We start from the raw sequence: 57,671 nt of genomic DNA on the forward strand, positions 1-57,671 counted from the left end.
AATTTAAAGAAAAATATCTTGAGACTAAACATCCTTATCCTGCTTTGCTTGATTGTGATGTTTTAAATGAGAATTTAGAACAAAGACAAAAGAGTGTAGGAGATGAGGATAAAACTAATAAAAACTTATTTGTTAATAAAGGTTTATCTTATGCTGATATAGAAGCTGATATTGCTTGGGAGTTGAATTTGGGGTTGCCGAGGAAATGTGGATTTGTTGCTTTTTTACCGCATACTTTTGGGCGAGGGGCACTATGCTCAGCACTAAATGCGGCTGGGGCTAATTTAACCACATTAAGAAATGGTAAAAGAGATTATATAAGAATTTTTAATTTGCTTAAGAAAGAGCGAGTAAATATCGATTTTGATGCTGTGTATTATAGAAATAAAGATATTGATAAAACAATGCATCTTTTACCTAAAAATACTCTTGCACTTCTTGCTTCTAGAGATCCTATCGACTCATTAACAAGTTTTTTAAATGTTCGCTGGCCAAAGCAAAGAGAAAAATATTATAAATCTTTAACACTTGATGATACAAACTTTAAAGAAATTGCTGATCGGACAAGATTTCTTCACGGCGGAGTCACAGAGCGTCTCGTTGAATATGCAACTTTTAAAGGACTTGATCTTTATTATCATGAAAGCTTGCTTTATATGATGATGTTTTATGATTATGTATTAAAAACTTGTAAGAATTTTGATAAATATATTATTGTAGATTTTCAAGAAAATTTACCAGACAACACTTTTTCTACTATCAATGCTTTGAGCAAGAAATTAAATATAAAAGGTGTAAAATTTGAGGATATATCCTATCTAAAGTCTAATAAAGCCGCAGCTTATGCTTTAGGATTACCAATAACTCTTTATGTCAATGAGGAGATTAACATTGTCATTAATAATTTTGTGCCTTCTCAAAATGATATAATAGAGCTTAATGAATCTAATTTTTTGCAGATTGAAAGTCCTTACTTAAAACTTTATTATTTAATTGACAAAAGTCAATATGAAATTCTTAATAAAGACTTGTGTTTATGTGAAAAGGTAAGAGTATGGATTAAAAAATTTCATTTTGAACTTAATGAACATTGGAAAGAAACAAAGAGTAGGGGTATGACTAATGAAAAAATGCTTGATTTTTTAAGAAAAGAAACAAAATACAGAAAGATTTTTAAAGAGCTTTTCGATAAAAATTTTGCTTATATCAAACAAACTCGCCCTGACATTATCGCTTCTTGGAAATACTATAATGAATTTGAAAAAATGTGTGAGGAGTTGGATAAAAAGGCTTAAAAACCAAACAAGACACAAAATTTTGAGTTGTTTTTGCGAATTTATGTTATAATAAAATCTTATCTAAAACTTCAATAGAGGCTTAAGATGGATTTTTTCAAGCTTAAAGAAAACAAAACTAACATTGCAACTGAGTGTATAGCTGGGCTTACCACTTTTTTAACTATGATTTATATTATCCCTGTCAATGCAAGCATAGTCTCTAATAGTGGTATGCCATTTGATGCTTTAATCATCGCCACAGCCTTAGTAACCATCATCGCAACTACCATTAATGCCCTTTATGCCAACACTCCTATAGCTATGAGTGTTGGCATGGGTTTGAATGTGTATTTTACCTTTGGTGTGTGCGTAGCTTTAAATATCCCTTGGCAAAGTGCCTTAGGAGCAGTGTTTATCTCTGGTGTTGTTTTTTTACTCCTTTCTTTTACAAATTTTCGTGTCTGGGTCGTAAAGAGCATACCACAGGACTTAAGACTTGCTATATCAGCTGGCATAGGAGCCTTTATCGCCTTTGTGGCTTTGCAAAATTTAGGCATAGTTAAAGCCGATCAAAGCACCCTTGTTGCTTTGGGGGATTTTAAGGATACAAAGGTGCTTTTTGGGCTTTTTGCTTTGTTTTTGGTGATCTTATTTTGGGCTTTTAAGCTTAAAGCAGCTTTTATCTTAGCCATACTTGTAAGTTCTTTAATTGCTTGGATTTTTGGCATAAATGGGGCAAGTTTTCCAAAAGAAATCTTTTCTTTACCAAATTTAAGCGGAGAAAATGGCTTAAGTGAAATATTTCTTAAACTTGATATCAAAGCAGCCCTTGAGCTTTCAATGATCCCTATTATACTGACTTTTTTTGTAACTCAGCTTTTTGATGGGGTTGGCACGATTACTGGCATTGGGGTGCGGGGTAAAATTTTTGATGATAAAAAAGAAGGAGATAAAAAACTTGGTAAAACCTTAAGTGCAGACGCTGCAGCTTCAGTGATAGGAGCTGGTATTGGCACTTCAACAGTTACAGCTTTTGTAGAAAGCACTTCTGGAGTAGAAAGCGGAGGAAGGACAGGCTTAACTGCCCTTGTGGTTGCGCTTTGCTTTGCTTTGACTTTATTTTTGTTGCCTTTGTTTAAGGCTATACCTTCAAGTGCGATTTATCCAGTGCTTATTATGGTAGGAATTTTAATGTTTATGAATGTCAAAGACATAGACTTTAAAGACCCAGCCGTAGCCGTTGCGAGCTTTTTTATCATCATTTTAATGCCACTGACTTATTCGATTACAACCGGTTTTGCTTTTGGCTTTTTAGCGTATATCTTAGTGCGTATATTTCGTAGGGAATTTTCTCAAATTTCACTTGGCATTTTGGCTTTAAGTGCGATTTCTTTGCTTGTTTTTTGCTTGCAATTTTTTAGATAGGAGGAAAAAATGATCGTTTATCCGTATGAGGAATTTGAAAAAGATGTCAAAGTTTTAGCCAAACAAATAAGAAACAATTTTAACCCAGACGCTATCGTTGCAGTAGCTAGAGGAGGTATGACTTTAGGACATTTTTTAGCTATGCATATCAATACTCGTTTGATTTTTACACTGAATTCTATCCATTATAATGATACTGCAAAGCTAGGGCATATAGAAATTTTTAATATCCCCAAACTAAGTAAATTTGACAAAGTTTTAATTGTTGATGATATCATAGATAGTGGTGAAACCATGCAAGAAATTTTAAGAATTTTAAAAGAAAAATTTCCAAAGATAGAATTTAAGGTGGCAAGCTTATTTTACAAAGATCAAGCCCTTTTAGAGCCTGAATTTAAGGTAAAAAAAACAGATGAATGGATAGAGTTTTTTTGGGAAAAGATATAAAACTCAAATTTTAAGCACATTGTGGTGCTAAAACTAGCTAAATGCTACTTTTAACATTAACTTTACAATTTATTAATTTATGCTAAAATCCTAGCTTTGATTGTTTAAGGAAGAATTTGAAAAAAATTATCTTTTGTCTTTTTTTATGCTTAAGCGTGCTGAGTTTTGGGCAGGATTTTGAGGACTTTGAGCAAGAATTTAGCTTTGAGGTGTATGATCCTTTAAGAGGGTATAATGAAGTGATGACTTCGTTTAATCTTGGCTTTTATAAATACGCTGCTAGACCGGTAAGTAAAGCGTATGGATATGTTACGCCTGATTTTATAAGATATGGGGTAAGAAATTTCACAAACAATATATTTATGCCTTTGCGTTTTATCAATAATGTCTTGCAGTTTAAATTCAAAGAAGCTGGCACGGAACTTAAACGCTTTGGTGTAAATGTTGTTTTTGGTTTTTTTGGTTTTATCGACGCGGCAAGTAAGACAAATATCCCCAAATATCCAGCCGATTTTGGCACAACTTTAGCTCATTGGGGTGTAGGAAGTGGCTTTCATCTTGTGCTGCCTTTTTTAGGACCAAGCAATCTTAGAGATACGCTTTCTTTGCCGGTAAATTGGTACTCTAGCCCAACTGGTTATATTGATCCATTTTTGTTAAGCGTTGGTGTAAATTCGTATATTATAATGAATGATATGAGTTTTGAACTTGATACTTTTGATGAGATTTATTTTAATACCCCAAATCTCTATCCGTTTTTGCGCGATGCGTATGAAAAAAGGCGGATTGAGATGAGTAAATAAGGAGATAAAAGATGAAAAAAATACTTTGCATACTCTGTTTGAGCGTGTTTTATGCCTTTGCTTTAAAACTTGAGAGCCTGCCACAAATCATGCAAGAAAATATAGATAAAAGCCTTGTTTTATTGCAAAATACCGCTAAGGACAAAAGCAAAGCTGCTGATGGGATTTTTAAGCTTTTTGATCCTATATTTGATTATAAACTTATGGCAAAACTTAGTCTTTCAAAAAACTATGATAAGCTTAGTGCGAGCCAAAAAGCTGAATTTGATACAGCTTTTGAAGCCCAGCTCAAATCAAGTTTTACGAGCAAACTTAGCCTTTATACAAACGAGCGTATCCAAGTAAAAAAACTCGAGCAAAAAAACGATACAAGAGTGTGGCTTCACTCGGTTATGGTTATAGATGGTGAAGCTAAAAATATCATTTTTAAATTCTACAAAGCCAAAAATGATGAATGGTTGATCTATGATGTCGATGTTTTAGGTATTTCTATCATACAAACTTATCGTTCCCAGTTTGCTGATTTGTTTGAAAAAGAAGGTTTTCAAAGTTTGCTTGTCAAGCTTAAAACGATTGATTTTGAGGGCAAATGATCTTTGAAACTCTGTTTAAAACCCTCATTAAACACGCTAAACTTACACTTTTTATAAGCCTTAGTATATGTGTGTTTTTAAGCTTTTTTGCCAGCAAACTTAGCGTTGATGCCAGTGCTGATAGCCTGCTTTTAGAAAATGATGAGGATTTAAGCTTTTATAGACAGATCAATGAGCGTTATAAGAGTGATGATTTTTTAATGATTGCTCTGCGTTTTAAGGATGAAAATCCTTTTAGCGAAGCCAATCTTAAAATGATACAAAATTTGCAAAACGAACTTGAAGCGATCAAAGGCGTGCAAAGAATTTTAAGCATTATCAACGCTCCTTTGCTTACCAGCAAAGATAATGAAGACTTAAAAGCCTTACTTGAGCATATCCCAAGCCTTGCTGATGAGGATATTAACAAAAGCAAAGCTAAAGCTGAAATTCTAAACAGCCCCTTTTATCAAAACAATATCATCTCAAAAGATGGCAAAACTACAGCTTTGATTGTGTATTTTGAGCCAAATTTAGCGTATCTTGAGCTTATAAAAGAGCGTCAAAATACAACAAATGAAGCCTTAAAAGCTCAAATTCAAAACAAGCTTGATCGTATAAGCGAGCAAAATAAACTCGAAAATAAAACACGACTTGATACCATAAAAGCCATCACTTCGCACTATGAAAAGCAAATCGGTGCGATTTATCTTGGCGGTGTGAGTATGATCGCTGATGATATGATTAGTTATATTAAGGCTGATTTGTGGGTGTATGGCGTGGCTTTAAGCTTGCTTTTAACGCTTGTTTTGTGGTTGTTTTTTCGCAAAATTTCTTTTGTATTTTTAGCACTTTTAACTTGTTTTGTCTCGCTAAGTGTGGCAAGTGGAGTGTTTGCTCTGCTTGGCTTTAAGATCACGGTGATTTCATCAAATTATCTTGCTTTTATGCTTATTATTAGTATTTCTTTGATTATCCATCTTATCACGCATTTTATTCATCTTAATAAAAAATTTCCAAAAGCAAATTCGGCTAGACTTACTCTAGCTACACTTTTGGCGAAATTAAAACCAAGTTTTTACGCTATCTTAACTACAGCCATTGGCTTTTTAAGCCTCATTTTTTCAAATATAGAGCCTATCATTAAGCTTGGTATAATGATGAGTATAGGCATAAGCATAAGTCTTGTTTTAAGCTTTGTTTTCTTTGCGTGTTTGATGCCTTTTTTTGCTAGCAAGAAGCTTTTTGAGCAAAGCTTTAATTTTGGCTTTTTGGCATGGTGTGCGAATTTTAGTTTTAGGCGAAAAAAACTTGTTTTTCTTGTCAGTGTGCTGTGCCTTATCATCGCTTTTTTTGGAATTTTACAGCTTAGGGTTGAAAATTCTTTTGTGAATTATTTTAAAGAAAGTTCTGAGATTAAAAAAGGCTTGCTTGTTATTGACGAACATTTGGGTGGCACTATGCCTTTAGAAGTCGTGCTTCGATTTCAAAACAAAAGCTTGCAAGCTACTCAAGATAGCTTTGAAGATGAATTTAACGCACTGGCTGAAGAAAAGACTTATTTTTTTAGTGCTGATAAGATACGTTTGGTTAAAAAAGTGCATGATTATTTTACTCAAAAGGAATTTGTCGGCTCAACTCTTAGCTTAAATAGTCTTTTAATACTTGGCAAAAGTATCAATGAGGGTAAAGATTTAGATGATTTTGCTTTGGCTTTTTTGTATGAAAATTTACCTTTGAATTTTAAAAATGAACTTTTAAATCCCTTTGTCAATGTTGATGAGAACGAACTTCGCTTTGTTATGCGTATAAAAGACTCTGATGCAACGCTTCAAAGAAATGAGTTTTTAAAAAGTATAAATGAAGAACTTGGCACGCTTTTGCAAGGTGAAGCCCTTGAGTTTAGGCTTAGTGGCATAATGCTCCTTTATAATAATATGCTTCAAAGTCTTTTTGCATCGCAGTTTAATACTCTTGTTTTTGTGATTATAGCGATTTTTGCCCTTTTTGTGCTGGTGTTTAAAAGCTTTAAACTTGCTCTTGTAGGCATACTTGCCAATATCATTCCTTTAAGTCTTGTTTTTGCTTTTATGGGCTTTTTGGGCTTAAGTCTTGATCTTATGAGTATAACTATAGCAGCTATTTGTATAGGTATAGGCGTAGATGATAGCATACATTATATTTACCGATTTAAAGAAGAGCTTGGCAAAAAAAGCTTGCAAGAAGCGTTAATAGCTTCTCATCTTCACATAGGATCAGCTTTGTTTCAAAGCAAGGTTGCCATTATTTTAGGCTTTAGTGTTATGATGAGTAGTAATTTTATCCCAACGATTTATTTTGGCTTTTTAACTCTTATCGTGATGATACTTTTGCTTTTAGGTAGTCTTATCTTGCTACCTAGCTTGCTTTCAAGCCTAAGATTGCAAAACAAACAAGTATAAAGCCATAAATACAACATACGCCATAATAATTACAAATATATATTTGATAAATGCCTTCATTTTTTTCCTTTGCAAAAAGTATTGAGCCAAATTTGACTCAAACTCAAAGCTCTAAAGCGATGAGAAATACCTCGTTTCACACTTTCATCAAGCTCACCTAGGGTTTGATGAAAGCCATTTGGGATAAAAAGGCTATCATAGCCAAAGCCATTTTGTCCTTTTTGTGTATCAATAACCCTGCCATGCAAAAAGCCATGCGAATAAAACTCGCCTAAATTTGAGCTTAAAGCTATGCAGGCTGTATAATGAGCCTTGCTTTCTTTAAGATCAAGCTTTTCAAGCTCTTTGATGAGTTTTGCTCTGTTACTTCCATCATCACCTTGTGCTGAAAAGCGCGCTGAATGAATTCCTGGCTTATTATCAAGTGCGGCGACACTCAAGCCACTATCATCACTTAAAACCACAAATTCAGCCCTTTGCTTAGCGTTTAAGGCTTCAAAGACAGCTCTACTTTTAATCAAAGCATTTTCTTTAAAACTTCTGCCATTTTCTTCTATTTCAAAGGGTTTTAGCACCTCATCAAAGGCATAAATTTCAAAGCCACTGAGCAAATCTTTGATCTCTTTAAGCTTATGTTTGTTTGAGCTCGCAAATACAATCTTCATTTATGCTCCATAAAAGCCTTTATTATAGCAAATTTCAAAGAATTTTAAGCCTTTTCCTGAAAGATTTTTTCTAAATTATCTTTGCAAATACCTTTATACACAAAGTAAATATCAACAAGATTAAACACAAACAAGCAAGCAAAGCCATATGCAGCATAAAAACGAATATCTGGTGTTAAAAATAACATACACACAAAAACAGCCAAAAATGCACCAAGCTTCATCACACCGATCTTTAAATCGCCCTTATAAAAGCGATCAAGACTTAAACCACAAAATATACACATAGGCAAAAGACTAAAAATAAGGCTAAGATAAGGGCTTTTAAGCCTTAAACCCATAAGCCTTAAAAGCTCGTTTTCATCAGCATTTTGCATATGTTTAAAAAGAGCTTCTTTGTGTTTTGATTGAATTTTGCTTTGTATTTGTTCATATAAAACACTCGTATAATATGGATAAAAAACACTCATAAGGGATTTCAAATTTGCATTTTTAATGGTAAGGAAACATACACTTAAATCTACAAAATTGACAAGCCACAACACACTCAACATAGCAGATAAAATTATAGAAAAAGAAGAAAAACTAGGATCAAATCCAAATACATAATAACCCCCAAAAGATATCCACACAAGCAAAACCCACGATAAAGCCACCCCTGCCTTAGCCAGAGCAAGTTTTTCATCTCCTTTATAAAGTCTATCAAAGCTTAACAAACCAAAACTCAAAAAAAATGGAAAGATACCACACAAAAGGCATTTTAAAGGACTTTTAAGTGGAATTTGTAAAAGTCTTTTAAAATATTTTTCCTGATCTTGTTGTATTTTTAGGGTATTTAAAAGGTTAAAGAGATCATTTTTATATAATTTGCTTTTTAATTTATCTTGAAGTAATAGTTCTTCTTGTGCTTGCATAAACTTCCTTAAAGTGTGAAAAATAAGGCTTATTATAGCTTAGTTTTGCTTAAAAAATGTATTTGTATTAATGATAAATTTAGCTAAGCTCAGTAAAATTAAAATTTTAATACATCAAGGAAAATCAATGCTAAAAAGCGTCTTACCACTTTCATTTATCATCGCGACAAGATTTTTTGGGCTTTTTATCGTGCTTCCTGTTTTAAGTGTCTATGCCTTAGGACTTGATAAGGCTACGCCTTTTTTAGTGGGCTTACTCGTTGGAATTTATGCTTTAACTCAAATGATCTTACAAGTGCCTTTTGGCATTTTAAGTGATAAAATAGGACGCAAAAAAACTATGCTTTTGGGGCTACTCATCTTTATCATAGGCTCAATCATTTGTGCTGAAGCAAAAGATATATATATCATGCTTTTAGGTAGAGCTTTACAAGGTGCTGGGGCTATTGGGGCTGTGGCTGTGGCGATGATTAGTGATTTTATCAGCGAGGAAAAACGCTCTAAGGCTATGGCGTTAATGGGCGCATTTATAGGCTTAGCCTTTGCAAGTTCTTTAATCCTCGCTCCTTTAATGAGTGAAAAATTTGGACTTTCAAGCCTTTTTTATCTTAGCATAGCTTTAACTTTACTTTGCATAGTGCTTTTATATACTTGGGTGCCAAAAGAAAGCAAGATCATACAACATGATGAAAAAACTCCACTCAAACGCTTTTTGATAGAGAAAAATTTTGCTTTGATGAATTTAACAAATTTTTCACAAAAAATGCTTATGAGTATAAGCTTTTTATTGATCCCTTTGGTGCTTACAAGGTTTAGACTTGATTTGTTTGATACTTATCTTTACTCGATGATCGCTGGTTTTGTGGCTATGGGTATGGCTGGAGCTTTGGGGGAAAAAAGAGGGCTTGCTAAGGGTATGCTTTTGCTTGGGGTTGTTTTCTTTGCTGTGGCATATTTTTTCTTTGCTTGTGTGCCTGCTCTTGGATTTTTAAGCTGGGGAAGGCTTGTTTTTATTTTAGCTGTGGTGCTGTTTTTTGTGGGCTTTAATTTGCATGAGCCCATTATGCAAAGCTGTGCTTCTAAATTTGCTAAGGCTGGCGAAAAAGGGGCGGCTTTAGGCATGTTTAATTCTTTTGGCTATGCTGGAAGCTTTGCGGGCGGTGTAGTAGGTGGCTTTGTGCTGAGTGAGAGGGCGGATTGGTATTTTTCTTTAGGCTTACTTGTTCTTGTTGTATTTATCGTGCTTTGGTTTATTTTGCTGTGTTTTCTTAAAAATCCAAGCGAATTTAAAAATATCTATCTGCCTTTAAGTCAAAAACTTGATACAAACGAACTTTTAAAGCTTAAAGGCATAGTTGAAATTTATGAAAACACGCAACACAAAGTCGTCAAATACGACTCAAAACTCATTGATGAAAAAGAAATTCAAAATAAGCTTTAACGAAATATTTACAAAGCCAAATTACAATATAAGAAATTCATAAAAAGGAAAAAAAGATGAAAAAGCTCCTCAGCCTTTCAGCCCTTACTTTAAGCATGGTTTTTTCTCAAGCATTTGCTGATAAAAATGATGAGGCGATTAAGTTTTATACTGATTTGATTAAAATGCAAGTGCCAAATGCTAAAGTTTCAGTTTTGAAAAAAGAAAAACTTGAAAACTCAAATATCACAAGCGTAGAGCTAAGTATAAAAGTTGGCGAACAAAGCACGCAAGATATTATTTTCGTGCAAGATGATTTTATCTTTCCAGAAGTCATTGATGTCAAACAAAAAAGAATGTATCGCCAAGAATACGAAATGACTTCGCTAGAGCAACAAAGAGCAGAATTTTCACAAAAAGCAAAAGCTGCCCTTAAAAATGAAACGCAAATCATCACACTAGGCGATAAAAATAAGCCTGTTTTGTATGTTTTTAGCGATCCTGAGTGTCCTTATTGTAGAGCGCATTTAGCAGGCATTGAAGAAGAACTTAAAGAAAATCAGCTCAAACTCATCATCACTCCAGTGCATGGAAAAAGTGCTTTTGAAAAAACAGCTTTGATTTACAAAGAAAGCAAAAACGCCAAAACAGACGCGCAAAAAATCGCTATTTTAAGAAAATACTATGATGAAAATATCAAAAATTACGATAAAGTCTCTCAAAAAGAACTAAACACTTACTACGCTCTTTTTGAAAAATACCAAAAGCTTGGTTTAAGATCGGTTCCAACTCTCATTAAAGAATAAAAATGCGAATTTGTATCCTTGTCTTTTTTACTCTTTTGTTTTCAGCGTGTGCTTCTAAGGTTGAAAGCTTTATACAAACGAGCAATGAGGGTATTTTTATCAAAACCACTTTACCAAAAAGTGTAAGTATAAATTTACAAAATCCAGCCCAAATTCCAAATACGCTTCAAACAAAACTTGAAAATGCCCTTGTAAGTAAGGGCTTTAGTATAGCCACAAATGCAAATGCTGCAGACTTTGAAATTTTACTTAATCTTGTTGATTTTAGGAAATTTTCTTACGCAAGAAAGATAAACAGTGGTAGCGTAGGCTTTATATATGGACCTTTTATGAGGGTTGATTATGATTATGAGGTAGAAAATTTTTACCTTTTGCAAGTTAATATTCAAATCACAAACACACTCACAAAAGAAGCACAAAAGACAAGCTTAATCGCTAGAACAAGCTTTCTGGCTAATACAAAAGAAAGCAAAGCTTCCCTAGAAGATAAAATCATCACTCAAATTTTAAGCTTTTTTTATGTATATTAAACCCTGCTAAGGCTAAATTTAAGGTATTTTATAATACACAAAAACAATAAAAACTTTAAAGCACATTCTTAAAAGAGGCTTTAAAGCTTTTTATTATGATTAAGTGTAGATCAAATCACTTAGAATTTTTAAAATTAAGCCCAAGTTTATCACTTCGCTAAGAGTCTGCCTCTTTTATCCACCAAGCCTTCTTTAGCAGCCTTGTCGATAATCGTTTTTAGTGTATCACTCGTTTGTATCAGCTTATAATACTCTTGTGCATTGGGCGTGAAAATTTGTTCAAAGATATGTTTATACTTTGGCTCATCATAAATAAAATTCGTAATTTTTTGAAAATATGCCAAATACACATCCTGCATCATTTCAACCGCGTTTAACGCTGGGATAATGGGATTTGCTCCTTCTGGTAAATCTGTAAGCTCAAGCTCTTCTTTAACTTTTCTTTGCCTTTCTTTTATCATTGCTTTAGAGATATTTCTAAGCTTGTTTTTATCTTGTGCATTTATATGCTTTGAAACAATCCTATAATAACTCGAATAAAAATTATCCATTGCAGCAGAAAGCTTATTTTCATACTCTATCATCAAAGCCGATTGATTACATAAAAGCAATTCATCATCATTATCTACCACTTTAGCACAATCAAAGCTAGGTGGTAAAATCTCTTGCTCCAGCATTTCATCAATGCTTAAAGCATGAAGCAAAGAGAAGCAAAAAGCCAAAATCGCTAATGTATATTTTTTCATTTTCACTCCTTTTTTAAATTTCTATTAATATTTAAAATTTTTAAATTCAAATACAATTTATTCATTCATATTCTCCTAATAACGCCATTCATCACTTATTTAAAGATTTAAATACGCTATAATGAATAAAACTTATATGATATTTATCGTTTTTTGTCTAAATTTATGTAAAGAATATAAGATATCATCAATCCTACTTAAAAAGCAAAACCACTAAAGCAACTAAGATGAGTTTAAGCTTAGCTCATCTTAGTTCAATTTTAAATTTATCAGCAATACCCTTGCTCAAGCATAGCTTCAGCGACTTTTCTAAAGCCAGCTATATTTGAGCCTACGACAAGGTTTCCAGCGTGTTTGAATTCCTTTGCGGTTTCATAAGAATTATGAAAGATGTCCTTCATAATCTTATGCAGTTTTTTATCCACTTCTTCAAAGCTCCATTGCGCCATGCTTGCATTTTGTTGCATTTCAAGCTGAGAAGTAGCTACCCCGCCAGCATTTGCAGCCTTAGCTGGAGCAAAATGAAAGTCTTTTTGAGCAAGCATAAAATCAATCGCTTCTAAAGAGCTTGGCATATTTGCGCCCTCAGCCACAAAACGACAACCATTAGCATAAAGGGTTTTAATATCGGCTAAATTCAGCTCATTTTCAGTCGCGCTTGGAAAAGCTCCATCGCATTTGACGCTCCAAACGCCATTTGTGCCTTTTTTGTATTTATCTACACTTACAAATTCAGCACCTTTTTTTGCTTTTGCATAATCACTCACTCTGCCTCGCTTGACTTCTTTAATCTCTTTTAAAAGCTTAAGATCAATGCCTTCTTTATCATACACAAAACCAGAGCTATCACTAATCGTAACAGCTTTTGCACCAAAAGCAGCAAGTTTTTCTATAGTATAAATAGCCACATTTCCACTTCCTGAGACAGCACAAACCTTGCCTTCAAGCGAATCTTTTGCCTTTTTAAGCATTTCATCAGCAAAATATACACAACCATAGCCTGTAGCTTCAGTCCTTGCAAGGCTTCCGCCCCATTTTAGCCCTTTTCCTGTAAGTGTGCCGTCAAATAAATTTGTCAGCTTTTTATACGCTCCAAACATATAGCCTATCTCTCGCCCACCAACGCCTATATCGCCAGCTGGCACATCAGTATTTGCTCCGATGATTTTACTGAGTTCTAACATAAAAGCTTGGCAAAATCTCATAATCTCGCCCTCGCTCTTACCCTTAGGATCAAAGTCTGATCCGCCTTTACCACCGCCTATCATAAGTCCTGTTAAAGAATTTTTAAAGATTTGCTCAAAGCCTAAAAATTTAAGCACATCTAAATTTACACTTGGGTGAAAACGAAGTCCGCCCTTATAAGGTCCAAGAGCCGAACTAAACTGCACGCGATAACCTAAATTTGTCTGAGCTTTGCCTTTATCATCAATCCACACAACGCGAAATTGAGTAACTTTTTCTGGCACCACAAGTCTTTCTAAAATGCTGTGCTGTTCGTATCTTTTATCTGCCTTTAAAATAGGCTCTATAGAATGTAAAACCTCAGTAGCAGCTTGTAAAAAAGTAGGCTGAGAAGCTTTTTTGATATTTTCTAGCACCTTGTTAATGTATGCACTCATTGGCTCTCCTTTTGTATTTAAGTTTTAACTCAAACATTTTACAAAAAATCAGCTTTAAAAATACTTTAAAAAATATTTAAATTCATAAAAAAACTTAACAAATTTATAATTTATATAAAACTTTCTAACTATATCTATAATTTTGAGTTTAATGATAAAAAAGTTAAATTTGAAGCGATAAGGCGAAAATATTATTATAAAATAACATAAAAAATTTATGAAAATTGTAAGTAAAGAAAGGAAAAAATGCTTGGCATTGATCTTGGCTCAAACACGCTTCGAGCTGTTGAAATGAATGAACGTTTTAAGGCGATAAAAGAAGCTGAATTTGTTATCGGCGCGGCTCGTGATTTAAGCAAGAGCAAAGAAATTTCTCAAAAAGCGATTGAAAGACTTAAAAATGCTTTAAAGGAGCTTGAAAATCAGGGTTTTGAGCTTAAAAATGCTTATGCAGTAGCTACGGCTGCGTTTCGCAAAGCAAGCAATACTGAGGCGATTTTTAAAGAGTTAAAACAAGAATTTGGTGTAAATTTTAGGCTTATTAGTGCTGATGAAGAGGCTAGATTGAGCGTTTTGGGTATGAAAAATGCGCTGAAAAACTTAAATTTTATGGAAAAAAATCTTGCATTTTGTGATTTGGGTGGAGCAAGCTGTGAGCTTTCTTTTAAGAACTTCTCACAAAGTTTTGATTTTGGTATCATTTCTTTTTATGAAAAAGCAAAAGCGAATTTTAAATTTACTCAAAATGCGAATTTATCAGCCTTTAATACAAGATATTTTTTAAAAAATAACACAGATAAAAAACTTAAACTTGAGTTTTTGCTTAAAGATCGATTCCTTAAACATCTTGCTTTTGAGGCTTTTAAGCAAAGTGATGAAGCTTTGCAAAAACTAAAGCATTTTCAGGGCAGGGTTGTGGTGCTTAATTCTGGTGTGCCTACAAGCGTAGCAGCCCTTAAAAAAGGCATAATATATCAAAACTATCAAGCAAGGCTTATTAATGGCACATTTTTAAGGCAGAATGACTTTTTGCATTTTGCCTTAAAACTTTCAAAGATGAGTAAAGCTCAAGCTGATTTTTGGGTAGGAAAAGACAGAAGCCATTTTCTTATCGCTGGAGCGTTTTTGCTTTTTGCTTTGTTTGATAGGCAAAAGCTCGTCGTTGTTGATGAGGGTTTAAGAGAAGGTGTTTGTATCGCGGCACAAAATTAGCTATAATTTCATTTTGCAAAGGAGAACAGATGAGAAAAATCAATTTTAGCGCAGGTCCATCAACCCTGCCCTTAAGTATCTTAAAACAAGCTCAAGAAGAGCTTTTAGACTATGAAAATAAGGGCTTTTCTATTATGGAGATCAGCCATAGAACCAAAGTTTTTGAAGAAGTGCATTTTGAAGCGATGAATAATGCAAAAAAACTTTATGGCATAGATGATGAGTATGAAGTGCTGTTTTTGCAAGGTGGAGCAAGCCTTCAATTTGCGATGATTCCTATGAATTTAGCCTTAAATGGAGTATGCGAATATGTCAATACTGGCATTTGGACAAAAAAAGCCATTAAAGAAGCTTTGATTTTAGGCATCAAGCACAAAGTCATCGCAAGTAGCGAAGATCAAAGCTTTTCTTATATCCCAGAATTTGAGTTTTCGCCAAATGCTGATTATGGTTATATTTGCTCAAACAACACTATCTATGGCACGCAGTATAAAAGCTATCCAAAGAGTAAATGCCCTTTAATCGTCGATGCTTCAAGTGATTTTTTCTCAAGAAAGGTTGATTTTAGCAATATAGGTGTGTTGTATGGAGGCGTGCAAAAAAATGCTGGAATTTCAGGGCTTGCTTGTGTGATTATCCGCAAAGATATGCTTGAAAGATCTAAGCAAAAAAACATACCAAGTATGCTTAAATACAGCATTCACAGCGAAAATAATTCTTTATTTAACACACCGCCAACCTTTGCGATTTATATGTTTGCTTTAGAGATGAAATGGCTTTTAGAGCAAGGCGGACTTGATAAGGTGCATGCAAACAATCAAGCCAAAGCTAGGCTTTTGTATAGCACTATCGATGAAAGCAAGGGCTTTTATAAGGGGCATGCAAAGGTTGAGGATCGTTCTTTGATGAATGTGAGCTTTAATATAGCCACAAATGCTGAGCTTGAGCCAATTTTCATCGAAGAAGCCCAAAAGCAAGATATGTTAGGACTTAAAGGACACAGGCTTTTGGGTGGAATTCGTGCGAGTATTTATAATGCTATCACTTTAGAGCAGGTTAAAACCTTGTGTGAATTTATGAAGCACTTTCAAGCTAAATTTGGTTAAGAATGTAAAAATGGGCTTTAGCGAAGGTATTGTATCGTCGCTTTTGCCCTTGCTTTATCAAAAAAATCCTTAATAAAATTTTGCCTTTGCTCGTTGATATAGACATTTGCTACCTCTTCTTTAATCTGCTCAAAAGGCAGTGTTTGAGGCTGATGTTTGGCTTTGACTTGATAAATGCTTAACTCGCCGCTGTTTTGGAGTATAGGCGAAAATTCGTTGATATTAAGTCTTGAAAGAAAGGCGAGCAAACGTGGATCAGCATTGCTTGTGTTTAAATTTTCTCTATGCTCTTTCACGCCAGAAGCTTTTTTACCACCTTTTTGTAAATTTTCTAAATCCTTTGCTTCATAAGAGCTAAAAATATTAACATCAATGCTTGCGTAAAGCACAAACTCATTTGAATGTGTTTCAAAATACGATCTCATCGCATCTTCACTATTATCGATTTTTGCTCCGCTTGCCACTGCTTCGTAAAGCTTTTTTCTTTGCATTTGCTTTTTAAAATCTTCTTTAAAATCCTCCAAGCTTTCACCACTTGAGCTTAAACTTGCTTGCAGACTTTGCATACTGCCCCCACTTTGAGCTAGCATTTTATTTAACTCGTTTTCAAGTTCAAACTCATTGATAAAAATTCCCATTCTTTTAGCTTCGCTCTCTTCTAAACGATCATTTATAAGCATAGATATAGCTTGATTTCTTGGCACTTTAAGTTCATTCATCGCTTCGTTAATCTCAAAGGAGGTGATAGGCTCTTTATTAACGATGATAGCGATAGAATTGATTTCTTGTGCGTGATTTAAAGAGAGTAAAAAGCATAAAAAAAAGCAAATTTTTTTCATATCAAACCTTTATTTAAGTATAAATATTGCATTATATCAATAAATTTTTACTAAAGGGCAAAAAATGCAAAATTTAACAACTCGTTTTGCTCCAAGCCCCACAGGATACTTGCATATCGGGGGTTTAAGAACAGCACTTTTTAATTATCTTTATGCACGCAAAAATGGGGGCAAGTTTTTGTTGCGTATAGAAGATACAGACTTAAAACGCAATAGCCAGCAAGCAACTGAGGCTATAATACAAGCTTTTAAGTGGTGCAAGCTTGATTATGATGGAGCTATAGAGTATCAATCCAAACGTTTTGATATCTATAAAACTTATATCCAACAATTGCTTGATGAGGGCAAGGCGTATTATTGTTATATGAGTAAAGAAGAGCTTGACGCGCTAAGAGCGGCTCAAGAAGCTAGAAAAGAACGACCTAGGTATGATGGGCGTTATAGAGATTTCACCGGCACGCCACCAGCTGGGATTGCACCGGTTGTGAGGATTAAAGCACCTCAAACAGGAAGTATTTCTTTTATCGACGGCGTAAAGGGCGATATAAGCTTTGAGGTAAAGGATATAATAGATGATTTTATCATCGCAAGAAGCGATTTAAGCCCAACTTATAATTTTACTGTTGTGATTGATGATGCTTTAATGGGTGTGAGTGATGTGATACGAGGCGATGATCATCTTTCAAACACGCCTAAGCAAATCGTGCTTTATAAGGCTTTAGGCTTTAAGGTTCCAAAATTTTATCATCTAGCCATGATACACGGCGAGGATGGCAAAAAGCTTTCAAAAAGGCATGGGGCAACTGATGTGATGGAGTATAAGGCTTTAGGCTTTTTACCTGAGGCTTTGTTAAATTTTTTAGTGCGTTTGGGCTGGAGTCATGGCGATGATGAAATTTTTTCTTTAGAAGAGCTTAAAAAGATATTTGATCCAAGTCATATTAGCAAAAGTGCTTCAACTTATAGCTTTAAAAAGCTTGAATGGCTCAATGCTCATTATATCAAAACCCTAGCTTTTAAGGAATTAAATGAGCATATAAAAGAGCTTGGCTTTGATTTTTCTAGCATAAGCAAAGGAGAGTTTTTACTTGATCTTTTAAGAGAAAGGGCAAAAACCTTGCTAGAGCTTATAAGTTCTGCAAAAAGCATACTTAATACCCCGCAAAACTATGATGAAAAAGCAGTGGCAAAATTTATCAGCGAGGCAAGCTTAGAGCTTTTAGAGGACTTTTTAACTTCTTTAAAGGCTGAAAAAAACTCTGGCACAATGAAAGCAAGCGAGCTTGAAGGCTTTACAAATAGCTTTTTAGAAAGCAAAAATGCTAAGCTAAAAGATCTAGCCCAAGCCTTACGCATAGCCATTACTGGAAGTTCAGTAAGCCCGAGTATCTTTGAAGTGCTTGAATTTATAGGCTTAGATGAGCTAGAACTAAGGGTAAATGCCTTTTTAAAGGCGATGAAGAAATGATATTTGGCAAGATTGATTATATCAATTTACTGCCCTTGCATATCTATCTTAAAAAATACCCCCTGCCAAATGGCTTTAAAAAGGCTATGGAGTATAAAAAGGGCGTGCCAAGTAAGCTTAATCGTGACTTATTTTTCGCACGCATAGACGCAGCTGTAATTTCAAGCATAGAAAGTGCGCGTAAAAAATACCAGAATTTAGACTTTGGAATTTGTGCCAATAAAAAAGTCAAATCCGTCCTTGTTGAAAAAAACACCAAGTCAGCAAAAGACACAGCTTCAGCAACTTCAAATGCCCTAGCTCGTGTTTTAAAACAAAAAGGCAGAGTAATCATAGGCGATAAGGCTTTAAAGCTTTATTTAAAAGAGCCAAATGCCTATATTGATTTGTGTGAGTGTTGGTATGAAAAGACAAATTTACCCTTTGTGTTTGCTCGCTTTTCTTGCCTTAGAAAAAAGGCTTTATTTGCAAAAATTTTAAGTCAGTTTGATAAAGAAAAGATTAAAATTCCAAACTATATACTCAAGCATTATGCCCAAAGTAGGGGTATAAGTGAGGCTGAGATTAAGGCATATTTAAGTCTAATTTATTATGATATAAAGGTAAAAGAAAAAAAGGCTTTAAAATGTTTTTTAAAAGAAGCTTCAAGGCTTTAATAAAAGCAAAATCAAGCTTTTGATCTATGAGGTATGTATTCATTTTAAGTTAAATTCAAAGGATAAATCATGCTTTTAGGCGTAAATATCGATCATATCGCTGTTTTAAGAGAGGCTCGAAAGGTTGATGATCCTCAAGTACTTGAGGCAGCATTTGTAGCTGCAAGATATGCTGATCTTATCACGCTTCATGTAAGAGAAGATCGCCGACATGCCAATGAAAACGATCTTAAAGAGATCACCACACTTTGCAAAAGCGTAGTGAATTTAGAGTGTGCTAATACTGATGAAATGATAGAGCTCGCCCTGCGTTATAAGCCTTACAAAGTTACTTTAGTGCCTGAAAAAAGGCAAGAACTTACCACAGAAGGCGGCTTAAATCTCGATATAAAAGGGCTTGATAGCAATATTAACAAACTTAAGCAAGCTGGGATTGAAGTTTCTCTTTTTATAGACGCGAACGAAGCTGATATCTCTAAAGCCAAGCTTTTAAATGCCGATAGCATAGAGCTTCACACTGGAGTGTATGCAAATTTACATAATGCCCTTTTTAGCAATATCCTACGCACACCTTATAAGATCAAAGAATTTGATCTTGATAAAAGCAACTTAAAGCTCAAGCTTGAAAATGAGCTAGAAAGGCTTAAAATAGCAGCTGCTTTGGCTCAAAGTTTAAATTTATTTGTCGTGGCTGGACATGGTTTAAATTATAAAAATGTCAAAGATATAGCCCAAATCAAAGAGATCAAAGAGCTTAACATAGGACAAAGTATCATTGCGCGTTCGGTTTTTGTCGGTTTAAAAGAAGCCATTTTAGAGATGAAAAGTTTGCTTGTATGAAAAAAACACCTCAAAAACGCCCAAAACTCGCCATCAGCATAGGCGATATTAATGGCATAGGTTTGGAGCTTTTGCTGACTTGTCATAAAAAAATTTCAAAATTTTGCGAGCCTTATTATTTTATCCATAAAAGACTTTTAAAACAAGGGCTTAAAAAGCTTGATTTGCACCTAGATGATGATTTTCATATCGTTGAGTTTGATAAGGGCGAGGTATTTGAATTTAAAGAAGATAAAAGCTCAAAAAAACTGCGTATCTCAAGCTTTATAAGCCCTATTCAAAGTAAAAGTAAGAGTGAATTTAGCATTCAAGCTTCAAAGATTGATAAAAACAGCGGTTTATACAGCTTTTTAAGTTTTCAAAGTGCGTGTTATTTTACCCAACAAGGCTTTGCAAAGGCGTTAATTACCCTGCCCATTCATAAAAAAGCTTGGCAGCTTGCAAATATAGACTATAAGGGGCATACTGGGGCTTTGAGTGATTTTTTTAAACAAGATGCTATTATGATGCTTGGTTGTTCTAAGCTTTTTGTTGCTCTTTTTACCGAACATATCCCCTTAAATGAGGTAAGCAAGCGTATCCAAATTCCAGCTTTAACTCGCTTTTTGATTAACTTTTACACACAAACTCATTTTAAAAATATAGGCGTTTTAGGCTTTAATCCGCACGCAGGAGATTATGGGGCGATTGGTGGAGCTGAAGAAGAAAAGATGAGAAAAGCTGTGCAGATAAGCAATGTTTTTTTAAATTTAAAAGAAAATCATAAAAATCAAAATTTTTTAGAAGCATATTTTGAAAAAAATAATGATGCATATATCCTAGAAAAGCTTTTAAAAGAACCTAAGATATATGATATGCTTTATCAAAAAATGCATATAAAGCATTTTTATATCCCTGAAATTTTAGTCGCTGATACAGCCTTTAGCAAAGCTTCTTTAAAGCATTGTAACCGCCTTGTAAGTATGTATCATGATCTTGGGCTTGCTCCACTTAAAGCTTTGTATTTTGAAAAAAGTGTAAATATTAGCTTGAATTTACCTATCATTCGAACAAGTGTTGATCATGGCACTGCTTTTGATAAGGCTTATAAAAATGCAAAACTGAGTACAAAAAGTTATGAAGAAGCGGTAAAATCAGCCTTAAAGCTCATAAAAACAAAGCATTCTTCACGCCATTTTTAAACACTTTCAAGTAAATTTTTTATTTTTAAAAGCAAAAAAAGCGAAATCAAGCTATAATGATGATTTAAAAATCATTAAAAAAAGGTTTTATCGTGTTAAGAGATAATGCTGCGGCTTTGTTTATCTTTGTTATCAGCGTGATTTGCTTTTGGATATGGGGATATAATTATATCCCAAATCACTATTTGATCTTATTTATTTTAGCGAGTGTTTTTGGCATTTTTATGGCATTTAACATAGGCGGAAATGATGTTGCAAATTCCTTTGGAACAAGTGTTGGGGCTAAAACAATCACGATCAAACAAGCCTTAATCATCGCGGCTGTGTTTGAGCTTAGCGGGGCAGTATTTGCTGGAGGTGAAGTGACTAAAACTATACGAAGCGGTATAGTTGTCTTTCCAACTGATTTAAATCCTATGCTTTTTGTCATTATTATGCTTTCTTCTCTTTTAAGCTCTGGCTTATGGATTTTTGTAGCGACAAAAAAGGGCTTGCCTGTTTCTACTACTCACAGCATTATAGGTGGTATAGTTGGTGCAAGTGTGGCTATGGGGGCGTTTTATTTTAGCGGAGCGCAAACTTTATCTATGGTAAATTGGCTTGAGATTGGCAGGATAGCCTTAAGCTGGGTGATTTCTCCACTTTTGGGTGGCTTGGTTTCTTATATGATCTTTTCTTATATCCACCGCAAAATTTTAAGCCCTTCACAAAAGCTTGGCGAAAACCTTAAAATCATCAAAAAAGAAAAGAAAAATTTCAAAGAAGAATTTTTCTCAAATCTTAAGCAAATGCCTCAAAGCGAGCAGATCAAAGAATTAAGTGCTATCGTTTTAGACGATGAAGATGATGATGAAAAAACAAAAAGTTTTTATAAAAATAAAATGAAAGAGTATAAAGAACAAGAAAAAAATATGGATATTTTTACAGAAGCTAAAACGCATATTCCTATGGTTGGTTGCGTTGCAGCGATGATTATTGCTTCTATGTTTTTGTTTAAAGGACTTGATAAAGTAAGCACGCTTAATGCTATACAAAATGTTTGGATTGTTTGTATCATCGGTATCATCGCTTATACACTTACTTTTGCGGTGGTTAGGATAGTTAAGAAAACAGAACTTAACAAAACTATAGATCGCATTTTTTCTTGGTTTCAAATTTTTACTGCTTCAAGCTTTGCATTTTCACATGGTGCAAATGATATTGCAAATGCTTTAGGGCCTTTTGCGGCGATTTTAGATGTGTTTAAAAATGGCGTGATTAATCCAAGCTCTCCTGTGCCTTTTGCTGTGCTTTTGATGTTTGGTATTGCTCTTGTGATAGGGCTTTGGTTCTTGGGAAAAGAAGTGATTACAACGGTTGGCTCAAAACTCGCACAAATCAAGCCTACAACAGGCTTTAGCGCAGAACTTGGTGCAAGTATAGTGATCTTGCTTGCGACACAATTTGGCATACCGGTAAGCTCTACACACATACTCATAGGAGCGATTTTAGGCATAGGCTTGTATAATAAAAACGCAAATTGGGCGATGATGAAGCCTATAGGTTTGGCTTGGATCATCACCTTGCCAGTTGCTGGGATTTTAGGGGCTGTGTTTTTCTTTGGCTTTAAGCTTGCTCTTGGCTTGTAAGCACCAAAGCGATAAGCTCGAGTGGATTTTTAAACAAAACTTCACTTTGAGCTTGAGTAAGAGCATTTGAAATTTGCATTCTACAGGCTGAGCATTCTGCGCTGATGATTTGAGCTTTGCTGGCTTTGATATCCTCTGCCTTTTTAAGCCCAACTTTTAAAGAATTTTCATAATACTCAGTTTGCATACTCACTCCACCAAAGCCACAGCAAGTATCTTTTTGTGAAAGCTCTACGAGTTTAAAATTCGCCCCTAATAAAGCTCTTGGCTCTTTAAAAACGCCTTGCATTTTCTTTGCATGACAAGGATCATGATAAGTGATAAGCAAATCTTGCTTGCCTCTTTTTTCAAGCAAGCTTAAAAGCTCATTTTGCTCATAAAAATATTTTGTTGCCAAAACGATCTTACTTGCAACTTGCTTTGCTCTTTTAGCCCAATCAGGTTGATTAAGTAGTTCAAAAAAATGCTCATAATCCACATTTAACATTGCCGAACAAGTCGCTTCTGGCACAATGATAGCTTCAAGAGTCTCAAGTTTTTTTTCAAAATATTCTATATTTTTTTTAGCCAAAACCTCAACTCTTTTAAAATCGCCCGTAAAATACTGAGGCGCTCCACAGCATACTTGATCTTTCATTAAATCCACATTGATCTTAAGCTCTTTAGCGATGGTTAAAACCGCTTCAGCCGTGCTTGTATAAGCATAGTTTGCTAAGCAACCCACAAAAAAGCCTATGCTTTTTGCTCCGCCATTATCTACAAATTCAGGCTGTGAGTTTAAAAAGCTTTTTTTGTTTAAGCTTATAAGCAAACGTCCTTTTTTCACCATAGGAAAAGAAAATCTTGCTCTCATACCAAAGCTTTTTTGTAAATCACCCTTTTTATCAGCATTTGCAATGCTATTTTGTCCTTGAATTTTAAAAGCACAGCTTTGAAAAACATAGCCAAATTTTGCCACTATATCCATAATCTTGCGTTTGGAAAGCAAGAAAAAAGCAAGTTTTTTATACCAAGCAATGCCGTATTTTTGAGCCAAATCAAAACGAATAGCCTCGATCGCACTATCAACCCGCAAGCTACTAGGACAAGCTTGCACGCAATTTGTGCATAAAAAACAGCTTTCAAATATCTTTTTGACATTTTTATCAAGCGCTAGCTCTTCTTCTTTTACCGCTGCGATTAAGTCTAAAAAGCCCCTTGGACTCGTTGTTTCATCAGCATTGATCTCATGGATAGTGCAAGCTGGGATACATTTGCCACATTTTACACACGCATTTGTTATATCTTTTAAAAGCATTATTACACCGTTTTTGAAAAAACTTTTTGATCGCGGTATTTTTGCAAATACGCATCAAAACACATAGCGATATTTCTTATCAGCAAAGCCCCTGTTTCATTGACTTTTAAGGCATTTTCATCAAGGCTAAAAAAGTCTTTGTATTCGTCTAAAAGTTCTAAATCCCTAGCAAAATAGGTCCTAAAATCAATACCAAATTCACGCTCAATACCTTTGATATCAAGAGCAAAATTTGCCATCAAAGACATAATCACAGCCTTTCGCAACTTATCATTATCATTTAAAAGCACGCCCTTTTCAAAAGGAAGTCTGCCCTCATCAATAGCCTTTTCATAGCTTGGCATATCTTTGTAATTTTGCGCATAATGACTCATACCCTCGCCTATGCTTGTAAGCCCAACACCGATTAAATCAGCTCCGCCTCTAGTAGTATAGCCTTGAAAATTTCTATGCAAAGAGCCATTTTCTAGGGCTTTAAACAATTCATCATCTGGTTTTGCAAAATGATCCATACCTATCATTTTATAATGATTTTGCGTTAAAAACTTTTCGCAGTATTCTAAAATTTCAAGCTTGACATCTGGACTTGGTAGGGTTGTTTCATCAAATTTACGCATATTTTTTTTAAGCCAAGGCACATGAGCGTAATTAAAAATCGCAAAGCGATCCGGATTTATAAGCAAGGCTTTTTCAAGAGTTTTGCTAAAACTTTGCAAATTTTGAAAAGGTAGTCCATAAATCAAGTCCATATTTACAGACTTAACGCCCTTGCTACGCATCATTTCTACCGCTTTTAAAGTCAGCTCAAAGGGCTGAATTCGATGAATTTCTTTTTGCACTTTTTCATCAAAGTCTTGCACGCCAAAGCTGATTCTGTTAAAGCCATTTTGTGTTAAAACCTCAGCTTGATCCTCGTTTAAAAACCTAGGATCAATCTCACAGCTTAGCTCAGCCTTATCATCAAAATTCACAAATACACTTTTTATCTTAGTGATTAAAGAAGCAAGTTGCGAGGCTGAAAAAAAAGTCGGTGTGCCACCACCAAAGTGCATTTGAACGACTTTTCTTTGTGTGTTTATGTGCGTTTTTAAAAGATCAAGTTCAGCAAATAGATACTTTAAATACCGCTCTTTATTTTCTTCCTTAGCAGTATAAATGACATTACAGCCGCAAAAATAACACGCACTCCTACAAAAAGGCAGGTGAAAATACAAAGACAAATCCCTTGTTTGAGCCTTAAGAATGTTTATATAATCTTGATATGCAAACTCAGCATTGAATTCTAAAGCCGTAGGATAAGAAGTGTAACGAGGTCCGGGTTTTGAATACTTCACAAAAGCCTTATAATCTCTCATTGTGCTTCACCTTGCATGACAAGACTTTCCATATCGACAAAAAGATTTGGGTGTTCTTTTTTGATATTTTCCATGAGCTTTGAAAGATCGATATTAAGTTGAGTGGTGTTATTTTTAGCTTGTTTTTTGATCTCGTCCATCGCCACAATCCAAACATCATTAAAATCAATGGGAATTTGCTGATAAATCGCCTTTTCAAGCCTAAGCTCAAAATTTTCTTTTTGAAGTTCTTTAAGTCCTTCAAGCATACTTTTAAGGCTATTGATTGAAATCAAAGTATGCAAATTATCTTCTTCATCGATGACAAACCAAGGTTCAGGAGCTTGCCAATGTCCGCTTTTAAGGCTTAAAATTTTTTCGTTTTCATTTTGGGTATTTTTGAGTTCAAGTATAGTTTTATCATCTGCTTTAATGCCTAAATTCTGACTTAATTCATCTATCTTTTGAAGGCTTTTACTTTGTTTTTCTAGGCTTTTCATCAATTTTTCCTTGTTTGTTCGTTTATGATTTTAAGATTATAGCACTTTTTGACTTAGAAAGATAAAACAAAAAGAGAAAAAGCTTTAAAAACTTTAGCACAAGCTAAGTTGCAAGATAAAAAATGAAAGAACTTTTCAGGATAGTTTTAACAATAAAAACTTTATAAAATTTACAAAATGAAACCTTGCTTTCTTAAATTTTGCTTCTTTTTTACACAAACTGAGCTAAGATAAGTTATAATCTTTTTCAAAAAGCGATCTTGGAGTAAAGATGAGCCAAAAAGCCCAGCTTAACAAACAAAAATTAAAAGATGAGCAATTTTTTAAAATTTTTTTAGGCTTGGTTTTGGCAATATTTCTTGCCCTCATCGCTACAGCGATAGCATTTTTTTACCTCAAAGCTTCCATTAAAGTTTCTATCTTGCTTGGTATAATGGCACTTTTGGTGACTTTGTGGACGAACAAAGCTTTGCCTATGGGCGTTGTTTCCTTGCTTCCTATTATACTTTTTCCTAGTTTTGGAATTTTAGAGACAAAGCAAGCCACTGCAAATTATGCTAATCCCATAATATTTTTGTTTTTAGGTGGCTTTATGATTGCTACAGCTACTGAAAAAACAGGACTTCACAAGGTGATCGCCAAGACTTTTTTAAGCCGCTTTCCTCAAACCCCAAAAGGTGTGATTTGCGCTCTTGGCTTTGCAAGTATAGTGCTTGGCTCTGCTTTGTCAAACTCAACCGTAGCTCTTTTACTCTTACCTGTTGCGATGTCAATCAGTGATGATACTTTTTTAAGAACGCGTTTTTTGCTTACTATAGCCTTTGCAGCAAGTATTAGTGGGATCACAACGCCTATTTCAAGTCCGCCAAATTTAATCTATCTTGGCTTTTTAGAAAATATCCACATGCCAAGTCTAAGCTTTACAACTTGGATTTTTATGATGCTTCCTATCACTTTGCTTATGCTTTTTGCGATGATTAAAATTCTTTCTTTTAATACTGAGGGCAAGAGCTTGAATTTAGAAGCTTTTACACAGATGAAAAGCACCAAAGAGCAAAAACGTTTGCTTGTATTTTTGTGCGCTTTACTCATCACTCTTTTTATAAACTCGCCTATAAAGCCATTTTACAATGGTTTGGGCTTAAATGAAAATGTGGTTTTGCTTGCCTTTGGTTTGATGATGTTTTTGCCAAAAATAGGCTTTTTATCATGGAATGATTCAAAATCCATACCTTATGAACTTATCTTTTTGTTTGGAGCAAGCTTTTGTATCGCCACAGCTTTTTCTCAAGCTGAGCTAAGTGGGGCATTTGAGAAGTTTTTCTTGCTTTTTAAGGATTTGCCTTTTGTGCTTTTTGTGTTTATCGCAAGTTGTTGTGCTATCGTTGCTACGAGCTTTTTATCCACTACAGCACTTATTGCTATCATCTTGCCTATCATTAATGTCGCTACAGCAAGCTTTTTAGATGAAACGCACCGCATGCTTGTTATGCTTATCATCACGATTTGTGCGAGCTTTTCTTTTATGATCCCTATCTCAACCCCGCCAAATGCTATAGTTTTTGCTCAAGGTGGGATTAAAACTTTAGATATGATGAAATTTGGAAGCTTACTTACCCTTGTTGGTATTGTTTTAGTAACTTTGTTTGGGGTGTGGTATTGGTGGCTTTTTATCTTTTAACGATGAGCGTCTAAAAAACAAAGCAAAGACTTTACTACATAAAGCCTATTTACCGCCTCATCAAACACTTCTTTGCTATGAGCTTCAAACACTTCTTCGCTTACTTCATAGCCTCTATACGCTGGCAAGCAGTGCAAGAAAATCGCTTCTTTTTCAGCTTTTTTCATCGCTTCTTCATCGATGATAAAACCTTCAAAGTCTTTAAGCCTCTTTACTTTTTCAGCCTCTTGTCCCATAGAAACCCAAGTATCAGTGATGATGACTTCTTTACCTGCTAGGGCTTCAAATTTATCATTTGTAAAGCTGAGTTTTGCACCTGATTTTTTAGCTTCATTGAGTGCAAACTCAAGCACATTTTCGTTGATCTTATAGCCTTTTGGTGTAGCAATGCTAAGCTCAAAGCCAAGTATTGAAGCCGTGATAAGCCAAGAATTACACATATTGTTGCTATCGCCTATATAAGCGATTTTGCCTTTTTTGTTGTATTCTTTGATGGTAAGCAAGTCCCCTAAAACTTGAGTTGGATGATACAAATCACTTAAGCCATTGATGATAGGTGCTTTGGAGTATTTAACAAATTCAAGCAAGGTTTCATGAGAATTGACTCTAAGCATAACAAAATCAACCATACTCGCAATAACCCTAGCCGTATCTTTGATAGGCTCGCCACGACTAAGTTGCAAGTCATTTGAGCTTAAAAACAAAGCCTTACCGCCAAGCTGAGTAATGCCAAGCTCAAAAGCCATTCGAGTGCGTGTAGAGTTTTTTTCAAAAATCATCGCCAAAGTTTTATCGATAAGCAATTTTTGCGGATTTTTTTTAAGCTCGCTAGCCTTAGCTACAAGAGCTAGAATTTCATCTTTGCTAAAATCCCTTAAAGTCAAACAATGCCTCATGATTATCCTTTCTCACGCAAATTAAAATTATAGCAAAAAATCATTCTTTTTTGCTCTTTTTGTCTTTAAAATATTATACCTCACAGCAAATTTCTTAGCGATAAAACTTTATTTTTCCTTAAATTTTCCCCTCTTTTATCAACCTTGCTACTTCTTTAGCATGATAGCTGATGATTAGCTTTGCGCCAGCTCTTTTAAAGGCGATCATCGTTTCTACCATTAGCTTTTCATACTCTATCACGCCTAGCTTTGCGCCAGCTTTAAGTAAAGCATATTCGCCGCTGACATTATATACACAAATTGGAAGCAAAGTGTGATGAGCTAGCTCTTTGATGATATCAAGATATGCAAGGGCTGGTTTTACCATGAGTATATCAGCGCCTTGCTTTTCATCTTCAAGGCTTTCTAAAAGTGCTTCTTTAGCGTTAGCATAGTCCATTTGATAGCTTTTTCTATCTCCATAACTTGGAGCAGATTCAGCTACATCTCTAAAAGGTCCATAAAAAGCTGAAGCAAATTTAGTTGAATACGCCATTATAGGTAGGTTTTCAAAGCCATTTTCATCAAGGGCTTTTCTCAAAGTAGCGATAATGCCATCCATCATACCACTTGGTGCGATCATATCAGCTCCAGCTCTTGCATGCACTAGGGCTTGCTTGGCTGAAATTTCAAGGGTAAGATCATTTGCCACGCTTTTAGTGTGCGGATCAATGATACCGCAATGTCCATGATCGGTGTATTCACAAAAGCAAAGATCAGTGATGATAAAAAGCTGTGGATACTCAGCCTTAATAGCCCTAATAGCTCTTGCAATGAGTGAGTTTTCATCAAGCGCTTCGCTGCCACAGCTATCTTTTAGCTCATTTTCTATCACCCCAAAAAGTATGATCGCCTTGATATCTAAGCTTACAAGTTCCTTGCACTCTTTTAAAAGCTCATCAATACTAAGCTGAAACACACCGGGCATTGAAGAAATTTCTTTTTTTACATTGTTACCATTTACCACAAAAAGCGGATATATGAAGTCCTCTATTTTTAGGGAAGTTTCTTTTAGCATAGCTCTTAAATTTTCATTCATTCGCAATCTTCTTAGTCTTTTAAACATTTAATTTCCTTTTTTTTGGTAAAATCACAGCGATTTTAACATATTTTATTTTGATAAGGACTTAATTTTGGATATAAAAATTTCAGATCAAGCAAATTTACCAAGCAAATTTGGGCAGTTTCAAATTCAAAGCTTTAAAGAAAAGCTTGCAAGTGGCGAGGAAAAAGAGCATTTATGTATCATAAAAGGCGATTTAAAGGGTGTTGTTAATATAAGAATTCATTCAGAATGCCTTACAGGAGATGCTTTAGGAAGCTTAAAATGCGATTGTGGTCCTCAGCTTGAGTTTGCACTTGATTATATAGAAAAAAACGGCGGTTTAATCATTTATCTTAGGCAAGAAGGGCGTGGAATAGGGCTTTTTAATAAAGTCAATGCTTATGCCTTGCAAGATTGTGGGCTAAATACCATAGAAGCGAATCTCAAGCTTGGTTTTAAGGCTGATGAGAGGCATTATGAAGTTGTTGATTTTATACTCAAGCATTATCAAATCAAAGAAGTCAATTTGCTTACAAATAACCCCTTAAAGCTTGATAGCTTAGGCGTTAAGGTGCTTCAAAGAGTGCCGATTTTAATCAAAGCAAACCGCTTTAATGAAGGCTATCTTAAGGTAAAGCAAGAACAAATGGGGCATTTGCTTTAAAATGCTTGAGTATATCAAAAAGCTAAGTTTAAGCGAGCAAAAAAAGTTTGAAAATCAATGCTTAGAGTATAAAACGCTTTTAAGTGAATTTAATAAAGTGCATAATCTTAGCCATTTTAAAGACTTAGATAAAGAAATTTATGATAGTGTAAAAGCGCTTGATTTTAAAGACTTAAGCTTTGTTAAAACAGCGGTTGATATAGGTTCTGGGGCAGGTTTTCCAGCTCTTTTTTTAGCTCTTTTTTTAAGGGCTGATTTTCATCTTTTTGAGCCAAATGCTAAAAAATCAGCCTTTTTAAGACTTATAAAAACGCGTTTAAAGCTTGCAAATTTACACATTCATAAAGAAAAAATCGAGCTTTTTAAGCCCAAATTTAAAGCCGATCTCATCACCTCAAGAGCCTTGATGAAAGTTGAGCCACTTATCAAGCTTTGCGAGGGATTTTTTGATACAAATTCGCTTTTTTTACTTTATAAAGGAAGCGAGCTTGAAAATGAGCTTATGCACCTCAAAGAAGTTGAAATCATCAATGACAAACAAAGAAAATATTGCTTTATCAAAGGAGCTGAAGCGTTAAAGACATTAAAAACTATAAAAGCTGATAAAAGATAAAACTAAATAAATTAACTCAAGGGATAAAAATGCTGATCTTTGGACACAAACTCATACAAAGTTTTCATTTTAAGCAAATTTTGAGCGAAAATGAGCTCAAAAGCGATGATAAAAAAGATGAAAATAATATATTTTGCTTCAAATACGATGAAAACTTCATCAAACTTTGTCTTGAAAAAGACTTTAAATTTGCTATCCTAGCTCAAAATGAAAATGAAATTTTACTTGCCAATGCCCTAAAAGCAAGCTTTATCTTGCTTAAAGATGAAAACTTAGCCCAAAAGGCAAGCAAAATGGCTGAATTTTATCTTTTTGATAGTAAAGTTTTGCTTCTCGTGCCACATTTAAAAGAACTTGAAAAAGCCTATAAATTAGGAGTTGATGGAGTTTTACTTGAAAGCTTCCTTAGATAATAAAAGCTCACAAATACAGCTTATCTTACCCAGTTTAACAATAAAAACAAGTGCTTAAACAAGTGTTATTTAGGCGTATCTTTGCAACTCACTCTTAAAAAAGAGCGAGTTTGCAATAGATTGAAGGTTTGTCAAGCCCACAAAAAAGTCTCGTATTACAAGGCTACATCATAGACTTGTAAAGCAAGGCTTAAAAAGCCTCTGAAAGATCCGGAGTGGAAATTTAAGGAAGACAAAGGATGCTCCGGACCTTTAAGAAGCTTTTATTAGCTCTTTTCACTTGTTTTAATTAAGCTTAAAATCAGCTTAATTTTTAGTTGATTTTGCTTCACGAAGAAGCATTTAAAACTTACTTAAAAGCAAATTTCATTCCAAATTTGCTTAAAAAGCAAGGCTTTTTCATTTTTTATAAAAATCTAACTCACTTCATATAACAAGCTAGATTTTAAGCCCAGCCCACTTAGGCTAGGCTTAGCTTAAAAAGCTTTTAAAAGCTTATTGTTTAAGCTGTATGAGTGTGTTAAGCAACTGATCGCTTGTTGTGATCGTTTTTGAGTTTGCTTGATACGCTCTTTGTATGATGATGAGATTTGTCAAGCTTGTGCTAAGATCAGCATTTGAGCTTTCAAGTGCTGAAGTTTGCATTGTGCCTCGTCCGCCTGTGCCTGAAGTGCCTATGGTTAAGTCCCCAGAGTTTGCACTGACGCGGTAGAGGTTGCCTCCCATATCTTCAAGCCCAGCATCATTTGTTACATTACCCATAGCTACACGAGCAAGGACAAGTTGGATTCCATTATCAAAGCTTCCGATGATATTGCCTTGTTGATCCACGCGGATATTTTCCGCACCTTGTCTTAAAGAGCCCGGTTTATAGCCGTCTGTTTGTTGTTTTTGTAAGGCTGAGGTTTGATCGTTGCTGACAAGTCCATCAAAGTCCCCAGAAGATCCCAAATTCAAAGAAATTTGTTGATTTGGTGCTGAGCCGTTGTTTCCGCTGAAATTAATCGTTCTTGGGCTATATGAGATCAAAGAGCCATCATTACCAAAACGCACATTTCCTACGACTATGTTTGTTGGACCATCGCCTGTAGTGTTGATCGTAGCAGGTTCTGGCACTTTTATAATCATTTGCCATTCATTACCTCCATCAAGTGTGGTGGATTGTTTTACCCACTCAACACTGATAAGATGTTCAGTTCCTAAAGAGTCAAAGACTTGCAAAGAAGCCCCAAAGGCACTTAAGGCTAAGTCTTTGGTGGATTTGTTTGCTGTGCCGGTGTTAAGATTGCCTTCCCAGCCTTGAAAGACATTTGAAAAGGCTGTATTTTTGCTGATCGTTCCAGCTGCGTCTTGATACTCTGTAGCTTGGAAATTCATATTTTTAGGATCAGCGGTTAAAGGAGCCGACGCAGCACCACCTATCGTTGTTAAAGATGGTGTTGTGGTGGTTTCATTTGGATTTGAGATCACATAGTTTCCAGTTTCATTGACTACAACCTTGACTTTTTCATTCAAATCGCCTGTATCATGTGTGCCTGTGCCATCATAATCCACCCCATACCTTGCATCTCTTTGCAAAAGCTCTCTTAAGTCTTCTGTTGAGTGAAATACCCTTGTGTCGCTATTTTTAAGACTACCATTCACAACAGCGTTGTAGTAGTTTTGTGAAGCTACACCTTGATCGGTGGCTGGCCATGTCAAATTGTTTGCATTTGCGCCAACGCCTGGAGTGTATTGCACTCCACCATCTGGATTATACATCGGCGATAAATTTTGAGCCGAAGAACTATAAGTGTATTTGTGAGCGGTAATAACTCGCACGCTATTAAGGGTTAGGTTGCTAGTGGCATCTGTGCCATATGCAGCTCCTGTAGTAAAAGCTATAGCCGCACCAGCTGTTCCAGCACCGGTTATGGTTGCTGTAACATTTGTGCCATCAGCAGTCCATAAAGATGGAGTTCCAGTTTGTCCAGCTGGAGTATTTCTTGCTAAGGCAGCTGTAACAAATGTTTGAGTGGCTGCATTATAAGTGATATTATGTGCTTCACCGGCTGTGTTAGCAGCATTGACTACTAAATTGATATTTTTCATACTATCAGTTGTGCCGTTTGCATTGGTATTGATAAAGTCTATACCTGAACCATCAGCATTTTTTACCGCTCTTACACCTGTGCCCTCTCTGGTATCTGTAGCTGCGGTAAAGGTGTTGATGTATTGGATCGCTTGATCAAGGCTAGTGATAGTGTTGTTTTGTATAGCAACGCCATTTATCGTGATATCTAAATTTACGGTATTTGGTTGCACATTGCCATTTGTGCTTCCCCAAAATGCAGCGGTTTGACTTTGAGTTAAATTTGGATCAAAAGCATTAAGTCCAGTTTTATTTGTGCTAAACTCAGCATCAGCAAAACTCATCCAAATGCCTTGTCCATCACGAACATTTAAGCTTTGATATGAATCACCATCAAACAAAGAAGCAAAATCCACACCTTTTTCAGTTACGGCTTGCTCGTTGTTTGAAGTGGTATAAAACTGCGTTGTGCCACTATCGTTTTCATCAGTAGCTTGTCCTGTTTTGGTGTTGTAATTATACACTGAATCAAGGCTATAAATCACTCTTGAAGTTGCTTCATCGATCTTTAAGCCACTATTTAAAGAAGCATTAAGATAAATTTGTGAGCTAGGATTTGCTGGAAGTTGCATAGCAGGATCCCAGCTGATATTGCCTGCTGGCACGGTGGTATCAACGCGTCCTGTGGTAGGGTTTCTTACCCAGCCTTGCACGACATAACCTGAAGCATTGACAAAATTTCCAGCCGCATCAACATTAAATGCGCCGTCTCTTGTGAGGTATTTGCTGTCTCCGCCATCATCACTCACTAAGAAAAATCCATTTCCATTGATCGCTATATCATAGTTGCTATCTGTTCTTGTGATACTTCCTTGTGAGTGGATACGATAAGTTGAGTTTGCATTTACACCAAGCCCGATTTGCATCGCATTTTGTCCGCCTAGTTCGCCTGTTGGACGCGTAGCGATAGCCATAGTTTGAGAAAACATAGTGCTGTAATTAACACGAGAGTATTTAAAGCCGTTGGTGCTAACATTGGCGATGTTATTACCCTCAACATCCATACCGATTTGGTGCATTCTAAGTCCAGATACTCCAGACCAAAGTGATCTCATCATAGTGAATCCTTTATGAAATATTGTTTGCAATACATAAGCAAGAAGTGTTCCAACTTTTGAAAAAAACAAAACAAATCCGCAAAAATATAAAGAATTCACTTTTGCAAACTTTTTATATTAAGCACTTTTAAAAGTAAATTCAGCTAGAATTCTCGGCGTTTAAGTGCTTAACTTCTTTTCGGTGCGGAAAGGAGGGCTTGATTTGATAGGTAAGTTTTTAAAAATTCTTATTTTGATACTTGAGCTTATCAGGGAGCTTTTAAAACTCCTTGACAAAACTCTATAAATTCCAAGCTAGATTATACAAAACGCCCGCTTAAGCATAACTTAAACACAAATCAAGCACCCTTAAGAAGTCGCGGGCTGGGTGCTTTTTAAAGCTTAATAAAAAATAATCGCTTAAAAATATAAAATTTTTACTTTTGCAATTTTTTATATTAAGCACTTTTAAAAGCAAGTTCAGTTATAATTTTCTCGTTTAAGTGCTTAACTTCTTTTCGGTGCGGAAAGGGGTGGATAAATGATAGAGAAAGTCTTAAAGATTATTATCTTGATTTTGCAACTAGCCAAAGAGTTGTTACAACTCCTCAACTAGTTACCTTTAAAATTCCAAACTAAATTATACAAAACGCCCGCTTAAGCATAACTTAAACACAAATCAAGCACCCTTAAGAAGTCGCGGGCTGGGTGCTTTAAAGCTTGATAAAAAACAATCACTTAAAAAATATAAACTTTTTACTTTTGCAATTTTTTATATTAAGCACTTTTAAAAGTAAATTCAGCTAGAATTCTCGGCGTTTAAGTGCTTAACTTCTTTTCGGTGCGGAAAGGAGGGCTTGATTTGATAGGTAAGTTTTTAAAAATTCTTATTTTGATACTTGAGCTTATCAGGGAGCTTTTAAAACTCCTTGACAAAACTCTATAAATTCCAAACTAAATTATACAAAACGCCCGCTTAAGCATAACTTAAACACAAATCAAGCACCCTTAAGAAGTCGCGGGCTGGGTGCTTTAAAGCTTGATAAAAAATAATCGCTTAAAAATATAAAATTTTTGTTTTTGCAATTTTTTATATTAAGCACTTTTAAAAGTAAATTCAGCTAGAATTCTCGGCGTTTAAGTGCTTAACTTCTTTTCGGTGCGGAAAGGGGTGGATAAATGATAGAGAAAGTCTTAAAGATCATTATCTTGATTTTGCAACTAGCCAAAGAGTTTTTACAACTCCTCAACTAGAAACCTAAATAAACACTGATATAATATCTAAAGCCCGCTTAAGCATAACTTAAACACAAATCAAGCACCCTTAAGAAGTCGCGGGCTGGGTGCTTTAAAGCTTGATAAAAAAACAATCACTTTGCCCCTTACAATGATACAAAAATTTAAAAGAGCTTATATACAATGTAAAAGATGATAAAACTCGACATTCACAAACTGCGGTGGAAAGGGAATTTGAGCTTGAAAGTCCTTGTAAGTATTTCCGGGCAGGGTTTTGATGATCTGTATATCATAATGCACGCTGTTTGAGCCTCTTTGGATAGTTTTGCTTGAGTCTGCTTTAAAAGCTCCTTCGCCACCACCGACTTTGTTTGTTATGGTGAGTTCTAAAAAACATTTGTTGATGTCAAATTTGGTTTTATTTGTTACTCTGCCACTGATGACAACGCTTTCGGTGCGAAGATTTCTTATGAATTTGACATTTGAAATTTCAGCTTGTTTGGTGTATTGTTCTATTGTTAAAAAGAGTGAATATATCAGTATGGAAGTGATGAGTATATTGATAAAATAGCACGCTATAGCAGTGTGAAGCTGTTTTACCTTGATAAAGATAATCACGCAACCTAGCACAAAAGCAAGCAAGCACACTATACATACGATAAAATGAAAGATAGTCATTAAAAACACTCGCTTTGAAGTTTTACTGAAAAATTGTTTTCGTGGCTTAAATTTTCAAAGTTAATGCGTTGATCTTTGCTTTGTCCTTTTAAAAGTTCATCTATGGTTTTGCTTTTTACGCGTATGGGGATATACTCGCTTTTTAAACGCGTGATAAAACTAGCGTTTGCGTCGGCTTGATCGTAAATTTTGGCTTTAACTTTGCAGTATTTGAAATTGTATTTTGAGTCATTGCTGATACTAAAGTCAAGGGCGAAATTTGAACTGCCATAAAAATTTTCATTGACTATATTTACAGCTCTTTGACGCACTTTTGAGTCTATGAATTGGTATCCATACACAGCCAAACACGAACAAAAGATAAAGTTAAACAAGATGAGTAAAGTAGCGATGATAGGGGAATTTCGCAAAAAAGCGACAAATAAAAGCACGCAGATAAAGATAAAAACAACGAGCAAGGCAAACAAAAAATCCACTGGATAAAGGTGCTTAAGATAAAAGAGTAAATTTTCTCTTAGCCCGTCTGCCATGCTCGTTTCCTCTTTGCTATCTTGTGCCTACTGAGCTTTGTTGTTTGGTATCTTTGGTATCTACCCAGATATTTGGCACTGATCCGCCCGGTGTTAGAAAGATTTTTGCGTCTTTGTTGTTTTGTAGGGCTTCGTTAAATTTGCCTTGCACTTCGATTTGCTTTAAATTTAAAAGCGGATTATTTAGGCTTTGCGCGATTTCTTTGTTTGCATAAGCTTGCGCGTCAGCTTCTATGCGCGCTGCGTCTGCTCGTCCTTTTGAGCTAATGATGGTTGCGTTTGCTTCACCTTCTGCTAAAGTTGCTTTTCTAATAGCTTCTTGAGTGGCGCGTTCGGCTTCTTGTCTAGCGATTTGCACTCTTTCGATTTGTTCTTTTACGCTTGCTGGAAGTATGATTTCTCTTAAATGCACATCTTGAAGCCATACCGGCGCATTTTGTAAAGAAGTGATGGTTTTAGTAATGCCATCATTAATCTGCTGTGCGATAGCGTTACGATTGGCTGGTAATTCTTCTGCGGTGTATTTGCCGATCACACTTTGAACCACATCGCGCACGGTTGGATCGATGATTTTGTTTTCCCAGTTAAGATTATAAAGGGCTATGGTGCGTGAAACTTCATCTGGATTGAGGCTGTATTTAACCGTGATATTAACAAGCACGGTTAAGCCTCTTGAGTCAAGCACAGAAATAGAGCTTTTTTCAACTATGCCCGAGCTTTGCTGAATCGTCGTTGGAGCTTCTGAAGTGGTGTAAGTCATCTGTCTTTGGCGAGTATCTACGATAATGATTTTTTGAAAGATAGGCACGAAAAAATGAAGCCCTGAATTTAAAGGCACAGGATCATAACTTCCTGTGGTTACTTTGATACCTTTTTCACCTTCATTAACTATAGCAAAGGGCTTTGCAAGCACTAAGATAAGCACAAGGATAATGAGAGTGTAAATGAGCGGAGAAAATTTACCAAAGCCTTTGAAATTAAATTCTGGGGCTTTGAAATTAAAGCTTTGTCTGTCTTTGTTACCACTTGAGTTGCCGTTTTTTTTGTTAAAATAATCATTTAAATCTGCTGGCATTTATGTCCTTTTTAGTTGATATAAGTTAAAAATGAGCTGAATTTCTCGTTGCGTCCATACACCACATCAAAATACGCATCTTGTATAAGCTTAGTAAGCTCACCTCGTTGCCCTTGCCCTATAATGCGTGCGTCTATATTGTTAATCGGTGTAACTTCAGCTGCTGTGCCTGTGAAAAAAGCTTCATCAGCGGTATAAACTTCATCTCTTGAAATTCTTTGGCGTCTAACTTCTAAATTCAGCTCCTCAGCGATCTTAATCACGCTATCTTGAGTGATACTTTTAAGTGAAAAATCATTTGGTGGAGTGATTAAAACGCCATTTTTAACGATAAAAAAGCATTCACCTGTGCCTTCAGCCACAAAGCCTTCTTCATCAAGCATTAACGCTTCTTCATAGCCTGCTTCTATGGCTTCGTATTTTGCAAGCTGTGAATTTAAGTAGTTTGCGCTTGCTTTTGCTTTGCCCATAGAGCTTTTGACTGAATTTCTTGCAAAACTTGAAATTTTGACTTTTATACCTTTTTTCAAGCCTTCTTCGCCAAGATATGCTCCTACTTCCCAAGCAGCAATTGCTGTGCGAACGGGCGCGTTTTTATGATACACACCCATAGTGCCATCGCCTAAAAATATAATAGGGCGAAGATAGGCATTTGTGTTAAATTCATTTGCTTTAATAAGTTCAATTTGAGCTTGTTCTAGCTCACTTTGAGAATAAGGGCAATCAATCAGCGTGATTTTAGCACTTTCTAATAATCTTTTTGTATGATCTTGCAAGCGATAAATAGCCAAGCCTTTATCTGTTTTATATACACGAGTTCCTTCAAATACAGCATTTCCATAGTGTAAAGAGTGAGTTAAAACATGTATAGTTGCATCTTTAAAATCAATGATTTTGCCGTCCATCCAAATTTTTTTTGCTTCAGCTTTCATGGATTTACCTTTCTTGTATTTGCAAATAAAAGCGTTATTTTATCACAAATAAGCTAATATTTAGTTTTTTATTTCAAGCTTTTTTGTTTTTATCAAGATAAAAAAACACAAAGGCGATAAGGACATAAAAAAGCACAAGAGCTACAGCAAAGAAAAAATGAGCTTGCAAAAGCATATACAGCACTACGCCCAGATAGCAAAGCGAGATAAAAAGTAAATTTTCTTTTGTTGGCATTATAAAAGGTGCAAGGTGTAGCCGCTAGCGTCTTTTTCAAGGCGGTAATTATACTTGCCGTCCATATAAATAACAAGGCGGTAATAGCCTTTGTGCGAGCCAAGTATCATTCTTGTGAAAGGTGTGTTTGAGCCAAGTTTGATATTTTTGGTATTAAAGGCAGTGTCTCTTTTAAAATCAAGCACGATTTTGCTTGGATTTCCCACGATAAAATCGCTAATCATCTCATCTTGAGTGTTGATTTTAATGCGGTTATTAAAGCTTGCAAAAGAGATAAATTCTTCAAGTTTGCCATTATTTTCTGGGAATTGAAATTCAGTGCTTGAATTAAGTTCAGCTTCTGTAGGAAGAGCTTTTTCTGGTATGGTAACAGATACATCAAGCACGGCTGTAGAATTTGGCTTTGAAGCCTTGCTAAGTAAGTAAAGATTGTGCCAATCTATGCTTTTGTTGATATCCACGACTAGAGTTTTTGTCGAGCCATCAAGGGCTATGTATTCAAGTTGAATGCTTTTTAAAATCCTAGCGTCTGAATTAAAGCGAATTTCAGCCTTGTCAAATTCTGGTGCAATAGCGTTTTGATCTATGCTTTGAGGGCTGATAAAAGGATTTTGATCAGCGTTTAAACTCAAACATAATAAAAAAATAAAAAATAAATTATTTGTTTTCATTTGGATACAGTCCTTTGAGTTCAAAATACTCTTTTTGCGCCAAAGCATTTTGTGTCTTTAGCCATGCAATGCGTTGATTAAGCTCTTTTTTAGTGGCTTCAAGGGCAAGCAAGGTTTCAAGCGAGCTTTGCCCAAAAAGCATATTACCAAAATAAATCGCTGCGATGATCGCACAAAAGCCATACGCGCAAAGCCTTAATAACTCTTTGCGGAATTCTTTTTTACGAGTGCGTTCATCGTATTCTTTGAGTAAATCGCTCAGAGTTTATCTCCTATAAATTCATCACTTGAAAGCTCTATCTCAAGCAAGCGGTTGTATTTTGCGGTGCGTTCAGCTCTTGCTAAAGCTCCTGTTTTAATCTGCCCTGTGTTTAAAGCCACAGCAAAATCAGCGATAAAATCATCTTCACTTTCCCCAGAGCGGTGACTCATCACGCATTTGTAATTATGCCTTTGAGCCAAACGCACTGTTTTCATCGTTTGTGTGATAGTGCCGATTTGATTTGGTTTGATTAAAACAGCATTTGCCATTTTTTTAATGATACCCTCACGCAAAATTTCTTCATTAGTTACAAATAAATCATCGCCCACAAGCTGAATTTTCTTACCCAAAGCTTCAGTAAGCTTGATCCAACCCTCATAATCATCTTCAGCCAAACCATCTTCAATGCTACAAATTGGATACTTCGCACAAAGTTCTACATAGCGAGCGATTAAATCCTCACTTGAAAAGCTCTTGCCCTCAAGCTCGTATTTACCGTTTTTGTAAAGCTCTGTGCTTGCAACATCAAGAGCGATTTTGACTTTATTTTCATAGCCTGCTTTTTTGATACAAGTCATTAAAAGCTCGATAGGCTCGGTATTATTAGCTAAATTTGGAGCAAAGCCTCCCTCATCGCCAAGTGCGGTTGAATGCCCTAAACTTGCAAGCTCGCTTTTTAAGCTTGCATAAATTTCACATACTGCTCTTAAAGCCTCTTTAAAACTAGTAAAACCAAAAGGCATAATCATAAATTCTTGAAAATCCACGCTATTGTTTGCGTGAGCGCCTCCATTGATGATATTACACATTGGTACCGGTAACACGCTTGCGTTTGCTCCGCCTAAGTATCGATATAAAGGGATATTCAGCGAATTTGCAGCTGCGCGCGCTACTGCCATACTTACACCTAAAGTCGCATTTGCTCCTAAATTTGCATAATTTTTACTGCCATCAAGTTCAAGTAAGCTTTGATCGACCTTGTTTTGATTAAAAGCGCTTAAGCCTCTTAAATTTTGAGCAATTGTGCCATTGACATTTGCTACAGCTTTTAAAACGCCCTTGCCGCCAAATCGTGCATCTTTATCCCTAAGCTCTAAGGCTTCTTTTGAGCCTGTGCTTGCTCCACTTGGAACTATAGCAGCTCCGACTGATCCATCTTCAAGTAAAACTTCTGCTTTTATGGTTGGATTGCCTCTGCTATCAAGCACTTCAAAGGCTCTTATGTCTTTGATTTTCATTCTTCTTCCTCCTCTTTATCATCACTTGCTAAAGCTCCTTCTATACCCATAGAACCTTGTATGGCTGTGACTATTTCTTCAGCTATGGCTGGATTTTCTTTCAAGTAAGCCTTAGCATTTTCTCTACCTTGTCCTAATTTGCTTGCCTTATAAGAAAACCACGCTCCGCTTTTATCGATAATATCAAGCTTTACACCATAATCAACGATTTCGCCTTCTTTAGAAATTCCCTCGCCAAACATTACATCAAATTCAGCCTGTTTAAAAGGAGGCGCGACTTTATTTTTGGCTACTTTTACTTTAACGCGGTTGCCAATTGGCTCTTCATTTTGCTTTAAAGTGGCTATCCTTCTTACATCTAAACGCACTGAAGAATAGAATTTCAAAGCATTTCCCCCTGTGGTAGTTTCTGGAGTGCCATAACCCATAGCACCTATTTTCATACGAATTTGATTGATGAAAATCACGGTGCAGTTCATTTTATGCACTATACCAGTAAGCTTTCTTAAGGCTTGACTCATCAAACGCGCTTGAAGCCCCACATGTTGATCGCCCATATCTCCTTCTATCTCAGCCTTTGGTGTAAGAGCTGCCACACTATCAACGACGATAAGATCAATTGCTCCACTTCTAGCTATGGTTTCAACGATTTCTAAGGCTTGCTCGCCAAAGTCTGGTTGAGAGATGTAAAGATTATCTGTATCTACGCCTAAATTTTTAGCATATTTTACATCAAGAGCGTGTTCAGCGTCTATAAAAGCACATACTCCACCAGCTTTTTGACACTCTGCGATGATATGAAGGGTAAGGGTTGTTTTACCGCTGGCTTCTGGTCCATAAATTTCTATAATCCTACCCTTTGGCACACCTCCTATGCCAAGAGCAAGATCAAGCCCAACTGAGCCTGTGCTGATAAAGTCAATGTGTTCGACTTCTTTGTCGCCAAGTCTTAGTATAGTGCCTTTGCCAAAGGTTTTATCTAGGCTTTTTAGTGCTGCATCAAGGGATTTTTTCTTGCTTTCATCCATACTCTTTCCTTTGTAAAATTCAAAGTTTTATTTTACACCATTTATGTTTAAGGAAAGTTTTATTTCGTATAAAAAATGAAAAATTTCTATCCAAGCATTTAAAATACTTGATTTTAGTTCAGTAAAATTAGCTAAAAAGTGCTATAATATAGCCTTGTTTTAAAAATTTACAAAAAGGCTTGAAGTGAAAAAGTTAGTTGAAGTGGCTCATTCTCCTGATGCTGATGATATTTTTATGTATATGGCGATTAAGTTTGGCTGGTGTGGCGAGGAGTTTTGTTTTAAAAACTCAGCCCTTGATATACAAACGCTTAACGAAAAGGCTTTAGAAAATGTTTTTGATGCAAGTGCCATTTCTTTTGCCCTGTATCCTTTAATCGCTGATGAATACGCTCTTTTACGCACAGCAGTAAGCTTTGGCGAGGGTTATGGTCCAAAGCTCATCAAGAAAAAAAGCACGCACTTAAAGTCAAATTTCAAAGTCGCTTTAAGTGGAGCAAATACCACAAATGCTTTAATCTTTCGCCTTAAATACCCACAAGCTCGCATAGTATATAAAAATTTCCTTGAGATAGAAGCAGCGGTGCTAAGCGGGGAAGTTGATGCTGGCGTGCTTATCCATGAAAGCATTTTGGATTTTGATGAAAGCTTGTGCGTGGAGGTTGAAATTTTTGATCTTTGGCTTGAGTTTGCAAAAGAAAATTTACCCTTACCACTTGGTGGAATGGCTTTGCGTCGTTCTTTACCGCTTAGCGATGCGATTAAAATAGAGCAAATTTTAACTCAGGCTGTAAGTTTAGCTGATCATAACCGCTCTATCTTAAGCAAAATGCTTTTGCAAAGGGGCTTAATCCGCGTTGATGAAGCAAAACTTCATACTTATCTTGATTTGTATGCAAATAAAAACTCCATTAGTATGAATGAAATTCAGTTTAAGGCTGTAGATAAGCTTTTTGAGCTTGGTTTTAAGGCTGGATTTTATGATAAGCTCATTCAAAGCAAGGATTATCTTATCCCGCTTGAGTATGAGGCTTTAAGAAATTCATAATTTTGCGTTTAAAATGATGAAATTTAAGCTATAATTAGGCAAAAATGAAGAGGAATTAAATGGAAAGTTCTTTAGTAGCTTTAGGCGTGCAAACTTTTAAGGTAACGCTTATGCTTTCTTTACCTATGCTTTTGGCTGGGCTTATCGCTGGGCTTATCATCTCTATCTTTCAAGCTACAACGCAGATCAATGAAATGACGCTTTCTTTTGTGCCAAAGATTTTGCTTGTTGTGGTGGTGCTGATCTTTTTAATGCCTTGGATGATGAATACTATGATTGACTTTACCACAGGGATTTTTGAGCAAATTCCAACTTTTATACGATGATTGTTGATTTTAAAAAATACTCAAGCGTTCGCATAGGCGAGGCATTTGAGGTTGAAATTTTAGATACTAAGCGTGAATTTAAGGGCTTTGTTGTAGGTGGGGCAAACAATTTGCTTGTTTCGCCAAGCCCTAAAAAACTTGCTCTTTTGGGAAAAGAATTTGACTTTATTGAAGTTATGGAGCAAAACTCAAGCTCTTGCACGTTAAAAATAGGCTGTGCGTGTAATGCTAAAAAAATCTATCTTTTTGCCAAAAAACACAATCTTGCCGGCTTTGAATTCTTAGGTAAAATTCCCGGGCTTTTAGGTGGGCTTTTAAAAATGAATGCTGGCTTAAAAGATGAAAATATCAGCAAAAACCTCATAAGCATAAACACTGCTAATAAAGAGCTTTTAAAGCAAGATTGTGCCTTTTCTTACCGCTGTTGTGGAGTAAAAGAAGTGATGTTTGAAGCGATTTTTAAGCTTGAATACGGCTTTGATGAAAAGAAAGATGAGGCTTTAAAACAAGCTAGAAACAACCAGCCAAATGGGGCAAGTTTTGGCTCTATCTTTAAAAACCCAAAAGATGATTTTGCAGGAAGGCTTATCGAAGCTGTGGGACTTAAAGGCTTTAAAAAAGGAGATGCCATGATAAGTCAAAAGCATGCAAATTTTCTCATCAATACCAAAAACGCAAGCTTTGAAGATGCTCTTTTTTTGATAGAATTGGCTCAAAAAAGAGTATTTGAGGAATTTGGCATTCATCTTGAAAAAGAAGTTATTCTCATCTAAGTTTTGTGGCAAGTTTGGAGAAATAGTCTTTTAAAAAAGAGCTGATTTCCTCGATACTAAGCTCATAGTTTGCTTGAGCTTCTTTTTGCTTTAAAAGATCAAAGTAAAAGCTTAGGTATTCGTTTTTGATGATCTTGTTTGTGCGTAAATTGACGATTTTATATAGCACGCCGATTTTTGCGACTTTTTTTTGCATGAGCCATTTTTTTTGAATTTCTAGCTCGAAATTATCTAGCACTATGAAAAGTATGTATTCAGGGGCTTTTGCATACATTCTTTCAAGATCAGCTTCATAGTTGAGTAAATTTGATATATCAAACATAAGATGCTTTTTATCTTTGCTTAGAGCAGTAAAGTTGCTTGGAGTTTGATAAAGTATGTTATTTTGCTTGTTTAAAAGCTCTAAGCTTCTTTCAAGGCTTACTTTTTCAACAAAACGTTCAAAGATATCTGCGCTGAGTTCATTTGCACTTGCATTAAATTCTTCTAAATCAAGTTTAAAAGCTGTGCTAAAGCCGGTTAAAAGCACGAAGTCTTTGGAGCTATCCTCATAACGCAAATATAAATTATTTTTTACCAGCTCTTTTGAACTATCAAATAAGGCTTTTTCGTTATTTGAAATTTGGCTTTGCCCTAGATCAATAAGCGTAAAATCATCATTTGCTTCAAGTTTGATGATGATTTTATTGGCAAATTCATTACCAAAACAAAAGCTTAGCGATAGCACAAAAAGAAAAATAAGAATTCGAATCACAAAAAGTTCCTATAAGATAATAGTATGAAAGTTTTCTTTTTTACTTAAAGCGATAAAACCGGGGCATAAGAAGCTTTTTTGATTGTAAAGTAAGGGTGTATGGTTAAAATCACACATCAAGCCTTCATTTTGATTGACTAAAAAATCCCCAGCGGCTATATCCCAAGAATGCAAGCTTTCAAAACGATGATAAATGCCAGCCTTTCCTTCAAGCAAGAGCTTAAATTTAAGTGCTGAACTGATCTTAATCGTCTCAAGAGCGTTTTGATCTAAAAAGGCTTGGTTTTTTTCGTTTGGGTGATGCACGCTAACAAGAGCTGTTTTTTCGCTTGCTTTAAATGCGTTTTCATCTTTTTGAAGCAAGGTGTCGTTTTTATATACTTTGCTTTCTTTGTGTGCGTAAAAGCATTCATCTGTGCTGGGTTGTTTGATGATGCTTAGAATTGGTCTTTGATCTTTTATTAAAGCGATAAGTATGCAGTATTCATCACTTCCTTTGATAAAGCCTTTTGTGCCATCAAGCGGATCGATAAGCCAGAAGTGTTTTAAGTGCTTTCTTTCATCATAGCTTATAGGCTTTTCTTCAGAGCAAATAGGAATATTGCTTTGACTTAAAATTTCGATCAAAGCTTCATTTGAAGCTAGATCAGCAGAGCTTAAGGGGCTTAAATCATCTTTTTGCCATACCTTAAAATCATTTTTTACATTTAAGATAGCTTTAGAAGCCTTTGAGCTAGCTTCTAAAGCGATACTAAGCAAGCGATCAAGATTCATTTTACCCCTTTATATGAGCGTGATTATAGGGTAAAAGATTAAACCTTTGGTTTTTCTCCGATGTAAAGTTGTCTTGGACGCACTATCTTAAGGCTTTCTTGTTCTTTAAGCTCTATCCACTGAGCGATCCAGCCCGGAGTTCTGCCGATAACAAAAAGCACAGCAAACATTTCATTTGGTATGCCAAGAGCTTTAAGTATTAATCCGCTGTGAAAATCCACATTTGGATATAAATTGCGACTTACAAAATACTCATCACTTAAAGCGATCTCTTCGATACGAGCAGCGACTTTAATCAAATTTGTATCAATATCTATAGCATCAATAAGCTCATCTCTAAGCTTTTTAAGCACTTTTGCACGAGGATCAAAGTTTTTATACACTCTATGCCCAAAGCCCATAAGTCTGAATGGATCGTTTTTATCTTTTGCTTTTTTGATAAACTCATCAACGCGATCTGGCGTGCGTATCATCTCAAGCATACGAATCACCCCTTCATTTGCTCCTCCATGAGCATGCCCCCAAAGCGCACCTATACCAGCACTAATACACGCATAAGGATGAGCATGTGTTGAGCCAACAGCACGAACGGTTGAGGTTGAAGCGTTTTGCTCATGATCAATATGAAGCATAAAAACCGTGTCTAAAGCTTTAATCTCAATAGGCTTAAGCTCAACATGATCATAAGGATAAGTGCGAAGCATATATAAAAAGTTTTCAGTAAAACCGCGATCTAAATTTGGATAGGCTGGTGGAAAGCCGTGTTTATAGCGATAAGCTGTAGCTGCGATAGTAGGCATTTTAGCGATGATTCGTGCTGCCATTTCCATATATTCTTCTTTAATATCCATATTTAAATGATCTGGATAAAAGGCTGAAAGTGAGCTTGTTGCAGCTTGTAACACAGCCATAGGATGAGCATTATCCGGAAATGCATCAAAAATTTTACACATACCCTCATGGATAAAAGAACGTTTTTTAAGCTCATAGCGAAAGGATTCAAGACGTTGTGGACTTGGAAGCTCTTTATATAAAAGCAAATACACCACATCTAAAAAGAGTTTGTTTTTAGCAAGCCATTCTATAGGATAGCCCCTGTGCATTAAAACTCCATTTTCTCCATCTATATAGGTGATCTCACTTTTACAACTTGCTGTTGAGGTAAAACCCTCATCATATGAAAATAAACCAGTTTGCTTATAAAAGCTTGACATATCTACTACGCTTGGTCCTATAGAAGCGTTATAGATCGGAAATTCGTAGCTTTTGCCATTTCTGTTGTCTGTTACGCTGATTGAATCTGACATTGTCGTTCTCCTTGTTAAGTTATGTATAAGATATACTAACAAAAAAGGGCTTAATTTACTCTCAGCTTTGAAAGGCAAAAAGTCAAATTTGAGTATAAAAGTAACTTTTTTAGTTTAAGCTTTATATTCATTTGTTACTTTTTTAAAGTTTGTGATAAGTTTAATCAAGCTCATCGCAAATACAGCTTCAAGTAAAGCTGTTAAAATCAAAGCTGAATAAAGCTCAAAATCAATAACCTTTGCATTAAAACCAAGCGTAGCCGTAGCGATAAGTAAAGTTAAAGGCATGGAGTGGCTGAGTGCAAATAAAATGGTATTTTTAAGCTCAAGTTTTTTAAGAAATACCAAAGCACAAACAAGCCTTAAGCCAATCATCGCCAAAAGCAAATACAAAGCATCTTCAAGCACACCTAGTTCTACAAGCAAGTGTAAATTTAGCGTCGAGCCTATATAAATGAAAAAAATCGGGATTAAAAAGCCATATCCAAAGCCAGCAAGCTTTTCTTCTAAGTCTTTTTTGTGGTTGAAAAAAGTCGCGATAAATGAGCCTGCTATAAAGGCTCCAAGTGCGATTTCAAGATGAGCTAGTATCATGGTGATGATGACAAGGATTAAAATCGCCATACAAAAGCGAATATCTTTTTCGTTTTTATCCTGCCAAGGCATTAAAACAAGTCTTAAATTTGGATACCACCAAAAAAGAATGCCTAAAATTTTAAAACCAAACAAGCAAAAGACTAAAAATGCAAACAAATAAAGTAAATTTAGCCCCACATCAAACAAAGTCGTATCCTGCAAAAATGCCCCTGTGATAGTAAGCAAGATGATACTGACAACTTCAGCTAAAGTTGCTACAAGCATAGCAAGATTAAGCCACTCACAATCCTTACCAAAGTCTTTAAACAAAATAGATAAAAGCCCAACACTCATCACCGGTAAAATAATGACAAAAATAAGACTCAGCCCATACGCACTCACAGCGATAAAACTGATGAGGTAAAGCAAGCTTATATAAAAAATACTGCGTCTAAAAAGGCTTTTTTGCATAGTAAAAAAAAGTCTTAAATTTACTTCCATACCAGCAATAAACATCAAAAAATAAAAGCCAACATTAGCCAAAAGATGAAAATTCTCGCTCTTTCCCACAAAGCCAAAAAACGCCGCTAAAGCCCCAAGTATGATCTCAGTAGCTGAAACAGGCAGCTTTAAAAGCTTGGCTATATAAGGTGATAAAAGCAAAACACAAGCGATAACAAGTAAAATTTTAAGATCGATTAAAGCTTGAGCGTCAATGGCATTGTGTAACAAAGCTAAATCCCCTTTTTTCAAGCTCTTGTATGTCTTTACAAGCTTCTTCGCCTTTAGTGGTAAGATAATCCCCTATCACCACAGCACTTGCTCCATACTCAAACACTTCATATTGTCTTTCTTTTAGCACGGCTTCACGCCCACCAGCGATCATAATATGTGTGTTTGGTAAGTCTTTTTTGCTTTGTTTGATGATATTTAAGGCTTCATCTGTGCTGAGTTTTTTAGGCTTGATTGAAAAATTTTCATTGTGTATAAAAAAATTAATTGGCGAGGAAAAAGGCTCAAGCTCTTTTAAACTCTTTCTAAAACTTATCCTATCATCTTCACTCTCACCAAGTCCATAAATTCCACCACAGCAAAGCATAAGTCCGGCTTCTTTGGCGTTTAAATTCGTCTCAAATCTGCTTTGCCAGCTGTGTGTGCTGCAAATTTGAGGATAAAATTCTTTTGAAGTTTCAAGATTGTGATTATATGAAAATACCCCAGCCTTAACAAGTTCTTTGCACTGATCAAGGCTTGCAAGTCCGTTACAAGCGATAAGCATGAGTTCAGGTTCAGCCTTTTTTACCGCATGAGCTGCTTTGCAAACATACTCAAGCTTAGTATCATCAAGCCCAAGTCCAGCACTCACCAAACAAAAGCCTAAAGCATGGTTTTTCTTTGCCATTTTTGCTTCAAGCACGATTTGTTCTATATCTTTTTGTTTATATTTAATGATATCAGTTTTTACAAAACGACTTTGAGTGCAGTATTTGCAGTCTTCAGAACAATTTCCACTTGAGATATTGCAGATCGCACAGAGCATTATTTGCATGATTTTGCCTTATATTTAAAATTTAAAGTCTATATTTTAGCAAAATTTATATAAAAACAAAAACTTTATTTTTGGAACGATTTTTGCTTTTCTTAAATATAATTTTAGATTTGAAGGAAAAACAATGAGCAAAGAGCTTGAAATTTTCAAAAAACACTTAGGTGAGGTAAAGGCACAGGGCGAATTTGACGCGAAGCAAGTTTGCACGCAAATCAATGACGCGAATGATTTTATCGGTGCTTTACAGGTTTTGGATTTGTCCTTAAAAAAGATCGAGCAGAATTTAAAAGCAAGGATAGATGAAGATTTAAGTGAAGAACAAAAAAGAGGGCTTGACGCACAGACTTCTCAACTTATCCAAAATAGCTCTTTTATGGGAAATTCTTTATTTGATAATAGCTTTTCAATCGGCGTTTCAGGGCAAAGCTTTGCTTTTGAGATACAAAATCCTTTGCTTGTGCTTGAAAAAAGTGATTATAAAGGCGTTTTAGCTTATATAGAAGATAAAAGAGAAGAGATAGAAAATCTGCTCCTTGATCTTGCAACCGCCATTAGCTTAGGCACTCCAAGCAATAATTTCATGGGAGCAAATGACTTTGATTTTAAAGGCTTATTTCGCTAAAAATTTCAGCTTTATTCAAAGCTGAAATTCTAAGCATTTAAATCCCACTCAATAGGCTTTTTACCTTGTTTTATAAGCCATTCATTGCTTTTTGAAAAATGCTTACAGCCTAAAAAACCTGTGCGAGCAAGCGGGCTAGGATGAGCTGCTTCTAAAACAAGGTGTTTGCTTGTATCAATAAGGCTTTTTTTAGAGCGAGCAAAATTTCCCCACAGCAAAAATACCAAGCCTTGTTTTTCCTTACTTAAAAGAGCGATAACTGCATCTGTAAATTCCTGCCAGCCAAAGTTTTGATGACTTGCTGCTTTGTTTGCTTCAACGCTAAGAATGGCATTTAAAAGCAAAACTCCTTGTCTTGCCCACTTGGTTAAATCCCCATTTTTGCTTGGTTGTATGCCAAGATCGGCTTGTAATTCTTTGTAAATATTGATTAAAGATGGTGGCACACGCACGCCATTTGGCACGCTAAAACTTAAGCCCATAGCCTGATTTGGCTGATGATAAGGATCTTGTCCGAGCAAGATGATTTTAAGCTCATGTAAAGGCGTGAGATTAAAAGCGTTAAAAGTAAGTTTGGCTGGGGGATAGATAGTTTTGCCATTTTGCAAAGCCTGTATATAATTTTGCTTAATCCTTGAAAAAAAAGGCTCAAAAAAGAGAGGCTTTAAAAAATTTTTCCAGTCCTCATTCATGGCTATATCTTCAAGCTTGATTTGCATTTTTTTCCTTATTTTAAGTAGTTTGAGTGCGAATTTATATGAAAGAGTATAATAAAAAAGCTTAAAATACAAGCTTGCCTTAAAATCAAAAGCAAGCTTGTGTGTAAAATTTAGCTTCCTATGACGCCTCCATCAAGCTTTCTTATTTGCATGATAGCAGAACGAGGGGTTTTTCCATAAGGAAAATGCGAATTTGCAAGCTTTTCTCCTGGGTGTTGAATGCCTACAAATAAAGTTGTATAATCCTCATTAAAGGCTATGCCTGTTACTTCACATGCTACTGGTCCTGTTAAAAAACGTCTTAGCTCTCCTGTGGCAGGATTTGCTGCTAGCATGGTGTTGTTTCCCATGCCCTCGTATTCTCCTTTATTTGAGTAGTTGCCATCTGTTTGTATCCAAAGTCTGCCATCTTTATCAAAGGCAAGTCCATCTGGGGAATTGAATTTATTTTCACTGGTGATATTATTTGAGCCTTTATAAAGTCCTTTTTGATTGTCTGGATTGCCAGCAAGCGCAAAAAGTTCCCAAGTAAAAGTATCTTGAGTGTGTGAATTTTTAGGCTCAAAACGTATGATTTGTCCGTAAAGATTTTTAATACGAGGATTAGCAGGATTGGCTTCTTTGCGTTTAGAATTATTTGTAAGCGTTGCAAATACAGCTTTTGATCCAGCTTGCTTATGACTTGCTATCCATTCACAACGATCCATAGGCGTAGCTCCTACTAAAGTGCCTGCTAAGCGAGCTTTTATAAGCACATCGCCTTGATCCTTAAAGCCATTTTCTGGGGTGAGCTTGCCTTTGCCAAATTCAAGTGCAAGCCATTTACCCTCGCCTCTAAACTCATCTTGCTTGCCATTAAACTGAGCCACATATAAGGTGCCCTCATCAAGGATTTTATCACCAGCTTTACCTTTGATAAATTTGTGCTTACTTACAAATTTATAAATAAACTCATTTGCCTCATCATCGCCCATATAAGCTACAACACTACCATCTTTTTCTACGATAAGCTCGACATTTTCATGTTTAAAACGTCCAAGTGCGGTGCGTTTAATAGGCGTTGAGTTAGCATTCATAGGATCGATCTCAACCACCCAGCCAAAGCGGTTGGCTTCATTTTTATCATTTGCCAAATCAAATCTAGGATCAAATTGTTCCCAGCCATACACGCTTTTAGCTGAAAAGCCATAACGTTTTAAGCTTTCATCTTCAAGTATTTTTTCATCAGAGCAGCCAAAAAAATCATCTATATTTTCTTCACAAGTAAGATAAGTTCCCCAAGGCGTTTGTCCATTTGCACAATTATTTAAAGTGCCATAAACAAAGCTTTTACCAGCCAAAACAGCCTTAGCAGCAGCTCCGCTTACGCTCATTTTGGTATGTGCGTCTATGCGGCGGTTGTATTTTGAGTCTTTGACAACTTCATAATTTTCGCCTTTTTTAGCTATCTCAAAAACAGATACCCCAAGGCTTGCTTGTTCGTATTGTATATCTGTTTTGCTTAAATTTTTACCCTCATGTTTAAACATGATTTCAGGATTGATGTATTCATTATTTACACAAAGTATAGCTCTTTCTTTGCTTAGTGGAAAAAAGCTCATTCCATCGGTATTATCGCCAAAAACCCTAGAAGCGTTTTTTACAGAAGCTTGAGTGATATTTTTGCTCTCATCAAAAGCTAAGGCATCGCTAAAAAGGGCATCTCCCCAAGTGATAAGCACCTTTGCTTCATAGCCTTGTGGGACTATAACCTTATCTTCAGTGCTTGATTTTATAGCCTTAAAGCCTAAAAGTTCTTTGTCTTTAAGCAAACTTGCACTAAGATTTATACCGCCAAAAAAACTTACCATAGAAGCCACAGCAGCACCGCGTAAAAAAGCCCTTCTTTCACAGCTCTTTTCTTGCATATGTATCCTTTCATAAAAAATAAAGAATAAAATTTTAATGCTACTAAGAAACTTTTTGACTACATTAAGTTTTATTTTTCAAGTTTAAGTATGAGAGGATTAAAGGCTTTCCCAGCGATGATTAGAGTATCGCCTATCTTAAGTGAGGCGTAATTTTGCTTAAACTCAGCCTCGCTTAGCGTGATTTTAACAAGCTCTTGGTTTATTAAAAGTGTGAGTATGATTAAAATATCAGCTTTTTTAATCTCAAGCACAGTGGCGCTAAATTGTAGTTTGGCTGAAAAGTTTGAGCGTGAAAAAAGCTCGCTTGGCTTGCCATCTTGAATGCATTTTCCATATTCAAGCTTAATCACTCTTGAAGCAAGCTTGTAAATTTCGCCTATATCATGACTTACAAGCAAAGTTGTAAGCTTAAAATGCCTTGTAAGCTTTAAAAGTTCATCTTGTAAAAAGCCTCTCATCTTAAAATCAAGCGCAGATAAGGGCTCATCAAGAAGTAGAATTTGAGGATTAAAAGCTAAGGCTCTAGCTAGAGCTACTCTTTGAGCTTGTCCGCCTGAAAGCTGGTGTGGATAGGCTTTTTCAAGGCTTTTTAAGTTCATTAATTCTAAAAGCTCATCGATCTTTTTTTGCTCGCCTTTTAAAGCAAAGGCTAAATTTTCACGCACATTTAAGTGTGAAAAAAGTGCATAGTCTTGAAAGACAAAGCCTACCTTTCTTTTTTGAGGAGGCAAAAAGATATTTTTATGACTATCTTGCCAAAGCTCATCATTCACCTTTATATAGCCAAACTCTGGTTTTATAAGTCCAGCGATAATGCGTAAAATCGTCGTCTTTCCAGCCCCGCTTTCACCAAATATACATACAAACTCCTCAGCCCTTAGCTCTTTTTGAACTTCTAAAAATGTATCGCCATTTGCTGTTTTCATAGGATGTTTGATGTGGATTTTAATCATTTTTTCGCCTAAAAGGAAGTGAATTTTTTATTGACAAAGAACAAGCTTAAAAGTATGATAAAAGAAAGCGCAAAAAGCACAAAGGCGTATTGGTGTGCTAGAGTGTAATTTAAAGCCTCAAGCTCATCATATATAGCTATGCTAGCAACCAAAGTTTCGCCTTTTTTATGTCCGCCTATCATCATCACAACGCCAAATTCGCCTATAGTATGAGCAAAAGCTAAAACACAACCTGTAAAAATACCTACCTTTGAGCTTGGTATAATCACTCTTAAAAGTGTGATAAATTTGCTTTTTCCTAAGGTATAAGATACTTCAATAAGATTTTTTGGCACACTTGAAAAAGCACTTTGAATAGGAGAAACCATAAAAGGCAAAGAAAAGATAATACTAGCAATTACAAGCCCTTCAAAGCTAAAAACAAGCTTTATACCAAAAGTTTCATCTAAAAAGCGTCCAAAAAAATTTGCTGGAGAAAAAGCCATTAAAAAATAAAAACCAAGCACGCTAGGCGGTAGCACCAAAGGCATAGAAACGATAACTTGCACCACGCTTTTAAAACGAAAATTTGTATAAACAAGAGCATAAGCTAAAGCCACAGCTATAAAAAAAAGCAAAAAAGTAGTGATAAAAGCAAGTTTAAAGGTTAAAAACAAGGTTTGTAAAAACTCAGGGTTTAAAATCTGCATATTTTACACTTTTAACATAATATCACTTGGCTTTATATAGCCAAAAATCTTTTGTGAAGGAGCTAAATTTAAAAGCTCAAAGGCTTCATTACTCAGCAAAGCACTTAAATTATCTTTAAAAAAAACTTGGCTAAGAATTGCGCCTTTTGTAAAGCTTTGAATTTCTAAGCTAAGCTTGTTTTCAACGCCTAAAGGTAGTTCTTTAGAGCTTAAGATCAGCTCATCTTCTTTAAAAAGTAATTCTATGTTTGAGTTGAGCTTAGCTTGCAAAGAAGGAAAATCAAGCATTAAAACATTAAAAATTTCCCCTCGCTCAAGTTCAACTTTTACAAGGGAAATTTCATCTTTGTGATGAAAGCTTAGGATTTTTCCAGCAAGCACATTCATTTATCTTGTGCCAAAGCCATATTTTTCAATGATAGCCTTGCCTTCTTTAGAAAGTACAAAATTTGAAAACTCAGTGGCAAGTTTTTTGCCCTTAGCGTATTTTGTGATGACAAAACTTTGCTCAAGTGGGCTAAAAAGCTTACTATCAACAAGCACGGCTTTACCTTTTGGCTTATTTATAGGTGAAACTAAAGAATAAGCAACTATACCAACTTCAGCAGCAGCTGTATCAACATGAATAACAGGTTGAGAGATATTATCGCCTAAGACGATTTTATCTTTAAAAATATCATAAATTTTTAAGTTCTTAAGACTTTGCTCAGCTGCTACTCCATAAGGAGCGACTTTTGGATTGGCTATGCTTAAGTGTTTTATGTCTTTTGCTTTACTTGCAAGAGCTTCTAAGCCACCTTGTAAAAACTTCTCATCAAGAGAGTAAAGAGCCACAACGCCTAGAGCATACACAGCTGGCTTAGTGATGGCATTGCCATCTTTTTCAATCTGTGCGGCGTATTTTGCATCAGCTGAAAAGAAAAGATCAAACTCACGCCCCTCTTTTAAAAGCTGATAATGCTTGCCAGAAGCCCCAAATATAAGCTCAACCTCATCTTTTGGGTGTTTTTTGATAAACTCATTTTTAACTTCTTGCATAGCTTTTGAAGCTGAAGAAGCTACAAATACGCTGATTTTTTCAGCCCACAAAGAACTTGCAAGTAATAAACTTGCTAAAACAAAAAGCATTTTTTTCATTATTTTTCCTTAAAAATTAAAATTATGTTATTGTAGCATAATTTATTTCTATTTTTATTTTAAAATTGCATAATTTTTATTTGGGTGTGAAGGTGTTATTTCAAAAAAATAAATGCAAATTTTGTTTTAAATTTTCACACAAAATGCTATAATTTTTAGTTTTAAGGAAAAATAATGTCAAATTTTATCAAAGGTTTCGCACTTACTTCTTGTCTTGCTTTAATGGGCTTTTTTCTAGCTAAGCTTTCTTTTTTTGAGGCTTTACATCTTTCGCCTTTAATCATAGCCATTGTCTTAGCAGCGTGTTTATCACCTTTGTATCTTAAGGTGCATTCAAATTTTGATAAAGGTGTAAGCTTTAGTGCGAAAAAATTGCTTCGATTTGGCATTATTTTGTATGGTTTTAATGTCTCGCTTTTAGATATCGCAAATGTCGGTATAAGTGGAGTTTTGCTTGCTTTATGTGTTGTTGTATTTGTTTTGGGGCTTGGAATTTGTATAGGCGTGCGGTATTTTAAGATAGATAAAGAACTTGCGATCTTAATCAGTGGTGGAAGTGCGATCTGTGGAGCAGCTGCGGTTTTGGCTTTAGAAAGTGCTTTTCGTAGCAAAGCTCAAAAAAGCGTTATTGCGATCTCTTCAGTAGTGGTTTTTGGGCTTTTATCTATGCTTGTGTATCCTTTGTTATATTTTAGTGGAATTTTACCCTTTGATGACACGCAAATGGGCGTTTATATAGGACTTGCTTTGCATGAAGTGGCAAATGTTGTAGGAGCAGCAAGTAGTATTAGCGATGAAAGTGCGGCTGTGGCGATCATCATTAAGATGATACGCGTGATCTTGCTTGTGCCTGTGCTTTTGATCTTACCTTTGTGCTTTAGTAAAAGCGAGCAAGGGGAGAAAAGAAAACTTCATATCCCTTATTTTGCGCTTGCTTTTTTGGCTGTGATAATTTTTCATTCTTTTGTTCCTTTGCCTGAATTTTTACTTGACTTTTTTAAAATTCTTTGCGTTTTAAGTCTAAGTGCAGCTATGGCAGCTTTGGGCTTGCAAATTGATCTTAAAAGCTTTGCAAGTCTTGGAAAAGACGCTTTTAAGCTTGCTTTTGTGCTTTTTGTGATCTTGCTTGTGCTTGGCTTCGTGCTTGTATTTTTCTTTGTGCGTTAAATTTAATGAGAAACAAGCTTTAAACCTACACTACACAGCAAGATAAGCCCTACAAAAACAAGTTTTAAAGCATTTTTGCTTTCTTTGAAAAAAAGCACGCCCACGATCACGCCCCCGCCAGCTCCTATACCTGTCCATATCGCATAAGCTGTGCCAGCTGAAATTTCACGCATAGCCAAAGACAAAAAGCCAAAAGAGCACATAAATAAAATAACAATGGCAAGAAAATATATCTTTTTTCCGCTTTGTATGTGCTTTTTCATCGCGATCACACCAAGAATTTCGATACACCCAGCAAGTATTAAACAAAACCAGCTCATTTTATCTCTCCTAAAAGCTCATCTTCAAGCTCGTTTAAACCAAGATCAGAGCTTAGTTTCTCCACACTTTCTTCATCATGTTCTTGACTCATAAACTTAAGTCCTATGACGCTAAGTATAAGCACGCTAATAAGAGAAATTTTAAGCCATGAAAAAGGCTCATTAAAGATAAACATTTCGCCTAAAACTACCCCAGCCGTGCCAATACCTACAAATACAGCATAAGCGATACTTACCTCTATCTTTTTCATCGCCAAAATCGCACAGCAAAAAGAAATGAGTATGCCAAGTCCTGTAAAGATATAAAGAGCAAAATTATCAGCGTGTTTAAGCCCATTTACCCAAAAGCACTCAACAATACCTCCAAGTATGATTAAAGCCCAAGCAAGATTAGTGCTGATTTTTGTTTGTTTTTTCACAGCTTTTCCTTAAAATTTGAGTGTAAATTTAAAGCGGGATTATAATAAATTTTAAGCAAACATTGAGTTAATAAGATTTAATTTTGCATCGCTTTAGAATAATATAAAATTTGAAATTAAGCATAATATTAAATTACTATTTTACAAGCATTTAAAAAATTTGATATTTATTTAAGAAATAATTTATTATCTTTAAAATAGAATAATAAAAATTTAAATTTATTCAAGGAGCAAAAATGAAAAAACTCATTTTCTTTCTTTTGGCAAGTTTTTCTTTGTGTTTTGCTAAAAATGAGCTTTTCAGTGATAAAGTCATCTCGCTTTATCAAAACAAAGACGATACTAAAGTCATTGGCAGGCTTTTGCCAACAAATGCCTTTAGAGTTGTTAAAACTGAGGGCGATAAGCTCTTGCTAGAAATTTCAGGTTTTGTAAATCCTAAAGCCCCTTCAGTGCTGTATTTTAACGATTATCAACGCATTATCGTCGCAGCAT

Annotated in this window: 57 protein-coding genes and 2 pseudogenes (1 of these 59 running past the window's edge); 26 read left to right on the forward strand and 33 right to left on the reverse strand. The window is 35.5% G+C overall.

Features of this window, described 5'->3' with window-relative positions:
• The 6 genes from DMB95_RS01475 to DMB95_RS01500 all read left to right on the forward strand — a co-directional run.
• Positions 1-1,295: DUF2972 domain-containing protein (locus DMB95_RS01475; RefSeq protein WP_142930610.1), on the forward strand; the 1,295-nt coding region annotated here is incomplete at its 5' end.
• 87 nt (positions 1,296-1,382) lie between these two features.
• The gene (locus DMB95_RS01480) at positions 1,383-2,702 is read left to right on the forward strand and encodes an NCS2 family permease (protein WP_142930611.1); all 1,320 of its coding nucleotides are present in this window, start codon (positions 1,383-1,385) and stop codon (positions 2,700-2,702) included.
• A 9-nt stretch (positions 2,703-2,711) separates the two neighbouring features.
• Positions 2,712-3,149 (forward strand): phosphoribosyltransferase, encoded by a 438-nt coding sequence (locus DMB95_RS01485; RefSeq protein ID WP_142930612.1) that lies wholly within the window; start codon positions 2,712-2,714, stop codon positions 3,147-3,149.
• Between the two features lie 116 nt (positions 3,150-3,265).
• Positions 3,266-3,952, forward strand: coding sequence for an MlaA family lipoprotein (locus tag DMB95_RS01490; RefSeq protein WP_142930613.1), 687 nt, complete (start codon positions 3,266-3,268; stop codon positions 3,950-3,952).
• Between the two features lie 11 nt (positions 3,953-3,963).
• Positions 3,964-4,545: an MlaC/ttg2D family ABC transporter substrate-binding protein gene (locus tag DMB95_RS01495; protein ID WP_142930614.1), complete on the forward strand. Its 582-nt coding sequence runs from the start codon at positions 3,964-3,966 to the stop codon at positions 4,543-4,545.
• The gene (locus tag DMB95_RS01500) at positions 4,545-6,965 is read left to right on the forward strand and encodes an efflux RND transporter permease subunit (RefSeq protein WP_442861440.1); all 2,421 of its coding nucleotides are present in this window, start codon (positions 4,545-4,547) and stop codon (positions 6,963-6,965) included. The genes DMB95_RS01495 and DMB95_RS01500 overlap by 1 nt, the downstream gene beginning before the upstream one ends.
• Positions 6,966-7,021: 56 nt before the next feature.
• Here DMB95_RS01500 and DMB95_RS01505 read toward each other — a convergent pair whose 3' ends face one another.
• Together DMB95_RS01505 and DMB95_RS01510 are read right to left on the reverse strand one after the other, a co-directional pair.
• Entirely contained in the window at positions 7,022-7,630 is a 609-nt protein-coding gene (locus DMB95_RS01505) for a non-canonical purine NTP pyrophosphatase (protein WP_142930616.1), read from the reverse strand.
• A gap of 44 nt (positions 7,631-7,674) precedes the next feature.
• Positions 7,675-8,544 (reverse strand): hypothetical protein, encoded by an 870-nt coding sequence (locus tag DMB95_RS01510; RefSeq protein WP_142930617.1) that lies wholly within the window; start codon positions 8,542-8,544, stop codon positions 7,675-7,677.
• A 127-nt stretch (positions 8,545-8,671) separates the two neighbouring features.
• Here DMB95_RS01510 and DMB95_RS01515 point away from each other — a divergent pair, with 127 nt between their 5' ends.
• The 3 genes from DMB95_RS01515 to DMB95_RS01525 are packed head-to-tail and all read left to right on the forward strand — an operon-like array spanning position 8,672 to position 11,300.
• Complete coding sequence (locus DMB95_RS01515) at positions 8,672-9,985, forward strand: MFS transporter (protein WP_142930618.1); 1,314 nt, start codon at positions 8,672-8,674, stop codon at positions 9,983-9,985.
• Positions 9,986-10,041: 56 nt separating this feature from the next.
• Positions 10,042-10,770, forward strand: a complete 729-nt coding sequence (locus DMB95_RS01520; protein ID WP_142930619.1) for a thioredoxin fold domain-containing protein — start codon at positions 10,042-10,044, stop codon at positions 10,768-10,770.
• A gap of 2 nt (positions 10,771-10,772) precedes the next feature.
• Positions 10,773-11,300, forward strand: a complete 528-nt coding sequence (locus DMB95_RS01525; RefSeq protein WP_142930620.1) for a hypothetical protein — start codon at positions 10,773-10,775, stop codon at positions 11,298-11,300.
• Between the two features lie 149 nt (positions 11,301-11,449).
• On the opposite strand, the gene DMB95_RS01530 is transcribed toward DMB95_RS01525, so the two are convergent.
• Positions 11,450-12,046, reverse strand: coding sequence for a hypothetical protein (locus DMB95_RS01530; protein WP_142930621.1), 597 nt, complete (start codon positions 12,044-12,046; stop codon positions 11,450-11,452).
• Between the two features lie 269 nt (positions 12,047-12,315).
• Positions 12,316-13,668, reverse strand: a complete 1,353-nt coding sequence (gene gdhA / locus DMB95_RS01535; RefSeq protein WP_142930622.1) for an NADP-specific glutamate dehydrogenase — start codon at positions 13,666-13,668, stop codon at positions 12,316-12,318.
• 246 nt (positions 13,669-13,914) lie between these two features.
• On the opposite strand from gdhA, the gene DMB95_RS01540 reads away from it, so the two are divergent.
• Both DMB95_RS01540 and serC read left to right on the forward strand, forming a co-directional pair.
• The gene (locus tag DMB95_RS01540; protein WP_142930623.1) at positions 13,915-14,880 is read left to right on the forward strand and encodes a Ppx/GppA phosphatase family protein; all 966 of its coding nucleotides are present in this window, start codon (positions 13,915-13,917) and stop codon (positions 14,878-14,880) included.
• A 29-nt stretch (positions 14,881-14,909) separates the two neighbouring features.
• The gene (serC, locus tag DMB95_RS01545) at positions 14,910-15,986 is read left to right on the forward strand and encodes a phosphoserine transaminase (RefSeq protein ID WP_142930624.1); all 1,077 of its coding nucleotides are present in this window, start codon (positions 14,910-14,912) and stop codon (positions 15,984-15,986) included.
• A 17-nt stretch (positions 15,987-16,003) separates the two neighbouring features.
• Here the strand turns inward: serC and DMB95_RS01550 are convergent, their stop codons facing one another.
• A complete protein-coding gene (locus DMB95_RS01550; RefSeq protein WP_142930625.1) occupies positions 16,004-16,825 on the reverse strand; it encodes a peptidylprolyl isomerase in 822 nt (273 codons plus the stop codon).
• 64 nt (positions 16,826-16,889) lie between these two features.
• Between DMB95_RS01550 and gltX the strand changes: the two genes are divergently transcribed.
• The 5 genes from gltX to DMB95_RS01575 all read left to right on the forward strand — a co-directional run bounded on the left by gltX (position 16,890) and on the right by DMB95_RS01575 (position 22,598).
• Positions 16,890-18,293: a glutamate--tRNA ligase gene (gltX, locus tag DMB95_RS01555; protein WP_142930626.1), complete on the forward strand. Its 1,404-nt coding sequence runs from the start codon at positions 16,890-16,892 to the stop codon at positions 18,291-18,293.
• Positions 18,290-18,949: an MqnA/MqnD/SBP family protein gene (locus tag DMB95_RS01560; RefSeq protein WP_142930627.1), complete on the forward strand. Its 660-nt coding sequence runs from the start codon at positions 18,290-18,292 to the stop codon at positions 18,947-18,949. Before gltX ends, DMB95_RS01560 begins: the two co-directional genes overlap by 4 nt.
• Before the next feature lie 69 nt (positions 18,950-19,018).
• Positions 19,019-19,789: a pyridoxine 5'-phosphate synthase gene (locus DMB95_RS01565; RefSeq protein WP_142930628.1), complete on the forward strand. Its 771-nt coding sequence runs from the start codon at positions 19,019-19,021 to the stop codon at positions 19,787-19,789.
• Complete coding sequence (gene pdxA, locus DMB95_RS01570; RefSeq protein ID WP_142930629.1) at positions 19,786-20,970, forward strand: 4-hydroxythreonine-4-phosphate dehydrogenase; 1,185 nt, start codon at positions 19,786-19,788, stop codon at positions 20,968-20,970. The genes DMB95_RS01565 and pdxA overlap by 4 nt, the downstream gene beginning before the upstream one ends.
• 92 nt (positions 20,971-21,062) lie before the next feature.
• Positions 21,063-22,598 carry an inorganic phosphate transporter gene (locus tag DMB95_RS01575; protein WP_137631977.1) on the forward strand — a complete coding sequence of 512 codons (1,536 nt, stop codon included), beginning with the start codon at positions 21,063-21,065 and terminating at the stop codon, positions 22,596-22,598.
• Here DMB95_RS01575 and DMB95_RS01580 read toward each other — a convergent pair.
• The 3 genes and pseudogenes from DMB95_RS01580 to DMB95_RS01590 form a co-directional block, all read right to left on the reverse strand.
• Positions 22,576-23,895 carry a (Fe-S)-binding protein gene (locus tag DMB95_RS01580; protein ID WP_142930630.1) on the reverse strand — a complete coding sequence of 440 codons (1,320 nt, stop codon included), beginning with the start codon at positions 23,893-23,895 and terminating at the stop codon, positions 22,576-22,578. The genes DMB95_RS01575 and DMB95_RS01580 overlap by 23 nt on opposite strands.
• Before the next feature lie 2 nt (positions 23,896-23,897).
• A complete protein-coding gene (hemN, locus tag DMB95_RS01585; protein WP_142930631.1) occupies positions 23,898-25,250 on the reverse strand; it encodes an oxygen-independent coproporphyrinogen III oxidase in 1,353 nt (450 codons plus the stop codon).
• Positions 25,237-25,729 (reverse strand): annotated as a pseudogene (locus tag DMB95_RS01590) (DUF2603 domain-containing protein). The gene hemN and the pseudogene DMB95_RS01590 overlap by 14 nt, the downstream one beginning before the upstream one ends.
• Positions 25,730-26,000: 271 nt before the next feature.
• On the opposite strand from DMB95_RS01590, the gene DMB95_RS01595 reads away from it, so the two are divergent.
• Positions 26,001-27,410, forward strand: a complete 1,410-nt coding sequence (locus tag DMB95_RS01595; protein ID WP_142930632.1) for an SLC13 family permease — start codon at positions 26,001-26,003, stop codon at positions 27,408-27,410.
• On the opposite strand, the gene argF is transcribed toward DMB95_RS01595, so the two are convergent.
• Together argF and hemB are read right to left on the reverse strand one after the other, a co-directional pair.
• The gene (gene argF, locus DMB95_RS01600) at positions 27,407-28,306 is read right to left on the reverse strand and encodes an ornithine carbamoyltransferase (protein ID WP_142930633.1); all 900 of its coding nucleotides are present in this window, start codon (positions 28,304-28,306) and stop codon (positions 27,407-27,409) included. The genes DMB95_RS01595 and argF overlap by 4 nt on opposite strands.
• 118 nt (positions 28,307-28,424) lie before the next feature.
• Positions 28,425-29,411: a porphobilinogen synthase gene (gene hemB, locus DMB95_RS01605; RefSeq protein ID WP_142930634.1), complete on the reverse strand. Its 987-nt coding sequence runs from the start codon at positions 29,409-29,411 to the stop codon at positions 28,425-28,427.
• 67 nt (positions 29,412-29,478) lie between these two features.
• On the opposite strand from hemB, the gene ribA reads away from it, so the two are divergent.
• From ribA to DMB95_RS01620, 3 genes are read left to right on the forward strand one after another with little or no spacing between them, the layout of a single operon-like run.
• A complete protein-coding gene (gene ribA, locus DMB95_RS01610; RefSeq protein ID WP_142930635.1) occupies positions 29,479-30,054 on the forward strand; it encodes a GTP cyclohydrolase II in 576 nt (191 codons plus the stop codon).
• A 1-nt stretch (position 30,055) separates the two neighbouring features.
• Complete coding sequence (rsmG, locus tag DMB95_RS01615) at positions 30,056-30,667, forward strand: 16S rRNA (guanine(527)-N(7))-methyltransferase RsmG (RefSeq protein WP_142930636.1); 612 nt, start codon at positions 30,056-30,058, stop codon at positions 30,665-30,667.
• A gap of 29 nt (positions 30,668-30,696) precedes the next feature.
• Positions 30,697-31,080, forward strand: a complete 384-nt coding sequence (locus DMB95_RS01620) for a hypothetical protein (RefSeq protein ID WP_142930637.1) — start codon at positions 30,697-30,699, stop codon at positions 31,078-31,080.
• A gap of 495 nt (positions 31,081-31,575) precedes the next feature.
• Here DMB95_RS01620 and flgE read toward each other — a convergent pair whose 3' ends face one another.
• The 10 genes from flgE to recA all read right to left on the reverse strand — a co-directional run bounded on the left by flgE (position 31,576) and on the right by recA (position 42,133).
• Positions 31,576-34,269, reverse strand: a complete 2,694-nt coding sequence (flgE, locus tag DMB95_RS01625) for a flagellar hook protein FlgE (protein ID WP_142930638.1) — start codon at positions 34,267-34,269, stop codon at positions 31,576-31,578.
• A gap of 1,389 nt (positions 34,270-35,658) precedes the next feature.
• Positions 35,659-36,162 (reverse strand): DUF2393 family protein, encoded by a 504-nt coding sequence (locus DMB95_RS01630; protein ID WP_137631987.1) that lies wholly within the window; start codon positions 36,160-36,162, stop codon positions 35,659-35,661.
• Complete coding sequence (locus DMB95_RS01635) at positions 36,162-36,692, reverse strand: DUF2393 family protein (RefSeq protein WP_137631988.1); 531 nt, start codon at positions 36,690-36,692, stop codon at positions 36,162-36,164. The genes DMB95_RS01630 and DMB95_RS01635 overlap by 1 nt, the downstream gene beginning before the upstream one ends.
• A gap of 16 nt (positions 36,693-36,708) precedes the next feature.
• Complete coding sequence (locus DMB95_RS01640; RefSeq protein WP_142930639.1) at positions 36,709-37,767, reverse strand: SPFH domain-containing protein; 1,059 nt, start codon at positions 37,765-37,767, stop codon at positions 36,709-36,711.
• A gap of 11 nt (positions 37,768-37,778) precedes the next feature.
• The gene (ilvE, locus tag DMB95_RS01645; RefSeq protein WP_142930640.1) at positions 37,779-38,699 is read right to left on the reverse strand and encodes a branched-chain-amino-acid transaminase; all 921 of its coding nucleotides are present in this window, start codon (positions 38,697-38,699) and stop codon (positions 37,779-37,781) included.
• Between the two features lie 73 nt (positions 38,700-38,772).
• Entirely contained in the window at positions 38,773-38,934 is a 162-nt protein-coding gene (locus DMB95_RS09525; protein ID WP_162056698.1) for a hypothetical protein, read from the reverse strand.
• Positions 38,934-39,605 carry an AMIN domain-containing protein gene (locus DMB95_RS01650; RefSeq protein ID WP_142930641.1) on the reverse strand — a complete coding sequence of 224 codons (672 nt, stop codon included), beginning with the start codon at positions 39,603-39,605 and terminating at the stop codon, positions 38,934-38,936. Before DMB95_RS01650 ends, DMB95_RS09525 begins: the two co-directional genes overlap by 1 nt.
• Positions 39,592-39,774, reverse strand: a complete 183-nt coding sequence (locus tag DMB95_RS09530; RefSeq protein ID WP_442861441.1) for a hypothetical protein — start codon at positions 39,772-39,774, stop codon at positions 39,592-39,594. Before DMB95_RS09530 ends, DMB95_RS01650 begins: the two co-directional genes overlap by 14 nt.
• An 89-nt stretch (positions 39,775-39,863) precedes the next feature.
• Positions 39,864-41,105 (reverse strand): phosphopyruvate hydratase, encoded by a 1,242-nt coding sequence (gene eno, locus DMB95_RS01655; RefSeq protein ID WP_142930642.1) that lies wholly within the window; start codon positions 41,103-41,105, stop codon positions 39,864-39,866.
• The gene (recA, locus tag DMB95_RS01660; protein ID WP_142930643.1) at positions 41,102-42,133 is read right to left on the reverse strand and encodes a recombinase RecA; all 1,032 of its coding nucleotides are present in this window, start codon (positions 42,131-42,133) and stop codon (positions 41,102-41,104) included. Before recA ends, eno begins: the two co-directional genes overlap by 4 nt.
• Before the next feature lie 184 nt (positions 42,134-42,317).
• Between recA and DMB95_RS01665 the strand changes: the two genes are divergently transcribed.
• The 3 genes from DMB95_RS01665 to DMB95_RS01675 are packed head-to-tail and all read left to right on the forward strand — an operon-like array spanning position 42,318 to position 44,280.
• Entirely contained in the window at positions 42,318-43,181 is an 864-nt protein-coding gene (locus tag DMB95_RS01665; RefSeq protein ID WP_137631994.1) for a menaquinone biosynthesis family protein, read from the forward strand.
• 59 nt (positions 43,182-43,240) lie between these two features.
• Entirely contained in the window at positions 43,241-43,507 is a 267-nt protein-coding gene (fliQ, locus tag DMB95_RS01670) for a flagellar biosynthesis protein FliQ (RefSeq protein WP_137631995.1), read from the forward strand.
• Entirely contained in the window at positions 43,504-44,280 is a 777-nt protein-coding gene (locus tag DMB95_RS01675; RefSeq protein ID WP_142930644.1) for a UDP-N-acetylmuramate dehydrogenase, read from the forward strand. Before fliQ ends, DMB95_RS01675 begins: the two co-directional genes overlap by 4 nt.
• On the opposite strand, the gene DMB95_RS01680 is transcribed toward DMB95_RS01675, so the two are convergent.
• From DMB95_RS01680 to DMB95_RS01700, 5 genes are all read right to left on the reverse strand, one after another.
• Complete coding sequence (locus DMB95_RS01680; RefSeq protein WP_142930645.1) at positions 44,273-45,034, reverse strand: hypothetical protein; 762 nt, start codon at positions 45,032-45,034, stop codon at positions 44,273-44,275. The two genes, DMB95_RS01675 and DMB95_RS01680, sit on opposite strands and share 8 nt — an antisense overlap.
• 9 nt (positions 45,035-45,043) lie before the next feature.
• Positions 45,044-45,808, reverse strand: a complete 765-nt coding sequence (locus DMB95_RS01685; RefSeq protein ID WP_142930646.1) for a 3'(2'),5'-bisphosphate nucleotidase CysQ family protein — start codon at positions 45,806-45,808, stop codon at positions 45,044-45,046.
• 38 nt (positions 45,809-45,846) lie between these two features.
• Positions 45,847-47,115: a citrate synthase gene (locus DMB95_RS01690; RefSeq protein ID WP_142930647.1), complete on the reverse strand. Its 1,269-nt coding sequence runs from the start codon at positions 47,113-47,115 to the stop codon at positions 45,847-45,849.
• 114 nt (positions 47,116-47,229) lie between these two features.
• Positions 47,230-48,423 carry a cation:proton antiporter gene (locus DMB95_RS01695; protein ID WP_142930648.1) on the reverse strand — a complete coding sequence of 398 codons (1,194 nt, stop codon included), beginning with the start codon at positions 48,421-48,423 and terminating at the stop codon, positions 47,230-47,232.
• Positions 48,404-49,240: a biotin synthase gene (locus DMB95_RS01700; protein WP_142930649.1), complete on the reverse strand. Its 837-nt coding sequence runs from the start codon at positions 49,238-49,240 to the stop codon at positions 48,404-48,406. The genes DMB95_RS01695 and DMB95_RS01700 overlap by 20 nt, the downstream gene beginning before the upstream one ends.
• Positions 49,241-49,364: 124 nt before the next feature.
• On the opposite strand from DMB95_RS01700, the gene DMB95_RS01705 reads away from it, so the two are divergent.
• On the forward strand, positions 49,365-49,862 hold the full coding sequence (locus DMB95_RS01705) for a flagellar FLiS export co-chaperone (RefSeq protein WP_142930650.1): 498 nt from the start codon (positions 49,365-49,367) through the stop codon (positions 49,860-49,862).
• Between the two features lie 29 nt (positions 49,863-49,891).
• On the opposite strand, the gene ung is transcribed toward DMB95_RS01705, so the two are convergent.
• The 6 genes from ung to modA form a co-directional block, all read right to left on the reverse strand.
• On the reverse strand, positions 49,892-50,581 hold the full coding sequence (gene ung / locus DMB95_RS01710; RefSeq protein WP_142930651.1) for a uracil-DNA glycosylase: 690 nt from the start codon (positions 50,579-50,581) through the stop codon (positions 49,892-49,894).
• 110 nt (positions 50,582-50,691) lie between these two features.
• Positions 50,692-52,488, reverse strand: a complete 1,797-nt coding sequence (locus DMB95_RS01715; protein ID WP_238386853.1) for a PhoX family protein — start codon at positions 52,486-52,488, stop codon at positions 50,692-50,694.
• 71 nt (positions 52,489-52,559) lie between these two features.
• A complete protein-coding gene (locus tag DMB95_RS01720) occupies positions 52,560-53,444 on the reverse strand; it encodes a sulfate/molybdate ABC transporter ATP-binding protein (RefSeq protein ID WP_137632004.1) in 885 nt (294 codons plus the stop codon).
• A gap of 8 nt (positions 53,445-53,452) precedes the next feature.
• A complete protein-coding gene (modB, locus tag DMB95_RS01725) occupies positions 53,453-54,133 on the reverse strand; it encodes a molybdate ABC transporter permease subunit (RefSeq protein ID WP_202922011.1) in 681 nt (226 codons plus the stop codon).
• Positions 54,134-54,136: 3 nt separating this feature from the next.
• A complete protein-coding gene (locus DMB95_RS01730; protein WP_142930652.1) occupies positions 54,137-54,520 on the reverse strand; it encodes a hypothetical protein in 384 nt (127 codons plus the stop codon).
• Positions 54,521-55,270, reverse strand: a complete 750-nt coding sequence (gene modA, locus DMB95_RS01735; protein WP_142930653.1) for a molybdate ABC transporter substrate-binding protein — start codon at positions 55,268-55,270, stop codon at positions 54,521-54,523.
• A 174-nt stretch (positions 55,271-55,444) separates the two neighbouring features.
• Between modA and DMB95_RS01740 the strand changes: the two genes are divergently transcribed.
• The gene (locus DMB95_RS01740; RefSeq protein WP_142930654.1) at positions 55,445-56,437 is read left to right on the forward strand and encodes a YeiH family protein; all 993 of its coding nucleotides are present in this window, start codon (positions 55,445-55,447) and stop codon (positions 56,435-56,437) included.
• 2 nt (positions 56,438-56,439) lie between these two features.
• Here DMB95_RS01740 and DMB95_RS01745 read toward each other — a convergent pair whose 3' ends face one another.
• Together DMB95_RS01745 and DMB95_RS01750 are read right to left on the reverse strand one after the other, a co-directional pair.
• Positions 56,440-56,757: a DMT family transporter gene (locus tag DMB95_RS01745; RefSeq protein WP_142930655.1), complete on the reverse strand. Its 318-nt coding sequence runs from the start codon at positions 56,755-56,757 to the stop codon at positions 56,440-56,442.
• Positions 56,758-56,837: 80 nt separating this feature from the next.
• A pseudogene (locus DMB95_RS01750) lies at positions 56,838-57,176 on the reverse strand (DMT family transporter); the annotation flags it as partial.
• Positions 57,177-57,412: 236 nt separating this feature from the next.
• On the opposite strand from DMB95_RS01750, the gene DMB95_RS01755 reads away from it, so the two are divergent.
• Positions 57,413-57,671: the beginning of a cytochrome c3 family protein gene (locus DMB95_RS01755; protein ID WP_142930657.1), read on the forward strand. Its footprint extends 320 nt past the window's final position; only the first 259 of its 579 coding nucleotides appear in the window; it begins with the start codon at positions 57,413-57,415; the stop codon falls past the right edge of the window.

This window comes from Campylobacter sp. MIT 12-8780 (assembly GCF_006864535.1).
Taxonomy (GTDB): domain Bacteria; phylum Campylobacterota; class Campylobacteria; order Campylobacterales; family Campylobacteraceae; genus Campylobacter_D.

Coding starts and splice junctions, on each gene's coding strand:
- DMB95_RS01690 (WP_142930647.1), bottom strand. CDS start 47,115: ATGTCAGATTCAATCAGCGTAACAGACAACAGAAATGGCAAAAGCTAC.
- DMB95_RS01705 (WP_142930650.1), top strand. CDS start 49,365: ATGAGCAAAGAGCTTGAAATTTTCAAAAAACACTTAGGTGAGGTAAAG.
- DMB95_RS01715 (WP_238386853.1), bottom strand. CDS start 52,488: ATGCAAGAAAAGAGCTGTGAAAGAAGGGCTTTTTTACGCGGTGCTGCT.
- pdxA (WP_142930629.1), top strand. CDS start 19,786: ATGAAAAAAACACCTCAAAAACGCCCAAAACTCGCCATCAGCATAGGC.
- DMB95_RS01530 (WP_142930621.1), bottom strand. CDS start 12,046: ATGAAAAAATATACATTAGCGATTTTGGCTTTTTGCTTCTCTTTGCTT.
- DMB95_RS01685 (WP_142930646.1), bottom strand. CDS start 45,808: ATGAATCTTGATCGCTTGCTTAGTATCGCTTTAGAAGCTAGCTCAAAG.
- recA (WP_142930643.1), bottom strand. CDS start 42,133: ATGGATGAAAGCAAGAAAAAATCCCTTGATGCAGCACTAAAAAGCCTA.
- DMB95_RS01495 (WP_142930614.1), top strand. CDS start 3,964: ATGAAAAAAATACTTTGCATACTCTGTTTGAGCGTGTTTTATGCCTTT.
- DMB95_RS09525 (WP_162056698.1), bottom strand. CDS start 38,934: ATGCCAACAAAAGAAAATTTACTTTTTATCTCGCTTTGCTATCTGGGC.
- DMB95_RS01635 (WP_137631988.1), bottom strand. CDS start 36,692: ATGGCAGACGGGCTAAGAGAAAATTTACTCTTTTATCTTAAGCACCTT.
- serC (WP_142930624.1), top strand. CDS start 14,910: ATGAGAAAAATCAATTTTAGCGCAGGTCCATCAACCCTGCCCTTAAGT.
- DMB95_RS01630 (WP_137631987.1), bottom strand. CDS start 36,162: ATGACTATCTTTCATTTTATCGTATGTATAGTGTGCTTGCTTGCTTTT.
- hemN (WP_142930631.1), bottom strand. CDS start 25,250: ATGAGAGATTATAAGGCTTTTGTGAAGTATTCAAAACCCGGACCTCGT.
- DMB95_RS01540 (WP_142930623.1), top strand. CDS start 13,915: ATGCTTGGCATTGATCTTGGCTCAAACACGCTTCGAGCTGTTGAAATG.
- fliQ (WP_137631995.1), top strand. CDS start 43,241: ATGGAAAGTTCTTTAGTAGCTTTAGGCGTGCAAACTTTTAAGGTAACG.
- gdhA (WP_142930622.1), bottom strand. CDS start 13,668: ATGAGTGCATACATTAACAAGGTGCTAGAAAATATCAAAAAAGCTTCT.
- hemB (WP_142930634.1), bottom strand. CDS start 29,411: ATGTTTAAAAGACTAAGAAGATTGCGAATGAATGAAAATTTAAGAGCT.
- gltX (WP_142930626.1), top strand. CDS start 16,890: ATGCAAAATTTAACAACTCGTTTTGCTCCAAGCCCCACAGGATACTTG.
- DMB95_RS01520 (WP_142930619.1), top strand. CDS start 10,042: ATGAAAAAGCTCCTCAGCCTTTCAGCCCTTACTTTAAGCATGGTTTTT.
- DMB95_RS01510 (WP_142930617.1), bottom strand. CDS start 8,544: ATGCAAGCACAAGAAGAACTATTACTTCAAGATAAATTAAAAAGCAAA.
- DMB95_RS01650 (WP_142930641.1), bottom strand. CDS start 39,605: ATGAAAACAAATAATTTATTTTTTATTTTTTTATTATGTTTGAGTTTA.
- ung (WP_142930651.1), bottom strand. CDS start 50,581: ATGCAAATCAAGCTTGAAGATATAGCCATGAATGAGGACTGGAAAAAT.
- DMB95_RS01560 (WP_142930627.1), top strand. CDS start 18,290: ATGATATTTGGCAAGATTGATTATATCAATTTACTGCCCTTGCATATC.
- DMB95_RS01515 (WP_142930618.1), top strand. CDS start 8,672: ATGCTAAAAAGCGTCTTACCACTTTCATTTATCATCGCGACAAGATTT.
- DMB95_RS01480 (WP_142930611.1), top strand. CDS start 1,383: ATGGATTTTTTCAAGCTTAAAGAAAACAAAACTAACATTGCAACTGAG.
- DMB95_RS01700 (WP_142930649.1), bottom strand. CDS start 49,240: ATGCAAATAATGCTCTGTGCGATCTGCAATATCTCAAGTGGAAATTGT.
- modB (WP_202922011.1), bottom strand. CDS start 54,133: ATGCAGATTTTAAACCCTGAGTTTTTACAAACCTTGTTTTTAACCTTT.
- DMB95_RS01640 (WP_142930639.1), bottom strand. CDS start 37,767: ATGCCAGCAGATTTAAATGATTATTTTAACAAAAAAAACGGCAACTCA.
- DMB95_RS01740 (WP_142930654.1), top strand. CDS start 55,445: ATGTCAAATTTTATCAAAGGTTTCGCACTTACTTCTTGTCTTGCTTTA.
- eno (WP_142930642.1), bottom strand. CDS start 41,105: ATGAAAATCAAAGACATAAGAGCCTTTGAAGTGCTTGATAGCAGAGGC.
- DMB95_RS01730 (WP_142930652.1), bottom strand. CDS start 54,520: ATGAATGTGCTTGCTGGAAAAATCCTAAGCTTTCATCACAAAGATGAA.
- DMB95_RS01565 (WP_142930628.1), top strand. CDS start 19,019: ATGCTTTTAGGCGTAAATATCGATCATATCGCTGTTTTAAGAGAGGCT.
- DMB95_RS01620 (WP_142930637.1), top strand. CDS start 30,697: ATGCTGATCTTTGGACACAAACTCATACAAAGTTTTCATTTTAAGCAA.
- DMB95_RS01505 (WP_142930616.1), bottom strand. CDS start 7,630: ATGAAGATTGTATTTGCGAGCTCAAACAAACATAAGCTTAAAGAGATC.
- DMB95_RS01550 (WP_142930625.1), bottom strand. CDS start 16,825: ATGAAAAAAATTTGCTTTTTTTTATGCTTTTTACTCTCTTTAAATCAC.
- ilvE (WP_142930640.1), bottom strand. CDS start 38,699: ATGAAAGCTGAAGCAAAAAAAATTTGGATGGACGGCAAAATCATTGAT.
- DMB95_RS01525 (WP_142930620.1), top strand. CDS start 10,773: ATGCGAATTTGTATCCTTGTCTTTTTTACTCTTTTGTTTTCAGCGTGT.
- flgE (WP_142930638.1), bottom strand. CDS start 34,269: ATGATGAGATCACTTTGGTCTGGAGTATCTGGACTTAGAATGCACCAA.
- DMB95_RS01745 (WP_142930655.1), bottom strand. CDS start 56,757: ATGAGCTGGTTTTGTTTAATACTTGCTGGGTGTATCGAAATTCTTGGT.
- rsmG (WP_142930636.1), top strand. CDS start 30,056: ATGCTTGAGTATATCAAAAAGCTAAGTTTAAGCGAGCAAAAAAAGTTT.
- modA (WP_142930653.1), bottom strand. CDS start 55,270: ATGAAAAAAATGCTTTTTGTTTTAGCAAGTTTATTACTTGCAAGTTCT.
- DMB95_RS01675 (WP_142930644.1), top strand. CDS start 43,504: ATGATTGTTGATTTTAAAAAATACTCAAGCGTTCGCATAGGCGAGGCA.
- DMB95_RS01595 (WP_142930632.1), top strand. CDS start 26,001: ATGAGCCAAAAAGCCCAGCTTAACAAACAAAAATTAAAAGATGAGCAA.
- DMB95_RS01485 (WP_142930612.1), top strand. CDS start 2,712: ATGATCGTTTATCCGTATGAGGAATTTGAAAAAGATGTCAAAGTTTTA.
- DMB95_RS01720 (WP_137632004.1), bottom strand. CDS start 53,444: ATGATTAAAATCCACATCAAACATCCTATGAAAACAGCAAATGGCGAT.
- DMB95_RS01580 (WP_142930630.1), bottom strand. CDS start 23,895: ATGCTTTTAAAAGATATAACAAATGCGTGTGTAAAATGTGGCAAATGT.
- argF (WP_142930633.1), bottom strand. CDS start 28,306: ATGAGGCATTGTTTGACTTTAAGGGATTTTAGCAAAGATGAAATTCTA.